Here is a 57671-nt window from a genome sequence, read left to right as displayed (position 1 = left end):
AGAAAAAGGCCATAATGCAGAACTAAACCAAGTATCTAGTGCATCTTCATCTTGTTTAAAATGAGTGCTTCCACATTTAGAGCATTTATCTGGCATTTTTCTCGCAACTATTATTTCTCCACACTCTTGACAATAGTAAGCTGGTATTTGATGACCCCACCATAATTGTCTTGATATACACCAATCTCTTATATTTTCTAGCCACTGTAAATAAGTTTTATCAAATTTCTCTGGAACAAATTCTAGTTCTCCATTTTTAAGAATATCTATAGCTGGTTTTGCAAGTTCTTCCATCTTAACAAACCATTGCTCTGATAATCTAGGCTCAACTACTGTATGGCATCTATAACACGTTCCTACATTATGATTATGCTCTTTTACCTTAATTAGGTAACCCTGTTCTTTTAAGTCTGCTAAGATAGCTTTTCTACACTCAAATCTATCCATACCTTCATATTTTCCGCAAACTTCATTCATAGTTCCATCTTCATTCATAGTATTTAACTGTTCAAGATTATGTCTTAATCCTACTTCAAAATCATTAGGGTCATGTGCTGGAGTCATCTTAACTGCACCAGTTCCAAACTCTAAATCAACATAACTATCTGCAACTATTGGAAGTTCTCTTCCTACTAATGGAAGTATTGCTGTTTTTCCTATTAAGTGTTTATATCTATCATCCTCTGGATTTACTGCTATACCAGTATCCCCTATCATTGTCTCAGGTCTAGTTGTAGCTATCTCTAAGAAATCCTCACTATCTTTTAGTGGGTATTTTATATGATAAAAGTTTCCGTCATGTTCTTCATGTTCAACTTCTGCATCTGATAAAGTAGTTTTACAATCTGGACACCAGTTTATTATTCTATTTCCTCTATATATATGACCTTTTTCATATAGGCTTACAAAGAATTCTATAACTGCCTCATTACACCCTTCATCCATAGTGAATCTCTCTTTATCCCAATCACAAGAATCTCCTAATTGTTTAAGCTGGTTAGATATTTTTCCTCCAAACTCATCTTTCCATTCCCAAGCTCTCTTTAAAAATTCCTCTCTACCTACTTCATATTTTGTCTTACCTTCTTGTTTTTTTATTCTTTCAACAACTTTAACTTCAGTTGCTATAGAAGCATGGTCAGTTCCTGGAAGCCAAAAAGCTTCATATCCATCCATACGCTTCCATCTGATTAGTATATCTTGAAGTGTATGGTCAAGAGCATGTCCCATGTGCAATTGCCCTGTTATGTTTGGTGGTGGCATCATTATTGTAAATGGTTTTTTATCTGGATTTGGTTTAGATTTAAAATACCCTTCATCCATCCATTTTTTATATAACCTAGCCTCAAAATCTTTGGGATTATAAGTTTTTGATAAGTTCGTATTTTCCATTGTCTTGCCTCCTGTATTTTTATAAATAAATTTTTTAAAATATATCTAGAAATAAAAAAGAGCCCTTCATCCTCTTTAAAAAGGACGAAAAGCTCGCGTTACCACCTTAATTCCAAAGCTTAAAAATACATTAACATATAGTTAAATTATTTGTTAATGTTATTTTATCAACTTTGACTCTCAAAGAATTTAACGGTTCTAACCGTCTAAACTTACTAACAGTTCAGTTTAGAAACTCCAAAGCTACGTTCAGTAAACCTTGTACTTAGAAAATCTTACAGCCAGTGAATTTTCCTCTCTTTTAGTAGTATTTACTTACTCCTCTTCTTCTCAGTCTTTAATATTACATATTATTATATACAAATATTATTCTCTTTGTCAATCATTTTTATTTTATTTTTTCTGAATTTTCTTAATTATTTTTTTATATTCTATGCTGATTATTATATCCTATACTATTTTTTTCAACTTATTTTGTCTTATAATGTCAATAATTATACTATTATTTTGTTTAAATTTTAACATCTTTTTATTGATTTTAGATTATATTCTATTTACATTATATTTCTTATGCTTTATTTTTTATATTCTATTTTGTAAATTATATGTTTTATTTCATAAATAATTTACTTTATTTTTTACCATATTTAAATTTATTATAAGTTTTCTTGCCAGAAATTTTTAGGTGTGATATTTTCTGTAATTGGCAATATTGTATACCCTCTCTCTTTTAAGATTCTTATAATGTTATTTAAAGCATTTAAACTTTGCTCTTTCTCATGAATTAGTACTACTAATTCATCTCTTTTTCTTCCATAATATAATATATTACTTACTATCTGACTTGTAGAACACTTCCAATCTTGTGTATCCAAATTCCAGTCCCAAATTAAATAATCATTTGCCATAAGTTTATTATATGAACCTTCTGGCATATATGGCTTACTTCCATATGGTAATCTTATTAATTTTGAACTCTGACCAGTTATATCTTGCAGAGTATTATTGCATGTATTAAATTCCCCGACTGTTACTTCTGGGCTTTTATATAGCTTATGTATATCATGACTTACACTATGAAAACCTATTGAATTTTTCTCTTCTAAGACTCTTCTTACTTCTTCCTTGTGGTTTTTCATGTTTTGATTAAGCATGAAAAATGTCGCTTTGACATCATTTTCTTTTAAAATATCAAGTAGTGCATTTGTATATTTTGATGGTCCATCATCTATTGTTATGTACGCTACTTTTTCAGAAGTAGCTCCTGGTCCTTTTGTTTCTTCTTGAGATGCTTTATACATAATTTCTCCTAATGTATTCCCTTGAGAAAGTAATTCTAGTGTATTTTCACCTTTTGTGCTTATATTTTGGACTGGAACATTATTGATTTTTTCTTCCAATAATGTCCCAGTTAAAATTAAAACAGCTATAAGAAATAACCTTATCATTACATGAAAAGTAGCCTTATTATCTTTAATTTTCATCCCCCATATCTCCCTTTTATAAAAGAATAAGTTTAAGAGTAAAAATTATTTTTTATACTTATTCTCCTTCTTATTACTTTTTATATCTCTACTAAATATTTTTTTAACTTTTTCTTCTTCCTTTTCTCCTAGAGATTCTACTCTTTTGATTCCCAAAGAAGTTAAAAATTGTAATACATTTAAATTATCAAATGGAGTTTCCATATTTGTACTTTCACTATATTCATCAACATTCTTAGTACCTTCTTCTACACTTAAAATACGTTTAGGACCTCCTACACAGCCTCCTACACACCCCATTCCTTCTATAAATGTAGCTTCTATTTCTTTATTTAGAACTTTCTTTAGACCGTCCATACACTCTTTTGTTCCTTCAAGTGCTTTTTCTTCAAATCTTATATTTTTATCAATTCTTCTAACTGATAATTTAACTGCCTTACTTACACCTCCTGTTCTAGCATAAACTCTACCTGAAAGAGATGCCTCTACTCTATTACTCTCATCCATTATTGCTGGATTTAACTCTAATGCATCAAATATTTCTTGTAGCTCTTTAAATGTAAGCACAAAATCAACTGCATCCTTTATATCTTCTAACATTGCTTCTTTCTTTTTTGCCATACAAGGACCTATGAATACAACTTTAGCATCTGGATTTAAAATTTTTACAGCTCTCCCACAAGCAATCATAGGAGAAACAGATGGTGATACATTCTCCAGTATCTGAGGAAAACTATTTTGTATCAAGCTGACCCAAATAGGACAGCAACAACTAGTTATAAAGCATCCTTTTTCATCCTTTTTCATATGTTCATAATAATCATATGCTTCTTTTGCAGTAAGCATATCTGCTGCCAAAGCAACTTCTACCATATCTTCAAATCCTATCTTTTTTAATGCAGTTCTTAACTTACCAGGGCTCACATCTTTTCCAAACTGCCCTACAAAAGCTGGCGCAACTATTGCATACACAGGACTCTTTATATCTTTCAATAACTTTATCATTGGTATAAATTCTATTTTATCTGATATTGCACCTAACTTACATCTTGATACACAATCACCACAAGCACTACATACATCTTCCTCATTACAATTAATATGCTTACTTCTTATCTTACATGACTCATCTTCCTTATTATTTTCATCACAATATTTACAAGCATCTGATATTATAGATATTATTGGTCTTTTAACTTCATCTAAATTTACAGCTTCATGTAGTGCATCTTTTAGATTTTTATCTGTATCTCCTGTCACATCCAATCCCATAGTTACCCTAATTAAATTTATCATAGTATCTTTATCGAATTTTTCACCAAAATAATTCTTTAAATTATCATTTAAATCTTCATTTAAAATTTTATTAGGTAAGTTTTCAATATCCTCTATGTCATCATTCCACACTGCCTTTACAAGTTCGCCAAAAAGCTTCATCTTATATATTTCTAATATTTTAGAATTATCATTTCTAGTATCCATAAAAAATAGTACCTCCGTAAATTAAACTTATATATGTTTAATATTTACAAAGATACTATTTTTTATTTATTATTTACTTGCTATTATTGATATAATTTATTTAATTTCTTTAACATCTCTATTTCAAGCATTATTTTCATTAAATGATAGTTGAATACAGGACTTTTTTCTTCATCGATATTCCAATCCAATTCATCCACATTATATATTTTCTTAAGGTATTTATATGTATGCTCTTTTAAATAAAGTTTATTTTCAAGTAACTCTATAGATTGCATATGAAAATGGATTTCTCTACATATCCTTAAGGCATTCTCAATTTTTTCTATATTAGTCTCGCTCAAACTATAATCCAACTCATCAATAAGTTTTGAATATATTTCTTCCAATTTTTCTACTTCTTCTTCAAATTTCTCGACATTTAAATTTTCTTTTCTAAGAATTTTATCTTCAATAAGTAACATTGAAAGTTCTTCTATCTTTTTAAATTCATCTATAACACTATTTAGATAATTTGGTCTAGCCACATAATAATTAACAAGTACTCCAAACAAAACACCTACAGATGTATCTAACACCCTATGTAAAGAATAATACACAGGGTCACTATTTCCTACACCTAGATGTATAGCCAGAAAGGTTACACAGGCAACTACTACTGACTTTATTTTAAACAGATTGCATAAATATATTGAGCACATTACTCCTAGACCACATAAAAAAGGGTCTCCAGCTTTAATGATGGCAAATATGAATCCTATTATACCACCTAAAATAGTACCTTCCACTCTATTGATTCCTGTCTTTAAAGAACCTTTTACCGTATCTTGAACAGAAATTATACATGCTACTAGAGAATAAAACATATTCTCTACTAGATAGTCACCAAGAATCATACATAAAGTGACACTAATTCCTGTTTTTATAGTCCTCATACCCATCTTTTGAAGTTTCAAAGTTCCACCTCCTAAAAAGCATCTTCTATAAAATACGCATCCTCATATTTAGTATGTTCCTAGTATATCACAATTTTTTAAATTTACCCATTAATCATATTTTTTTATCAATTACTTATTAATTTGGACAATAAAAAAACTGCTTTAAAGCAGTTTTTTATCCTATCTCTACCATTTTACCTTCAATTGCAAAAATTATCTTTTCACATACATTTGTTATATGGTCTCCAATTCGTTCAAGGTATCTTCCTATAAGTAAAAGTTTTACCCCTTGGTCTATGGTATTTGAATTTTCATGCATTATTTTTAAACAATCAATTTGTACTTGTTCATACAATCCATCTACAATATCATCTTTAGTTCCAACATTATAAGCTATACTAGCATCAAATGAGATTAAAGCTTCTCTAGTCTGAGACATCATATCCCTACATTCTTTTGCCATTTTAGGAATATCTATCAACTCTTTTATATAAGCTTCTCCACCTATCTTCAACATTTCTCTAGCTATATTTGCTGCATAATCTCCTATTCTTTCTAACTCTATCGATATATTCCCCAATGAATAGATAAATCTTAAATCCCTTGCCATTGGTTGCTTTAATACTATTAGCTCTATACTTTTATCTCTTATTTCTTCTCTTAATTTATTTATTTCTTCATCATCTTCTACTACTTTTCTTGCACCCTCTAAATCCTTCTCTATCATACAAGTCACAGACTTCTCTATTGCTTCTTCACATTTTTCTATCATAAGTACTGTTTGTTCTTTTAAAGTATCAATACTTATATCTAAGCTATTATTGACCATTGTCTAACTCCTTTATAGTTATATATTTTAACCAAATCTACCAGTTATATAGTCTTCTGTTCTTTTATCTACAGGAGTGGTAAACATAGTTTTTGTATCGCTAAATTCTATAACCTCTCCATTTAAGAAAAAAGCTGTTTCATCTGATATACGAGCAGCTTGTTGCATATTATGTGTAACTATGACTATTGTGTAGTCTCTTTTTAAATCCTCTATAAGTTCCTCTACTTTTAATGTTGAAATTGGGTCTAAAGCAGATGTAGGTTCATCCATAAGAATAACTTCTGGTCTCATTGCAATTGCTCTTGCTATACATATACGCTGTTGTTGTCCTCCAGAAAGTCCTAGTGCAGATGACTTAAGTCTATCTTTAACCTCATCCCAAATAGCTGCTCCTTTTAAGCTTTCTTCTACAATTTTATCTAATTGCTTCTTATCTCTTAGCCCCTGTGTACGAGGACCATATGCCACATTATCATATATACTCATCGGAAATGGATTTGGCTTTTGAAATACCATTCCAACTTTAGTACGGAGATTTATAACATCATCTGAAGTATATATATCTTCTCCATCAACAAAAATGTTTCCTTTAATTGTTACATCCTCTATTAGGTCATTCATTCTATTTAACGTCCTTATAAAAGTTGATTTCCCACATCCAGATGGACCTATTAAAGCAGTAACCTTATTCTCTTTTATATCCATATTTATTTTCTTTAGAGCTTGCTTATCACCATAAAATAAATCCAAATCTTTTACACTCATTTTTATCTTATCGATTAATTCCATTATTCACACCTCTTAAATTTAATAATTAGCCTTATTTAATTTCTTAGCAACAAATCTTGCTAACATGTTTAGTGCTAATACAATTACTATTAAAACAATTCCTATACTAGCTGCCGTCGCTATATCTCCACTCTCTTTAGTCAGTAAGTATGAGTGTACAGTTAATGTTCTTGCACTATCGAATATTCCTCCTGGCATCTTAGCTACAGTACCTGCTGTAAGTAATATTGCAGCTGACTCTCCAATTATACGACCAACTGATAAGATTACTCCAGATAAGATTCCTGGTATTGCACTTGGAAGTACTACCTTATATAAAGTTTGAAATTTTGTAGCTCCTAATGCTAATGATGATTCTCTATACGCTTGAGGAACTGTCTTTAAAGCTTCTTCTGTTGTACGAATTATTACTGGTAATATTATTATTGCAACTGTAAGCGAACCTGCAACTATTGAATACCCCATTTTTAATGTAACAACAAAGAAAATTCCTCCAAATAATCCATACACTATAGATGGTATCCCTGATAAACTTTCAGTTGCAAATCTTATAGCAGTAACTGCTTTTCCTTTTTTAGCATATTCTTGTAAATATATAGAAGCCAATATTCCTATAGGAGTTGCTACAACTATAGAAACTACTACAGTATATAATGTTGTAATTATCATTGGAAGTATACCACCATCACCTGATGCTGAATAATTGCTAAATAAGAAATTAAAATTCATGTTTCCAATTCCCTTTATAACTATAAATCCCACTATAACTACTAATGATACTATTGTAAATAGTGCTGATAGATATACTAATGACTTCAATAGATTCTCTTTGAACTTTCTCATCTTAATTTACCACCTTATTTGAAAGTTTATTTAAAACTAAGTTTAAAATTAATATAAATGTAAACAATACTACTCCAGTTGCAAATAACATTTCTTGATGTGTACCAAATGCATACCCCATTTCAAGTGCTATATTAGTTGTAAGTGGTCTTACACTATCTGTTATTGCAGTTGGCATAACTGGTGAGTTTCCTGCGACAAGTATTACTGCCATTGTTTCACCTAAAGCTCTTCCTACTCCTAACACTACTGCAGCCAATACTCCAGATTTCGCAGCAGGTAATACAACTTTGAATATTGTTTCTATTTTTGATGCACCAAGTGCTAATGAGCCTTCTTTGTATGCTTTTGGTACTGCTCTTATTGCTGTTTCTGATACAGATATTATTGTCGGTAACATCATTACTGCTAGTACTATTACTATTGCCAACAAACTTTGACCTTTTGGAAGATTAAATATAGTTTGTATCGTTGGAACTATCACTGCAAGACCAAATACACCATATAATACTGAAGGTATACCTGCTAAAAGTTCAACTGCTGGTGACATTATTTTTGCTAATCTTTTAGGTGCTACTTCTGCTATAAATACAGATGTTAATATACCAATTGGTACTCCTATCACAAGTGCTCCAAGTGTTGCAAATATTGATGCTACTATCATAGATGATATTCCAAATTTATTAGCAGAAGGAACCCAATCTGCACCAGTTAAAAAGTCTATAAATGAGTATCCCTCAAATATAAATGGTCTTAGCCCTTTATAAAATACGAATCCTATTATCAAAAGTAAACTTGCAACTGCTACTAAAGCACTAAGTAGAAAAATATTTTTTGCTACTTTTTCAATTACGTATTTTGTTTTATTGCCATTATTGTCATTTTTTTCTAAACCTACTAATCTAGATTTTACTATCATAATATCCTCCCATTAAAATATACTTATCGATTTTCGTTCTGTATTCAAAATTTAAATTTTTATAATTCATCTTCATCAAATTTCCTGCACTTTTATTCTACTTTTTTTAAGTTAAATCTATATTAGGATTAAGTTAAGCAAGTGTAAAATTATATTCACTTTTTTAACATTAATTTTACTTTTAAAACTATATTTGACATTTACTTTACATATAATGGTGTTTCTCTATATCAAAATAGCAGATACAGATAATAATACAGTTTATGTATAATTTATTACCTATATCTGCTATTAAGATTTGTTAACTAAATTTAACTTTTATGCTACATATATCTCTAGATGCCCAATAATAGACAATACCCTGCAAGTTATAGCAACATTTTTATAAGCTTATCTTACAGGGTACTATATATTTATCTTATATTAAATATTCATCTTACTTATTTAACTTTAATAAATCCTTTTTCTGAAACAAGTGCTTGTCCTTCATCACTCAATATATAGTCTATTAAAGCTTTACCTTTTTCTGATAAACCATCTTCCTTATTGACTAATATAAATGGTCTTGATATTGGATATTTATTATCTATTACATTTTCGTCGGTTGCTTCAACATCATTTACTTTTAAACTATTTACTTTCTCATCAACATATCCAAATGATATATATCCTATAGCATTTTTATTTCCTTCAACTGTAGTTTTTATATTTCCTGAACCATCACTTATTTGTGCATCTTTAGTTAGTTCTTCTGACTTAAATCCAGCAATTTCTTGGAATCCATCTCTAGTTCCTGAACCTTCTTCTCTTGATACTATTACTATTGGTGCATCATTTCCTCCTACTTCTTTCCAGTTAGTTATCTTTCCTGTATATATACCTTTAACTTGGTCCATTGTTAGATTTTTTACTGGGTTAGCAGTATTAGTTATCAATGCTATACCATCTATTGCTATCTTAGTTTCCTTTAATCCAGCACTTTTTTCTTCATCTTTTAAATCTCTTGAGCTCATTCCTATTTCAGATGTTCCTTCTATGGCATTTTTTATACCTCCAGAAGAACCAATTTGTTGTACTTCTACACTAACACCTTGATTTTTTCCCTGAAACTTTTCTGCGATAGTTTCCATAAGAGGACCTATTGAAGTTGAACCTGAAACAGAAACTTTACTTGAATCACCTGAACCTCCTGAATTAGAACCACATCCTACTGCTAAAGCTCCAACTAGCATTGTACTAGCTAAAAGAACTCCTATTTTCTTTTTAAACATTTTACTTACCCCCGCTTATATTTTAATTTTTTTGTTTTCATATTATCCATGTTTTAATGATACATAATTTTTGTTAAATAAATATTAGAGCGAGGTTAAGTAAGTGTAAACATTGTTAAATACATGTAAATATTTTATTTTATATAGTATATTTGAAATTATATTAAATTTTTTAAGTAACCTTTAGTATATAGAAGTATGTGAGTATAGCATACTTGTCTAATATTATTACAAGTTTTTACTTAATTCATTAATCTATTTATATATTATAGCTCTTTTTCCAGTCTATTAACTAAACTAGAAAATACATTTAAAGCTTCTTCTATAGATTCTTTTTTCGTCATATCCACACCAGCAGATTTTAATTGTTCTAAAGGATACTCTGACCCTCCACTTTTTAAGAAGTTTATATATCTATCTACAGCAGTACTTCCTTCTGAAAGTATCTGTTGACTTAAAGCACTTGCAGCAGAAAATCCTGTAGCATACTTATACACATAGAAATTTGAATAAAAATGAGGAATTCTAGCCCATTCTATTCCAATTTGTTTATCTACTATTGCAGATTTTCCGTAATACTTTTCATTTAATTTGTAGTATATGTCAGTAAATTCATCAGCAGTAAGTGGTTCTTTGCTCTCTACCTTTTCATGTACAATCTTTTCAAACTCAGCAAACATAGTTTGTCTATGAACTGTAGTTCTAAATTGTTCTAAATAGTAATTTAATAGGTATACAGTTTCATCTTTAGACTTAGAATTTTCTAATAAATAATTTATAAGAAGTAATTCATTAAGTGTAGACGCAACTTCTGCAACGAATATCTTATAGTCTGAATATAAAAATGGTTGACTTGTTCTTGAATAATGACTATGGACAGAGTGACCTAATTCATGGATTAAAGTAAATAGAGAATTAAGGTCATTTTTATAGCTCATTAATATATAAGGATGAGAATCATAACTTCCCCAAGAATAAGCTCCTCCTTTTTTACCTTCATTATCATATACATCAATCCAACCTTCGTCAAAAGCACTTTTTATAACCTTCAAGTATTCTTCTCCTAAAGGCTTAAGTGCCTCTAATATGATATCCTGTGCCTTATCATATGGTATATCCATGTCAAATTTATCTGTCAAAGGAACATACAAATCATACATGTGTATTTCATTCAATCCTAAAAATTTCTTTTTAAGCTCAACATACTTATTTAAAGTAGGAAGACTTGCATCTATAGCTGATATAAGATTATTATAGACATCTAAACTTACATCATCTGAAAATAAAGACGCTTCTATTGCTGAATTATACTTTCTAGTTTTTGCGTAAAATATCTCTGACTTTATTCCACCATAAAGTGTTGATGCAAATGTATTTTTATATTTCTCATAAGTTGAAAATTCACCTTCAAAAGCGTCTTTTCTAACTCTACTATTTTTACTTTTTATAAATAAAGAGTAGTTTGAATGAGAAAGCTTGACCTTATTACCTTCTTCATCTTCTATCTCAGGAAATTCCATATCTGCATATGCTAACATATCGTATACATTTTCTGGAACTGTCGATAATTCTGATGTGGCTGCAAGTATTTCTTCTTCTCGTTCACTCAAAGTATGTGGTTTATCTCTCAATATATCCTTTATATATTTTGTATAAAAAGATAACTTCTCATCTTTTAAGTATTCACTTAACTTATTTTCTTCTATTGCCAGTATTTCTGGAACTATATAAGAAGTAGCCACACCTAAATCAGTAGATAGCATTTCTGTCTTAGTGGCTCTTCCTTGATTATCATTAATTCTAGTATCTTCGTGTTGTTTCATATGAGTATATACATATAAATTTTGAACAATTCTAGATGCATTTTCAGAGATATTTAATACTTTATACAAATTCTCCTTACTCTCAGAAAGTTTCCCCTTATATTCTTTTACCTCTTGGATAAGATTTTTTACTTTGCTTATATCTTTTTCAATTTCCTCTTTACTAGAGTACATCTTATCTATCTTCCATTTATACTTTTCTTCTATCGTACTTCTATCAGTTCCCATATCATACACCTCTATTTTTATTTGTTTTATATTTTATTCACTTTACAAAATATATTGTATATATTTTAGTCCAAATAATCTACATTTATTACTCCTTCTATCATATTTATTTCTTTCATAACATCGTGTAAGTATATTCTTTTATCATAGGATACAATAAAATTGACCTTCCAGTATTCTTCATTACGACATTCTATTTCCATATTTCTTACAATAAGTTGATTTTTTTCAAATTTATCATATAAAAAAGGTATAGAATCCAAATTGCTTAATTTTAATATCAATACATTTTTTTCTTGACTAAATAAAAATATATTGATTATCCTAAGCACAAATAATGCTATCATTACAAATAATCCACCTAAAATTGATAATTCATAATAACCATAACCCACTGCTATACCAATACATGCAGTTGCCCACATTCCAGCAGCTGTAGTAAGCCCTTTTACTCCACCTTTATTTTTTAAAATTGCTCCTGCACCTAAAAAACCAATTCCAGATAATACTTGAGCAGGCATTCTTGCTGGGTCAGCATTTGTATACAAATTATAATCAAAAAATAACCGAATCGAAGTTATTGAAACAATACAAGAACCTATTGCAATTAATATATGTGTCCTAAAGCCTGCAAACTGTCTTATTTTTTCTCTCTCTAGACCTATTATTCCTCCTATTATTAAAGCTAATAGTAACCTTATTGCTATCTCCTTACTTCCTATATCAATCATAATATAAAACCCTCCTGACTTAATCACAACTTATGCCCTACAGATAATTTACACATCAGAAATACTATTTTATATCTTAATATTATTATTAATATATGTAAAATATAGCCATCTGTTAATTTTTGATACAAAAAAACCCACAACTGTGGGCTATTTGCTTAGGTACATGTATTTATTTATTAATATATCTATTTTCTTACTCGATTCTACTAACTCTTCTTGAAATATTTCTGGATATTCTATGTATGTATTTATCTCTTCCCTAACTGCTTCAATCTCATTTTTTAACGCTTCTAATTCATTGTTCGCCATAATAATCACCACTATTACAAATTTGTATATTTTTATATACATTTTATCAAACAATATTATATTTTGTCAATATTATGTCAATAAAACTTACTATAAAAATGTTTTAATTTAGGTATTGTATACCTAGATACTAAACCTACAAACATACCAGTTACTAATGACGCCATTAACATAAATGGTAAGTATCCTATAGCAAGTATATTTTCTATAATTAAACTTGCAACTATTAATTGACCTATATTATGCCCTATTGCACCTATAATGCTTATCCCTATCAGTGATAAATCTTTTATTTTACTTGCTAAATACATAAATAAAAGACTTAGATAAGCTCCTCCTATACTGAATAGTAGATATGATAAAGGGCCTGCGAATATTGATGACAAAATTACCCTGATAGTAACAATTATAACAGTATCTTTGACACCTAACAACATTAATGAAATTAAAGTTATAATATTGCTCAAACCTAATTTCGCCCCTGGAAATATAACTATAAGAGGATTTGGTATATATGTCTCTAGTACGTATAAAGCTAAACTATATCCTATCATAAGACCTAAAAAAGTCATTTTTCTAGTTTTCATTAAGTTAACTCCTTCAAATTTTATCTATCATCTTACATTATAATACAAAATATATAAAAACACCTAATTTAAACTAAAATATTTTTTAATCTATTTAGAATAAATATTAGTTATTTCAACGTGCAATTGACTCTATAATTCTTGACTTTTTGTATCATACTTGTTACAATTTTAATGATAATGAATTTCATTAGGAGGTGTTAATAATGACTGTTTATGATTTAAAAATAGGAGAAAAAAGACTTATTAATAGTATAGATGGAGACATTAAATTATCTAAAAGATTACTTGCACTTGGATGTATAAATAGTACTGAAATAGAAGTTAAAAAGGTTGCCCCATTTGGAGACCCAATTATAATTAGATTTAGAGGTTTTGACCTTGCGATTAGAAAATCTGATGCTAAAAATATTTCTTTACAATAATAGAGGAGGAGCTACCTGTGATTAATGTAGCATTATTAGGAAACCCAAATGTCGGTAAAACTACTGTTTTTAACCTACTTACAGGTTCAAATCAATATGTAGGTAACTGGCCTGGTGTTACTATAGAAAAAAAAGAAGGATTTCTTGGGAAAGAAATAAAAGTTGTCGATTTACCTGGTATATATGCAATGGATACTTTCTCAAATGAAGAAAAGGTTTCTAAATCATATTTAGAAAATGAAGATGTCGATGTAATAGTAAATGTAGTTGATGCCTCTAATTTATCGAGAAACCTTTACTTAACAACTCAACTTATGCAGTTTAACAAGCCTATAGTGATACTGCTTAATATGTTAGACATTGCAGAATCTAAAGGAGTTAATATAGATGCTAAAAAACTAGGCGAAGAACTTGGAGTAATTGTTGTTCCAATTATAGCAAAAAAGAAAAATGGTGTTGATAGGATAGAAGAAGAAATTAAGGGAGCTACACAAAAAGCATTTATATATCAAAAAAACTTTGGAAGTGAAACAGAAACATATAAAAAATTAGAATCCATTTTATCAAGATGTACAAAAACTACATATACACAGAGAAAATCTATCAGTGATAAAATAGACAATATAGTTTTAAATCCTATATTAGCATATCCGATATTTATTGGTATATTGTTCCTCTTATTTAAATTTACCTTTGATTGGGTTGGAGGACCACTACAAGAAGGATTTGCTAGTCTTATAGAAGCTTATATTTCTGTACCTGTTAGTGATATATTATCTAACTCTAGCCCATGGTTTAAATCGCTTATAGTTGATGGAATAATTGGAGGTGTTGGTGGCACTTTACCATTTTTCCCTTTAATATTTACATTGTTCTTTGGTATATCGTTGTTTGAAGATAGTGGATATATGTCAAGAACAGCATTTTTAATGGATAAGGTTATGAGAAAAGTTGGTCTATCTGGTAAAGCATTTATACCTATAGTTATGGGAATGGGATGTTCTTCTCCAGCTATAATGGCAACTAGAACATTGGAAAGTGAAAAGGATAGAAGAGTTACAGCTCTTATTGCACCACTTATGACTTGTGGAGCAAAGTTACCTATATATGCACTATTTGTAGCTATATTCTTTCCACATAATGCTGCTTTAGTAACTACATCACTGTACTTAGTTGGTATAATTATGGCAATTGTAGTTGCATTATTCTTAAATAAAACAGCATTTAAAACAGAGGCTGAACCATTTATATTAGAATTGCCAGAATATAGAATACCTACTATAGATGCACTTGTTAAAAATACATGGAATAAATCAAAAGGCTTCTTGATAAGAGTTGTTACTGTCATGTTTGCAATGTCAGTCGTAATTTGGGGACTTTCTTCATTCAATGTTTTTGGATATACAGAAGATATAAATGTAAGCTTCTTGGCTACTCTAGGGCATATTATATCTCCTATATTCAAACCTCTTGGTTTTGATGATTGGAGAACTTCAGTTGCCATTTTAAGTGGTCTTGGAGCAAAAGAAATCGTAGTAAACTCTTTAAATATACTATATGGTAATTTAACTGTTGTCTTGCCAACAATATTTAATGGAATTACTGCATATACTTTCTTGATATTTACTGCTTTATATACTCCATGTATAGCCGCACTTGCAACTATGAAAAAAGAATACGGCAATAAAATGATGTTTGCATCATTTACATATCAATTTATACTAGCATGGATAATGGCTTTTATAGTTAAAAGTATAGGTGGAGTATTGTTTATGGGTAATTCAATAATGGAGGCTTTGATAGGTGGAATAATTATAGTCCTGGCACTTTTTATTTTATTTAATAAATTCAAGTCTACAAAAAACGGAAGTGGCTGTAGTGGATGTTCTGCTTGCTCTGGATGTCCAAATGCTAGTTCTTGCTCAGATGAGGAAGACAATAATAAAAAAAGTAGTATACACTAATATGTAAATATTTTAGTTTAAAATAACATAGAAGGGGGTGTCTCGAGAAAAAGGCTTATCTCTTTTCTGAGACAGCCTCTTCTTTTTTACTTATTCAACTTCTTGCTACCTAACTTCATGTGGAATTTAGTATCTTTTGGAATACTTGGGTCTATACCTCTTAATGCAGGTATTTCTCCACATATTAGTTGTATAGGTACTATGAAATTAAAAGTTTGATAGTAAGGATTATCTGTAATATCTATTTTTAAGTTTTTATCGTTTTCTATAACATCTCTCCCTATAGCAAATACATTTTCTGTCCATCCAGAAAGTACATCAATCATCTTATTTACTCTAGGCTCTTTTCCCGTATCAAGTATAAATATAGTAGAATCACTGTTTATAGCATTATATATACCATGTATGAACTCTTCAAATTCATATCCAGTTACAGGTATTCTCATTGTTTCTAATAATTTTAATGCTGATTCTAATGTATCTCCATATATATCAGAATGACCTATTATTCTTATTTCTTTAGAATTAACTAACTTTTCTTTGTTTCTTTCAATCCATTGTTTAGACAACTTGTACACTGCTTCAAATCTATCAATTGCATCTAATATCTTATTTATTTCCTCACTATACTTTTCACTAGATATTAAACCTTTTTCTCTAGCTATTTGAAGACCTAATAACATCAAGTTTAATTTTGTACAATAGTATCCTTTTGTTTTAGCTCCAGATTTTTCTTCACCACAATTTACTGTTAATATATAGTCAGAAATCTCATCTATTAGAGCATTTTTACAACCTGCCATAGATGCTATTTTACAACCTTTGTCTTCAGCTAACTTCATAGCATTGTATGTAGAATAACTACTCCCACCTTGAGATATACCTACTACTAGAGTATTTTCATTATCAAACTTAAATGTATCTTCAGTTATCATAAATGGATACATCTTCACAACATCTATGTCTAATAAATTTTGTAAATATGGTTGTACTTGCACTCCTGAGTGATAGCTAGTACCTGAACCTGTTATTATAATCTTTTTTATGTTTTCTTTCTTAACTTCATTAAATAATCTATCTGCATTAGATATAATTTCTCTCATTTTAACGGGTGTTTCTAGCATATAATCTTGTATCGTCATTTTGTACACCTTCCTTATCTATATATTAATAAATTATAATTTAACTTCTATAACAGACCTATAGCATGTAAAGCAATTCCTACTACTATAATGCCTATGGTCAATTTTGTTACACTTACCTTCCTCCTTAACATGTAATATATTACAAATGCAAAAGTTAAAGGTAACATATTAGGTATTATTTTATCTAATATATCTTGTAAAACTACTTCTGCACCATTTAAGTTAAATTTAAGAGGAGTAGTTATACTTAACATAGTTGCAACCATTCCTCCTACAACAAATAAACCAACAGTTGTAGCCATAGACATTATTTTCTCCATAAGCCCTTCTCTTTGTATTCTTTCAAGAGAATTTACTCCGACTTGATACCCATATTTAAGTCCAAATATTCTAAGAGCAAATGCTGGTATATTGTATAATATCAAGAATAATAGTGGTCCAAATATATTACCTTCTTTTGCAAGTGATACTCCTACTCCAGCTGCTATAATCCTAAATGTCCCCCAAAATAGTGAATCACCAATTCCTGCAAGAGGTCCCATAAGAGCTGTTTTTACAGCACTAATTGAACTTTCATCAAATTCTGGATTATTAGCATTTTCCTCTTCCATAGCTACTGTTATACCTAATATGGTAGGAACTGCCACTGGCGTTGTATTAAAAAGCTCCAAATGTCTTTCTATTGCTTTTGCTTGATTTTCTTTCTTATTATATAACTTCTTTATTGCAGGTAACATTGAATAGCAGTAACCTAAGTTTTGCATTCTTTCGTAATTAAATGCACCTTGAAGAGCAAATGAACGCCAAAACATACTTCTTAATTCTTTTTTTGTTAGTTTATTCAAAGTCAATCTCTCCTTCCGTTAAAGTATTAATTGCTAATTGAGGATTTTGATTATTTTCTTTGTTATTGATATAGAAATTTAGCACAACTGCTACACATACTCCAAATAGAGCTATAGCAGTTATATCTAACCCGCCATAAGATGCTAACAGAAATCCTATAAAGAAAAATACTGACATCTTTTTTGAAAGTAACATATCCATAAGTAATGCAAATCCTACTGCTGGTAACAATGTTCCTGCAACGCCTAACCCATCTAATATAACTTTAGGTATTGCATTTATTAATACTGTAACTTTATCAGCACCAATCATAATTGCTAAAAAGGTTGGAACTGATGTACTTAAAAAGAATAATACTACTGGTAACCACATCATTATGGTAACCTTCTTAAAATCAGCCTGTTTAGCATAAAAAACTGCCTTTTGAGAAAAGTATGAATTTACTATTCTAACTAATACTCCAAGAGATTGCGCTAAGACTGCTACTGGCACTGCTACTGCTAGAGCAACTTCTGCACCATTTCCTGATAATATAGCAAAAGCTGTACCTAATACACCACCAGTTACTACATCTGGAGGAGTAGCTGCTCCTATACCTGCAATTCCCATCCAAATTAATTCAAGCTGTGCACCAATCATAATCCCTGATTTTATATCTCCTAAAACTAATCCTACTAACATACCTGTAACTATTGGTCTATCAAGCATAGATTGACCAAATATACGTCCATCTAATATACCAAATCCTGCTACAATAGCTAACATAATAGCTTGTACTAACATAGTAAACCTCCATCTTAACTTAGTTTAATTTATATTAAACTACATTACATTTTTTATTTTATTCATATTTTCTAATAATTCATTTACATAAACAATTCCATTTTTTGCTTCCTCCAAACCTGATTTAACTAGTAATTTTGTATCTTCCTCAACTAATAAAAGAATAGATAAAAGCATTGGTAGATTTACTCCTGTCAATAACTCAAATTTTAGCCCTTGTAAAAGTAAATTTGTACATATATTTGCTACACTTCCACCAAACACATCTGTTAAAACAACAAATTCTTCACTATATTTGTTATTTGATAATATACTTCTAATTTCTTTCTCAGCATCATCTGTTGACTTATCCTTTGTCATACAAAAATACTCAACATTATTTAATGAACCAATTATTAATTTACTTGTGTCAACAAGTTCTCTAGACAATTCTCCATGTGTTGCAATTAAAAATTTTTTCATTTTCTTCCTCCTTAAATTATTTTATTAAATCCTGTAGTCGTTTCTTTTTATCTCTAGGTAACATTCTGAATTCTATATCAATCCCCAAATCAATTATTTCTTTAAAGTTATTTATATCACTATCATCAACAGCAACTAAATCTGTAAGTTTCTTTTTTCCTTCTTCATATCTTAATCCCCCTACATTTATTTCTTTTAAAACGCCTCCTGAGTTTTTAACTACAATTAAAGCATCTTTGGTGTTTTTTACCAATACTAATACATTACTTTTCTTTGAAGAAGCAAATTTTTCTACTATTTCTCCAGATTCCTCTACCCCCCTTATATATAAAGTTACATTGCTAGGTTTAGCTAAATTTAATGACATAGCTTTCATTTGGTCATTTTTTACTTCATCATTTGCAACTAGTATTACATTTATACCTAGTGATGTTGCCCATCCATATGCTACCTGACCATGTATTAATCTGTCATCAATTCTCATTAAAGATACCATTTTCCTAAAATCCTCCATCATATATTAAGATTTTTATCCTCTTATTTATATATAAAAGCAAAAAGTATGCCAAATAGTGGCATACTTTTTTAAATTTCATTTATTTATTTTATAATCTTGTATTTTACTGTGGTAGACCATAGATAATATTATAGATGTATCCTATTTCTGAAATTGGTATTTGCACACTATAACTCTTTTCTAGCACACTAAATGCATTTTTTATTAGTTTAACTTCACTATGATGGTTTCTAATTAGCAAATTCATATCAGTATACTCTTCAATTTCAGCTTTTCTAACTAATCTTTCAATCATGCAACTTAGATGAACATATAAAGCAATCTTTTTATCATTTGAAAACTTTTTTTTTTGAATATTTTCTAAAGTATTAATTCCCTCTTCTATTCTCTCTATTATCTTTCTTGAATCCAAAATAGTCAGACTATCTATTACTCTAATCAATGAAAAATTTTTTATGATAGAGTCATTTATGTTCTCTATTTTTTCATTTTCTACTACTCTACTAAATATTCTAAAGACATCAGCTTCTCCTTTTCCTGATATTATATCCTCTAACAGTATAAAATCCACTCCATCCACATTTGGATTGGCAGTTCCTACTATAGCCAGTACATCATACATTTCAAAAATCGAGTCTTTATCTCCCATAGAAACAAGACTATCATAATCATAAGGTATTATTTTAACATCAACTATTCCAATTAAACTTTCTGAAAGTAGATGTTGTATTTTTATAGCAGTACCTATCCCTGTAAAACAAGATGATATTATAGCATATTCTTTATTTTTTTGAGGATAATACAATTGTATATTGAGTTTAATTTCTTCATCCATAATTTCTGCAATCTCTTCAATGTTTTTACCTTGCATTAATAAATTTCCTATTTCTAGTGCAGAAATAGTGGATATTTGGTCTATAAATAACATTGGACTATTTATCTTACCCTTTAAATCTTCGTATATAAGATTAAGAGAGCCCATATCAAATAATACAATTAAACCATTTTTTATTCTATCCCCCTCTAGGTATCTAGACATTTGATTTGATACATCAGCAATGGTAGCATCTATAGGCATATCAATAGCTGTAAATACATTTTTACCTAGCATACGATTACATACATTCGCCATACTACTGGCAGTAGCATATCCATGTGCTATAATAATCACATTAACTTGATTAAATTTCATTCTTATAATTGTTGCCTTAATAAATATAATCATTATAATTGTATCTACATTATTAAGGTACATATCCAATCGGTTTGTTATTAATGTTGATACTTTATTTACTATAGAGTATTCTTTATAATTTTCTTTTTTTAAATATATTAGTAATTTATTTTCTAAAGCTTTATATTCATCAGACAATTGATAAGACTCATCCTTCAAATAAAGATAAAATGAAAATGCTAATACATTATTCCCATCGTATTTTATATTGTTGTTAACTTCTAAGTTTCTAAATATATCCTGCATTATAGATATTATAAGCTCCATAAGTACATTTTTGTTTTCATCATTATTTGAAAAAACTAAATTGTCCATTAATCTAATCATTAAACTAGAACTCTTTTTATTAAATAATTCTTTTGTTATTTCATTTTTTTCTAGTCTATCAAAGTAATCTAAACATTTTATGAAACTTTGATATATTATATTTCTTTTATTTTCTCCATTTGAGATTTCAAGACTAAATTGTTTAGGAGAAAATACAATGCTTTTGCTTTTACCACTTTGGAATTGAAACATACCTACATTTTCTATATAAATATTTCTAGGAAGGTCTTGAAGAGTGACAAAAATATTTTCATTTCTTCTTTGATTTTTTGCATATGCTCGTCCACATGCATATTTTATTACATTTTTACATTCACCTATATTGCCCTTGAATTTTATCTTTAAAATCGTATTTAATGTAATTTGAGTTATCTCTATAGGCAAACCAAGTACCTTACTTTCCTCATATATAAAATGTTCTACAATCCTTCTTTTCTCAATAGTCCCTCTCTCTTCTATATTAGGAACATAAATATTTATAGGTATTCTTCTCAAAAAAGTTTGTAAAAACTCAGCTAGGTTTTCTGTCGTAGCAAATACTAACCTTACTCTGGCTCTTCTACTTACTCCATTCTCTCCAATTCTAGAAAATGTACCTGTATCCATAAATGTAAATAACTTTTCCTGACCTTCACTATTTAATCTATGTACCTCATCTAAAAATAAGACACCTCCATCAGACTGTTCTATTAGCCCTGCTCTAGATTCATTAGCTCCAGTATAAGCTCCTTTCACATGCCCAAACAGTATACTAGATAATAACTCCAAATTATTATAATATTGAGCACAGTTTAGTACATTGTATGGAGCATTTTTTTCTAATACATTACTACTTACACTATATTTATATATTATCCTGGCTAAAAAAGTTTTTCCTACTCCACTTTCACCTGTTAGCATTATCGTAAGCCCACCATTTGGATAAAGTACAGCAGTTTTTATTTGTTCTATTACCTCTTTTAAGCTATTGTCATGCCCTATAATACTATTAAATACACTCTCTTGCTTTAATAATTTACACTCATTGTTAAGTTCATCTATATTTTCATAAATACTCTTTTTCGTAGGACCTATTACATCATTTATCTTATTTTTAGGTAAAAAGATAACAGGTCTACTATTTATCTTTATAAGGTTATCAGACTTTACTAAGTCATTTAATAATCTACTTGATTGAGTTCTACTTAAATTAAACTTTTTTACTATATCTTCTGTTACTATACCACTCTGTTTTTTAAGTTCATCAAAATTGTTAAATAATACACATTCATTTATAAAACTTAAAATTTCATCCCTCATGTTCAACCTCCAATATAAATATCAATAATACTATAATAATAGTATACCATTTATATATTTATAAAAAAGCTAATTATATTCCTATCTAACTCTTTTTTGTAAGATTGTAAAATCAAACTTCTATAAGTATAAAGTCCAGATTTTTAGCATAATCTCAAAGTTCTTATCTTCTCGTATATTTGATATAGAACCGATATAAGAATATATTTATTGTATTTATCATAATCAAAAGTAAAACACTATAGATATTTTTAAAACTCATTAGTGAAGAAAATATTTGTAAATTTTATTATCTTATGAATATTATTTCAAATTTACAAAGGCTATAGGTAAATTTATTTTGCGTAAATCTACTTATAGCCTCACAATGATACTTATAAATTTTTTTCTACAATAGTATATTTCAAATATAGTTAAAAATATATCTATTTAAGTATTAATATTTAAGTAATAAACTCTCACTCAATCATTAAATTTCTTCCATAACAAATTACTCTTCTTTTACTTGTACCCCATACATTTCTTTGTAAATATAAGTAAATACTAAAAAAGTAATCCAAGAAGCAATATGATAAACCTCATTTATATCTGTTATTTGCTCATATCTTTAGATTTATCTATACAAGCAACAATAGATTTTATAACTGCTGCTCTAAAACCTTCCTCCTCTAAAACCTTAACTGCTTCTATAGTAGTTCCTGCTGGAGAACAAACCATATCTTTTAATTCACCTGGATGTTTTCCAGTTTCAAGAACCATCTTAGCTGACCCCATTACTGCTTGAGATGCAAATTTATAAGCTTGCTGTCTTGGCATACCAGCTAATACTGCTGCATCTGCCATAGCTTCTATAAACATAAATACATATGCAGGAGAAGAGCCACTAATACCTGTAACTGTATCCATTAAATATTCTGATACTATTTCTGCCTCACCAAATGATTCAAACAAATCCTTAATCATATTTAACTCTTCATCAGTTACATTACTATTTTTACAAAGAGCCGACATTCCTTCCCCAACAAGGGCTGGAGTATTTGGCATTACTCTTACTATTTTTTTATCTGAACCTATAAAGCTTTCAAGACTTTCGATAGTTTTACCTGCTGCTATTGATACTATTATTTTATTTGCATCTATTAATCCTTTAAGTGGTGTTAAAGCCTTTTCACATATATTAGGTTTAAGTGCTACTATTACCACATCAGAGTTTGTAACAGCTACTTTTGAATCAGTTGTAGTATTTACTCCAAACTCTTCTTTTACTTTATCTAAAGCAAATTGACTTAAGTCTGACACAGTTATATCTTCTGCCTTTACTAATCCTGATTGTACTATACCACCTATCATTGCACTTCCCATATTTCCTGAACCAATAAATCCTAAAGTTTTCATATCAAATCTCCTTTTTTCTATTAGTTTTTATTTTAAAGTAGCTAAATTGATTTTATTTTAACTGCTTAAAACTATCTTATTCTCATAAAATATAATCTTATTATGATTATAATAATAATTTATTCCTTATATATGTATGACTTATTAAATATAAATTTAACGATTATTAGATTAAACTTAACGAGCTAACTTCCTATTTAGAAAGTTAGCTCATAATTAGTCTAAAATTTTTGAAATGGCATCTAAGCATCCATACTCTATTATACCAGTTCAGTTTTTATATAGTAAGAAGTTTTGTTTACAAACAATCCTAAAATGTTTGCTCAGTTCTTCCTATTATCTCATCTTGTAATGTTCTACTTAGGTTATTGAAATGGTCACTATATCCTGCAACTCTAACTATCAAGTCTTTGTAATCTTGAGGATTCTTTTGAGCCTCTAACAGTACATTTTTATCAAATACATTAAATTGTATATGATGACCATCCATATTAAAGTATGCTCTTACTAGATTAGCCATATTATCCAATCCTTTTTCTCCTTGAACCACTGATGGTGCAAATCTTTGATTCAATAGTGTTCCTCCAGTTTTTATGTGGTCCATCTTAGCACAAGATTTTATAACTGCTGTAGGTCCATTAGTATCTCCACCTTTTTCAGGTGAAATTCCCTCTGAAACTGGTTTTGCACAAAGTCTACCGTTTGGACTTGCTCCCATAATTTCTCCAAAGTATATATGACAAGTCGTTGGTAGCATATCTACTCTGTATTCTCCACCACAAACAGTTGGTCTACCAGTTACCTCATTGTAATATGCATTGAATATCTCTTGCATTATTTCATCAGCATAATCATCATCATTTCCATATTTAGGAGTCTTATTTGAAACTAAATTAAGTATGGCTTCGTATCCTTCAAAATTAGCATCAAGTGCTTTAAGTAATGTATCCATATCAAATTTTTTCTTATCAAATACATTATATTTTATTGCTGTTAAACTATCTGTTATAGTGCCTATACCAACACCCTGTATATATCTAGTGTTGTATCTTGCCCCACCTCTTTGATAGTCCTTACCTTTTTTTATACAATCATCAACTATTGTAGACATAAGTGGACAAGGCATATGTTTTGCACATATATTTTCTATTACAGCATTTCCCTCTACCTTTATGTCAATCATATAATGTAATTGCTTTTTAAATGCCTCAAATAATTCCTCATAAGATTTAAAGCTTCTAGGGTCTCCAGTTTCAATACCTATTTGCTTTTTACTAATTGGGTCATATCCATTATTTAATGTTAATTCAAGTATTTTTGGAATATTCATATATCCAGTTAAAACATATGCTTCTTTACCAAAACATCCAGTTTCAACACAGCCACTAGTTCCACCAAGTCTAGCATCTTCTATAGTCTTTCCAGCTTCCATAAGCTCTTGAACTATTGCTTCAGTATTATAAAATGCTGGTTGCCCCCATCCTTTTCTCGATATTTCACAAGCCCTCTTTAAGAATTTTTGAGGAGTCTTTTTACTTATTTGAACGTTTGAACTAGGTTGTATCAATTTCATTTCATCCATAACATCAAGTATTATATAACTAACTTCATTAACACCATCTTGACCATCTGGATTTATTCCACCAGTGTTTATATTTGCAAAGTCTGTATATGTACTACTTTCTTTTAATGTTATACCAACTTTTGGTGGTGCTGGTTGATTGTTAAATTTAACCCATAAACATTCAAGTAATTCTTGTGCTCTATCTCTATCTAGTATTCCATTCTCTACATCTCTTTCATAGAAAGGATTTAGATGCTGGTCAAGTCTTCCTGGAGTAAAAGCATCCCATATATTAAGTTCAGTAGTAACCCCTATATGAACAAACCAGTACATTTGTATAGCTTGATGATAAGTTTCTGGTTTGTGAGCTGGTACAACATCACAAGTTTCAGCAATTAACAATAAATCGTTTTTCTTAGCTTCATCTGTTTCCTCTTTTGCCATTTGTCTTGCTTTTTCAGCATATCTTTTGCCTAATATAACCATTGCATCACAAGCTATTGCCATAGCTTCTAAGTCAGCTTTTTTATTATATGCATCTAAATCATTAAGAAAATCTAATTCTTTTAACCTTGCCTCTATGTCTTCCTTTAAATCTAAAAATCCTTTTTTATATATTGTATCTCCACAAACTGTATGTCCTGGAGCTCTTTGCTCCATAAACTCTGTGAACATACCTGCTTCATATGCTGCTAACCATTCAGGTGTCATAGCATTTATTATCTTATCTCTTGTTTGTCTCTTTTTCCAAAAAGGAATTATTTCTTCTTTATGTATTTTTCTTGCTTCTTCAGATACACTAAAATTTATTATATCTCTATTATGCATTACTTCTAAATCTTCCATTGTATGACAACAAATCTCTGGATATGTTGGTGCTCCATTAGGAGAATCCCCTTTTTCGCCTACTATTAATTCTCCATCATTTATGCTAAGAGTTCTATTTTCAATATAATGCTTAAATGATAAAGCACGAAGCACAGGAATCTCTACACTTCCCTCATATTTTTTATAAGCTTCCGTCATAAGTACTGCTCTTTCAATAGATATGTGTGGTTCTGCATTAATACTTTCTTCTCTTAATTTTTTAGTTCTCTCAAAAGTTCCTCTTGCCATTTTATTACCCTCCAATCTTAGTATTGAAATTACTTACCTCAAACAGTCTTTTTATTTCCTCTAATTTTTCTTCTGATGGTCTTTGTAGTTCTTCTCCTTCATACTTTTTATAAATTTTATCATACTTGTGTTTACCAATATTATGATATGGAAGAAGACTTACTGCTTTTATATTCAAAGGCTTTAAAAACTCTATCATTTTTTTAACCTCTAAATTTTCATCATCTACATTTACTCCTACAATTAATGGTATTCTTATATTTATATTAGCTCCTAATTCACTCAAAAGCTTAACATTTTCAAGTATTAAATCATTTGATTTTCCTGTAAATTTTCTGTGCTTTTCTTCATCAATAAGCTTAATATCATATAAGAATAAATCTGCACATTTAGCAACTCTTTCATAATTTTCTGACTTTGCATAACCACAGGTATCAATTGCTACATGAATTCCCTTTGATTTGCACATGTTTATTACTCCACAAATAAAATCCATGTCTTGAGCCATTACTTCTCCACCTGATAAAGTTACTCCACCACCTGATTCTTCATAAAAAACTCTATCCTTCTCTATCTCTTTAACTAAGTCTCTTACAGAATACTCTTGACCAACAATCTCTCTTGCATTGTTTACACAATAGTCTAAGCAAGTTTCACAAAACTCACACTTATCTTGGTCTAGACATATTTTTGTTTCACCTTTATAAATTGCCTTATGAGGACATATATTTATACATGCTTCACACCTTGAACATCTTTCTTCATTATACAAAACTTGTTTTGTATATGTTTGGCTCTCTGGATTATGACACCAAACACACTCAAGTGGGCATCCTTTAAAAAAAACTGTACTTCTTATCCCTGGTCCATCATGTATGCTACATTTTTGTAAGTTTATAACTAATGGATTCATAATTTTTCACCCCTAAATAATATCCATTCCATTTTTTCATTTCTACGTAATTTATCTTTATAGAGTATACCTATGAAAAGCATTTCTACAATTACATAATACTATATTTGTTATTATTTTGTCTATATATTTTTAGTAATATTAAAAATCTTTATTTTTCTATGATATTTATATTGTTTTTGTAAATTAAATTTAAATATTTATTAAATTTATTTTTATAAGAAAATATAGCAATAATCCGTAAACAATATATTATTTTAGTTAATTTATATGTATATACCATAAAAATTAAATAAAAATAGAGACTACACTTTACCATGTAGTCTCTATCTTTCTAGTCATATTTAGAAATTTACATTTATTGTTACTGCTTTTCCGCCTCTATTTACTGTGATTTTTGTACTAGTACCTTTTGAGAAAGTATATAACTTTTTATTCAAGTCATTCATGCCTGTTATATCTGTATCTCCTACTTTAGTTATAATATCTCCTACTTTTACTCCAGCTTTTTCTGCTGCTGAACCAGATATTACTTCTGCAACATAAACACCTTTATCAGTACTTAATTTTGTATCTGTCGCTGCTTCATAATTTGATACATCTGTACCTTTTATACCTAAAGTTACTTTTTCATATTTTCCAGTTTTTATTACTTCTTCAACTATGCTTTTAGCTGTATTAATTGGTATTGCAAACCCTAAACCTTCTGCTTGAGAAGCTTTTGCTGTATTTATACCAATTACTTGACCTTTTTGATTCAACAATGGTCCTCCACTATTTCCTGCATTTATACTTGCATCAGTTTGTAATAAACCAGTCATATTAGTTTTTTCTGTTTGTATAGTTCTATCTAATCCACTTATTATCCCTTGAGTAACTGTTTTTTGGAAATCTAATCCAAGAGGATTGCCTATTGCTATTGATATATCTCCAACTTTTACTTTATCACTGTCAGCAAATTCTGCTGGTGTTAATCCAGTTTTATCAACTTTAACTATAGCCAAATCAAGTTGTTGGTCAAACCATACAACTTTACCTGAAGTTGTCGAACCATCATTGAATAGTACATTTACACTTGTAGCTTGACCATCTGATATAACATGAGAATTAGTAAGTATATATCCATTTGAATCTACTATAATTCCAGTTCCTACACCTTGTGTTTCAGTTGGTATTGCAAACATATTATTAGTATCAACGCTAGTTGTCGTAATACCTACAACAGATGGTGTGGCTTTTTCTGCAACTGCCTGATAAATATTTTGGCTCTTACCATCATCATTTACAACTATTGGCGTAGAATTTCCTGTAGCCTTACTTCCTAAATTGTCTTTAACTAAAATTACTGTTAGTAAACTACTAAGTATTGAACTTATTATAGCAACTAATATTACTAAACTTATACCCTTCTTTCTTCTTGACATCTCATACCACTCCCTATCTAATATAATATAAATTATCAAAATATATTTTTCCCAATTTTTCATAAAAAAATGAAACCATCTATTTTGAGTAAACTCCTTTTCGATGATTTCATTATATTATTTTAATCTTAATTAAACCTTAACTATTTAAAATTATTTAAGTCTTTTTTCTAATTCTTCCTTTTCCTTTTCATAACCTGGTTTTCCTAATAAAGCAAACATATTTTTCTTGTAGGCTTCTACTCCTGGTTGGTCAAATGGATTAACTCCTAATAAATATCCACTTATTCCACAAGCTTTTTCAAAGAAATACACTAAATATCCAAAATTATACTCATCTAATTGTGGTATATTTATTACTAAATTAGGTACTTTTCCATCTGTGTGAGCTAGTAGAGTTCCTTCAAAAGCTTTATGATTAACAAAATCTACAGTCTTACCTGCTAGATAGTTTAAACCATCTAAATCTACTTCCTCTGAATTTATAGTTATATTTCTCTTACAGTTCTCAACATTGAGTACTGTTTCAAATAAAAGTCTTTTTCCATCTTGTATATATTGCCCCATAGAATGTAAATCTGTTGAAAAATCTACAGAAGCAGGGAATAAACCTTTATTTTCTTTTCCTTCACTTTCCCCATAAAGTTGTTTCCACCACTCACTTACATAGTGTAACTGAGGTTCGTAGTTAACCAATAGTTCTACATCTTTTCCTTTTCTATGTAAAATTGTTCTAGCAACAGCATATCTATAACTATCATTACTTTTTAAATCAGGATTTTGAAATGCTTCTCTAGCATCATTTGCACCTTTCATCATAGCATCAATATCAAGTCCTGCAGCAGCAATAGGAAGTAATCCAACTGCTGTCAATACAGAGAAACGACCACCTACATCATCTGGTATTACAAAAGTCTCATATCCCTCTTCTGTAGCTAACTGTCTAAGTGCACCTTTACTTGAATCTGTTGTTGCGTAAATTCTCTTTCTCGCTTCTTCTTTACCATACTTTTTCTCTAAGTAATCTTTAAATATTCTAAAAGCAAGAGCTGGTTCTGTAGTAGTTCCTGATTTAGATATTACATTTACAGAAATATCCTTTCCTTCAATTATATCTAATAAATCCATAATGTATGTTGAGCTTATATTATGCCCTACAAAATATACTTCTGGAGCTTTTCTTTGTTCTTTTTTAAGTCCATTTCTAAAAGAATGACTTACCATATCTATAGCAGCTCTTGAACCTAAATAAGAGCCTCCTATACCTATTACTAAAAGGACGTCTGAATCAGATTTTATCTTTTCAGCAGATTTTTTTATTCTATCAAACTCTTCCTTATCATAATTTTTAGGAAGGTCTATCCAACCTAGAAAAGTATTTCCTAAACCTGTTTTATTATGTAACATCTCATGTGCAACATCTACATATGGTTGCATAACATCTATTTCGTTTTGACAAAAAAACTCCATAGCTTTACTATAATCAAAATTTATTTTTCCCATTTAAATCCCTCTTTTCAGCATATTCGTTTTAAAGAGATTATAACATAAAATATGGGTGTTTTTTTTTAAAATTTGCCACAAAATTATACATATATCATCACTGGCTATTAGGAAATCGATTCTTCTAAATACTATAACTATCTATAAATTTTTAAATTTTAATCAAATAAATTTATAAAAAAAGAAACTCTAAACATATGGTTTAGAATTTCTTTTTATTTATTTTATACTTCAATTTTTATATTATTTTAAATCAACTATTTTTAATCATTTCCTAATCTCTTAGCTATAACTTGTTGCGCTATGTTGACAGCATGGTCAGATATTCTCTCTAGATTACTTATTACATCTAAATAAATAACTCCATTCTCTATACTACATAGATTATTATTCAATCTGTACATATGATTAGCTCTACAAGATTTTTCCATTATATCAACTTGTTCTTCGATTTTTATAACCTTGCAAGCCAAATCTACATTATCACTTCTCATTGATTCTAACGCATAAGTATAGGCTGAAACAACTCTATTGTACATAACATCAAGTTCAGATTGTCCTTCTTCTGAGAAAGAAATATTTGAATCTATTGCAACTTGTGATAATTCAGCTATGTTTTTAGCGTGGTCACCAATTCTTTCTATATCATTGACTGTATTAAACAAGGTATCCACAACTTCTCTTGAATCATCATCTAAAGGTGCTTTTGAAAGTTTAAGTAAGTAATTCAAAATAGCTTTCTGTAAATCATTGATTAATCTCTCTCGTCTATATGTCTTGTCTATTTTTTCAGCCGAATGTTCTACTAAAGCTTCCATAGATGCATTTAGACTTTCCTTAGCCTTCTCACCCATACGAAGTGCTTCTTTTATCGTATTTGCAAGAGCTATAGAAGGAGTTTCTATCATTCTATCGTCTATATATTTGATAGTCCTAGTTTCATCTTCATCTATGTCGCCTGCTTTATCAGGAACAAGCTTTATAGCTAGTTTTATGATAAGATTTGTAAATGGCAAAAGTATCAATACAGATATTATATTAAACAGTGTATGTGTATTGGCTATTTGTCTTGCAACATTGCTTGGGTCCCAACTTGTAACCAAACTTACTACTGGTTTATTCAAGAATATCAAGAATATCACCGTTCCTAAAACATTGAAGATTAGATGCATCATGGCTGCTCTTCGTGCATTTTTGTTGGCACCAATACTCGATAACAGTGAAGTTACACATGTACCAATATTTTGACCATAAAGAATTGGTAGTGCTGCTGATAATGGCACTAGACCTTCTGCTGCCAATGCAACCAACATACCCATAGATGCACTTGAACTTTGTATTATTGCTGTAATCCCAAATCCCAATAATAATCCAAGTAGAGGATATCTACCAAATGTAACAAGTAAGTCAGTAAATCCTTGATAATCTCTTAGTGGTTCTACTGCCATCTTCATAAAATCCATACCTGTAAATAATATACCAAAACCTATAAGTATTTCGGCTATATTTTTTATTCTAGGCTTATTTCCAAATAAATAAAGTATAATACCTACACCTAGTGCCACTGGAGCCATACCAGTTAAGTCAAAAGATACCAATTGGGCTGTAACAGTAGTACCTATATTAGCACCCATTATAACTCCGATTGCCTGTTTTAAAGTCATTATTCCCGCATTTACAAAACCAACAACCATTACAGTAGTAGCACTTGAACTTTGTATTACTGCTGTAACTCCTGTACCTACTAAAACCCCCATAAATAGGTTACTAGTAAGTAATTTTATTATCTTTTTTAGCTTTGTCCCAGCAGATTTTTGAAGACTTTCTCCCATAAGGTTCATACCGTATAAGAACAGACCTAATCCACCCATTAGACTTATTATAATGTTCAAATTATTTCCTCCTTGTAAAGAGATTACTATATCTAAAAATTTTATAACCTATTGTATTTTATCAAATTATAGGAGTTACAATGTTAAATTCATGTTAAATATTACAAAATTATTAAGTTTATGTTAAATTTTTGTATTATTAGTGTATTTTTGTATTATTTTTTCTGCACATCTTATACCATCAACTGCTGCTGTAACTATTCCACCTGCGTATCCAGCACCTTCACCACATGGATATAGATTCTTAATACTTATTGATTCTAAAGTATTTTCATCTCTTACTATTCTTATTGGTGATGATGACCTAGTTTCTACTCCGGTTAAAACAGCATCATACATTGCAAATCCATTTAATTTTTTATCAAGAGATATAAATGCTTCTCTCATAGTCTCTGTTACAAAGCTAGGCAAACATTCACTTAAATTTGTAAGTGTATATCCTGGTCTATATGATGGCTCAACACTTCCTAAATTTAAAGAAGCCTTATTATTGATAAAATCTCCAACAAGCTGAACTGGTGCATTGTAATTTTTTCCACCTAGTTCAAAGGCTAATTTCTCATATTTCTGTTGGAAATGCACACCTGCTAGTGGATTATTACTATTAAAATCTTCTGGCGTTACATTTACTAAAAATGCACTATTTGCATTTACTTTATCTCTTGCATGTTCACTCATACCATTTGTAACTATTTCAAAATCATTTGATGTAGATGCTATGACACTACCTCCTGGACACATACAAAAAGTATATGCTGTTCTTCCATTTGAAACATGCTCTATAAGTCTATAATCAGCAGCTCCTAATCTAGGATGATTATAAAACTCCTTATACTGTGCTTTATTTATTAAATCTTGTGGATGTTCAACTCTAGCCCCTATTGCAAAAGATTTCTGAACTATTTTTACACCTCTTGAATACAACATTTCATAAGTATCTCTTGCACTATGCCCGACAGCTAATATAATCGTATCTGTATCTATTTTTTCGGTATCATTTATTATTACAGATTGTATAGAATCATTTGATACAACTATATCTGTTACTTTTGAATTAAATCTAACTTGACCACCTAAATTTATTATTTCATTTCTTATATTTTTAACTACATTTTTTAATATATCTGTTCCTACATGTGGCTTATGTGAGTATAATATTTCATCTGGTGCTCCAAACTGAACCAATTCTTCTAATACTTTTCTACATCGTATATCTTTTATTCTAGTTGTAAGTTTACCGTCCGAAAAAGTTCCTGCCCCACCTTCTCCAAATTGAACGTTTGAATTATTTTTAAACTTTCTAGTTGTCCAAAACTCACTTATATCTTTAGTTCTATTGTCTACATCAAGACCTCTTTCAAGTATGATTGGTTCATAACCCATTTGAGCCAAAATCAAACCTGCAAACAAACCTGCTGGTCCACTACCAATTACCAAAGGATTATTCTTTAATTTTTTATCACCCATGGTTACATTTACATATCTAACTTCCTTTATTTTTGTTACATCTTTTATTTTTGAGTTGAGTATTTTATTTTCATCTTTAACTTCTACATCTACAGAATAAACAAACTCCATTTTTCCTTTTTTTCTAGCATCTACAGATTCTTTATATATACTATATTTAACTAAGTTTTTTTCTTTTATTCTTAGCTTCTTAAGTACAATATCTTTTAATAAAGATATATCTTTATCAATTCCAAGTTTTATATTAGATACTCTTAACATATTGTTTTCCTCTCTTAGATTGTAATATAAAAAAGCTAGGGTTATTCCTAGCTTTCTACAAATATAACTTCTATATTCTCTTTTACTAGATTTTCTACCCAAATCTCACCTAGCACAAAATTCTTTATTTTGTTTACAACAAGTGCTTTATCTAAATTTTTTTTCAAATTTTTTACTAAGACCATTGCTTCAACTGATTTATTCAATCTTTCAACATACAGAGAATTAACTTTAATTAATACAACTCTTAATTCACACAAATATAGCTCTTCACTACCTAAGGTAATTTCATCATCATATTTATACACACTAAATTCATATATATTTTCATAAGGTGTTATATTTTCTATTCCTATATAGTCCATTTACTTATCCTTTTTTAGTTATAAGGCCTCTTATAACTTTCATGTTATTAAATACCTTTTCTAAAAAGTTTTCTGCTTCTTCATTATCTAAAAGATTCATTTCAAGGTTTTCATTTTCTACAATACCTTTAGATTTACAGTACTCTTTAGCAATATTTATTAGTTCAATTTTTTTATCCATAGATAAATCAAACTCTTTATAGTCTATTATTATATATTGTTTGGTATCAGGGGATACACCATTATTATATCCTATTTCTATATGATAAATAACTGCATATATTTCTTCTCCGTTGTACACAGGTACTGCTGGGTTAGATTTTATAAAGTTCGTTGACACAGCAATTGCATTTCCTAAACTAAGACTCATTATTAATACCTCTTTCTAAACATTATACATATATTATACTATATATTCTTTATCTATGACTTAAAGCTTTTTATAATTAATTAAGATATTTTTAAATCTTTGTATCTTTTTCCTAGAGTGCTAGAGCTTATATCGTATTTTTTTGATATTTGCACTTGAGTTATAGGTTGTCCTGCTTCTTTCTTAACATAATATTCAACAGCAGCTGCCCAACCATTTTCAGCTCCTTTTATATTTTCATGATTTTTCTTATATTCATTCCAAAACTCTATACATGCATCTATATTTTCTTTTTCTACATTTTCTTTAAGAGTATCTAAAACCTTACATTCTTCTTCAGCTAATCCACTTTCTGAATTAACTTTTATATCATTTTTTTCTCTTTCTCTCTTTAAGTATTCAGCTATACTTGGGTCTAAAAGCTGTTGTATATACTTATATAGTATATGCGTATGATAAATTAAGAATGTCTTCATATCTTTGTATACACCTTGATATTGATTGAATAAATTCATAATATCTTTTAAAATTATGTCTTTAACCTCATTTGATATACTTATAGTTACATCTATCAATATGTTAATTCCTTCAATATCAACTATTCTAGCTATCATACAACTTCCGATTTTAAAACTTCTTAGAAGTTTTACATCTTCTGTGTAAAGTTCATTGCCACTCAGACAATCTTTTAAGACTACTCTTCCAACAGAAACTTCTTTTACCTCATAAATACTTACATATGATTCAAATAGACTTTTTAATATTGATACTTCTGATTGACTTAGGTTTGCACCATTTTCTTCAAGAAAACCAACTGTCATAACCTTTTTATTTTCCATTATGTGGTCTTGTATTAAATAAGTATTAAAAAATCTTTCAAACTTTTCATTTACACTATCATTTTGCATTATATAAAACATTTCTTTAGCTTTTTTACATTCGTCTTTAAACTTATCCTGTCTTGAATAATCATATAACTTTGAATATAAATCTGTATATTGTTTTTGTGAAAGTTCAGTTTTTCTGCATGCTCTTTCTGAAACAATATCTTTATTTAAACAACATTTCTTGTATTTTTTGCCACTTCCACAAGGGCATAGCTCATTTCTCCCTAACAATATGACTTCCACTCCCTTATTATTAAATTAAAGTACAATTTGTTATTATACCATTTTTTTATTAATCCATCTATAGTATAAGTAAATATTCTCTTAAATTCACTTATATTTTGGTACAATATATTAACTTTAATTATGATTTCGATAAAATCACTAACAATCCCTCTTATAGAAATAGATTATCGTAAAACTAATTCCTCTATAAAATTTTATTAATTGATAATAGTTTTTTACTTTATCTATTCTTTTTTGTTATATGACTCTAACTGTCATTTTACATTCAACAATATTATCTTTTTCTTGTTTATATTCATTGGAAATATTTTGAGCATCAAAATTATTAGTTTTTAATTTATTGATTTCTATCTTTTCAAGTTTATTGTTTAGTTTTAACTTCTTCATTACACCTTCAAGTTTCAATACATTTTCAAGTTCTCCATTAACTTTTATTTCTAAATTAACTTGTTTTTTATTATGATTATCTAAACTACTTTCTTGATTAATATATTCTATGTTCACAATATCTCTCAGTCCATTTTCTACTAATAACACTATATCTTTATTTGTTTTTTTATCTAAAAATGAATTATTAAAATTATTTTTCAATTCTTCATTTTTATTTAATTCAACACTTTCTATATATTTATCATCTCTATGCTTATTATCCTTTATTTGATAATTATCTTGACTATTTATTTTATTTATTATATTTTGCTTTTCATTCTCTAAACTAGTTAAATTTTCTTTCAAAGGACTTACTATTATATTAGTTGCTAATATAATAGCTAATATTAACAATATTTTAAGTAGATTTTTTTCTCTATTATTTAATCTCAAAAATAATCACCCATCTAACTTTTTATTCTAAATCTGTAATATTCTCCATCTCTTACAATGCTATCTATGTAATAATATTTTATATACTTTATTTTCCTTAGATTCTCTAAAACATCTAAATCATTACACACACCTTCCATCTCCAACTTATTTTTATCTATTAAAATTCTAGTAATACTATTTATTCCAACTATTTCATATATTTTTTTTATTTCATTAATTTTTATTTTAGAAAATTTCTCTCTAGTTTTATCTGTTGTTGGTACAGTGCGTTTTGATTCATTCACTAACTTATTTTGACTTATATAATCTTCAAGTTCATTTATAGATTTCATATACATAAACGATTTAAATAAAATACACGTTAAAATTAAGACTATTATTACATTATAGACTTTATTACATGGTTTAGTTTTTTTGAATCCATTAAGAAAATTTATTGTTTTATATACTTTCATTTAAATAATCATTCCTATACTACTTATATAATTTATGCTACTATCTTCTAAGCCTGTATCAAAATTATTTTCTACTTTTACTTTATCTTTTAATCTTAATGGATTTACTTCAATAGACTTATCTGTATATTTAAAGTATTCTTCAATAAAACAATCTTCTATACCATAGTAATAAATGTACTTAAAATTCCTTAATAGCCTTTTTACTGACTCATATGATTTTATTTCCTTTGATAGCAAGTATGTTTCTTCTATTTTTTTATCTTTCGCTATATTTATAATGAACTGATTTTTTTTACATTCTATAAATACTCCTTCTTCTGAAAAGTTCTCTATTAAATCTAAGTTTATAAGCTTTTGTAATATATCAAAATTTATATTTATAGCCTTTGGATTCATGTTTATACTTTTTGAAATACTTTCAACTAATTGAATAATACTCTTTGGAAAAAGAATTACTTGTATATTCAATTTATCATTGGTAGAATTTATAACTTTATATTTTATTGAATAGCTATTTATATTTATTGGGATATATTGTGTTATTTCAAATTCAATCATACTTAATATATCTCTTTTTTTCTTAGTATCTAGAACTTCAACATTTCTAATGACTATATCTTGAATTTGAATGTTAAAGTATAAAGTTTTATATGATATTTTTAATTTCCTTATCTCCTCTTTTACAAATCTAACTACATCTTCTATGTATTTAATCTTCTCAACCGAATCACTATCATTTTTTATATTAAAATTAATCTCTTTTATAATTGATTTATCTATAAAAACTTTTTTATGATTTTTTCTTAAAAATATAAGCCTTATATAATCATCATTTATCTCTAAATTTAAAATTTTTTTAATTATAGCCATCTCCTTCTTAAATAAAAATAAATTTTAAAATTTATAACAATCTATATAAAATACTATTTTGGATAAAATTGTTTAGAATTTATATTTACACTTATATCCGTTCCGTTATCGCTTATAACAAGTTCAAATTTACCTGATGTACTCTGAGGAACTGGAACAGTATTCAAGTATCCCTTTTCCTTTAATGACTCTACACTTAGTGATTCTACTATCTTTTCATCATCATTAATTGCCATACTAGCTGCTGTTACTATATTAGCGGCATTTGTATAGTCTGCATTTAACTTAGCACTTTCTTGAACCTTACTATACTTAACTAATGCTATACTAGATATAACTCCTAAAATAGTTACCACTACAATCATTTCAACAAGTGTAAATCCTCTTCGTTTTTTATTTATCAATTAAATATTCTCTCCTTTTCAAAAGTTTTATCTAATAAAATTTATTTTTCTCCCTAAAAACTAGTAATTGCATCGAACATAGGAATAACCATTGCCAAAATAAAAGTTCCAATAATTAATCCCATAAAGATAATTAACATAGGTTCTATAAATTTCATTATTTGCTCTATTTTGCTATTTAATTCATTTTCATAAAATTTATTTATTACATCTAGACTTTTATCTAGTTTACCGCTTTCTTCTCCTGTATTTGCCATTGAAATAAATAATTTAGGAAAAATATTCGCTAGATTCAAGGATTTACCTATGCTATTGCCTTTTTTTATATAGTTATTAGAAATTTTTAACCTTTCGTAAATAAATTCGTTGTCTATAACACTAGCTGACATGTCTATAGCTTCCACAATTTGTATGCCACTACTAATCAAAATAGACAATGCTCTTGAAAATCTTGTTGTAGTTACTAATTGATTAATTCTTTTTACAAATGGTATTTTGAACTTTAACAAATTAATCAATTTTTTTATATTATCATTTGTTATAAAGAAATAAATGCTTCCTATTGAAAACAATATAAGACAAAATATCAGATAACCTAAATTATTTGTAACTATTGTAGATATTCCCATTAAAATTTTAGTTATTAAAGGTGGTTCAATTCCATTGCTGGTAAAAACCACCTTAAAATTAGGTATTACAAATATAAATATAAATAGCATTGATAAGATAGATAATACTATAAGTATTATTGGATAGATTGAGATAGTTATTATTTTCGTTTTTAATTTGTATTCTTTATCATAATAGTTAGACAAATCGTTCATTATTACATCTAAGTTTCCACTAGCTTCTCCTGCTTTTATCATGCTTATAAAGAATTTAGAAAATGTACCTGTTATTTGAAATGATTCTGCTATTGAGTTACCTTTTTGAATATGATTTGATACTATATTGAGCAAATTTTTTACTTTTTTATTGGACTGACTCTCAATGATTTCAAATATCTTTGTAATTTCACATCCGGATTCCAATAGTATGCCTATCTCTTTGCAAATTATTCTAATTTCTTTATCACTAATTCTATTTAATACTAAATAAAACTTTTCTAAATTATAAAATATACTTTTAGATAATCTCATATACTATAATACCTTCCAACTTATATTAATTACAATTAAATAAATTTAATACTTTCTAATTTAATGCATTTAATTTTATTTTACTTGAATATAATTTATACTCAAACATTTTAATTAAAATAAATTAAATGAAGTCCAACTGTCTAAAAGAAGTTTAACTATACAATTCAGTTAAATCATTTCATTTACTACTAAACATTCTTCTAACGTCGTTATTTTTTCATTTATTAGTCTTTTACAACTATCTTCAAATGTTATCATTCCATTGTTTTGTGCCACTTCTTTAACAGTACTAGAATCCTCCATATTTCTTATACATGTCTTTATATCATCATTGATTTCTAAGATTTCATAAATTGCTGTTCTTCCAAAATATCCTTTATCATTACATCTTTCACAACCTACAGCTACTTTAGTATTTACGTCTCCACTAAAATTATCTTTTATCATAATCTCATGACTACAATGATTACAAACTTTTCTAACCAGCTTTTGAGATATAACACCTATAAGAGAGGCATTTAAAAGATATGGTGGTATTTGCATTTCCAGTAATCTAGCTATGGAAGATACTGCATCATTAGTGTGTAAAGTGCTTATAACTAAATGACCTGTTATAGCTGCTCTTACTGCTATCTTAGCTGTTTCTGCATCTCTTATTTCTCCGACCATTATTATATCTGGGTCTTGTCTTAATATCGCTCTAAGACCAATCTCAAAACTCAATCCTACTTTTGAATTTACTTGAATCTGACTTATACCATCCATCTTATACTCTACGGGATTTTCTATAGTCATTATATTTTTATTTATACCTTTTAAATCATTCAATAAGGAATATACTGTTGTAGTTTTTCCGCTACCTGTAGGACCTGTCACTAATAATATTCCTGCTCTTTTGTTTATTATATGATTTATAGATTTTATAGCTTCTTCTGAAAAACCAAGTTCTAGTTTATCTTTTAAGAAAGTATCTCTATTAAGTATCCTCAAAACGATTTTTTCACCATAGACAGTTGGTATTGATGAAACTCTAATGTCAATTAAATTACCATCTAACTTTATATCTACTCTACCATCTTGAGGAAGTCTTTTTTCTGTTATATCCATTGATGCCTTTAATTTTACAACAGTAGATAATGATGGATAGACATCAACCAAAAACTTTGATACTTCCTTTAGTTCTCCATCTACCCTCATTCTCACTATTAAGTGTTCTTTAAATGGTTCTATATGTATATCACTCGCGTTTTCTTTTATAGCTTTTTCTAAAAGATTTTCAAATAATTTTTTTGCATAATCCTCATCAAGTTCAAAACTATTGTAATATTTTTCAATCTTTTCACTTATAAGTTCTTTTTTCTCTTTCTTCAATATAATTTCTTTACCTGTAGCTAATCTCAAGTCCTGTAGAGCATATATATCTTCATCCTCTATTTCTACAACTAAATTATCATCTTGAAATTCAACTGGAAATACATTATATTTTTTTGCAAGTTTTTCTGGTATTAACGTTGGTAAACTACTTTCCTCCAATATAATCTTAATCACCCTTTATATACTTTAATTTATTAGGTATATTCATTTTTTTCATAGAGATATTTTCTTCAGTTTTTATGCTTATTTTCATTGGATAATTTGTTTGTATGCTATCTAAATATTTACTCCCTTTATCTACATAATTAGATAGTTTACCTTTATCCCCAATGCATTTTATTTCATATGGTTGTGCTACAGGAACTCCATTTATATTTATATGGCTTCCTGCAAGTACGACTTCCGAATATTGATTAATTCTTTGACCATTTATTTCTATGTATTTTCCTCCATTTACTTTTAATTCATTTATAACTTTTACAAGAATCTTATTATAGTCTATACTATTAGCTATATTCCCTGTTTTTTCATCTATTGCATCTATACTTAATATTATTCCACTACCTTTTATATCTGAATATGATAGACTATCTCTAAGAGTTTCTATTTCTGATATTTCTTCAGAATTTTTTTGATTTTTTTTCATTGAATCAATCTCTTTATCTAACTTACCTTTCTCTTTGCTTAATTCTTTTATAGATTTTTTTGTCATTTTTATTTCTTTTCTTATTGACTTATCCTTACTTGTATAAACTGTTTCTTCACTTCTATAATCTCTAAATATGGTTCCAACAAGTATACCTAAAATAGTACTTGCTAGTATTATAAACACATATTGTTTTTTCATACTGTATTGCTCCTTACAAATTTATTTTTATGTGATAATTTTCTTTAATTAAATATTAAACATTTACATACGCTTATTATATCAAAATTGTATATTAAAATTCATCTTTAGTATATAATATCATACATTAAAATCCTATCGCTAATCTACCACCTATATTGTACTGTTTAAGTATAAACAAGTGAACCACCAAAAATCTTCTTACTTTAGATATGGAGAGAGTATCAAAAACAGTAAACTGGCATAGCTCCAAAGCTACACCAGTTTACTAAAAATTATACATTATAATTGATATTCATTTTAAACATATGTGTTTATATGTTTTCCTCATATTTTAAAATTCTCTTAATTAGTTTGTCTCTTAATTTTCCTACTTCATCAAATCTCATATTAGGGATATAGTAACTTTCTATAATATCATGTTTGGACTTGGCTCTCTTAAGATTTAACACAGCCCAACAAATTAAATCATCTAAGACTTTTTCATCAAACTTAATATCCTCTTCATACTTAAGTAGTTTTTCTCTATTCAAAAATTGATTTAAATCAATTGTATCTTCTTCTTTAAAAATCGTGCTTATTGTTATACCTATATCTAAGTCAGTTAATACTACAGTCTCAATTTTCTCTGGAATAAGTGGATAATGATAAACTTCTACATTTAAACCTTTTTCAATTGCTTTCTTGTATATTTTGTTTAATAGTGTAGTTTTCCCAGTTCCTATTTCTCCAGCTAAACAATAAACTTTCTTTACATCTTTTAAAATATTTTCTGTATAATCCAAACACCCTACAGGAGTTATAGCTGAACCAAATAAATGCTTTTCTCTTTTTAAATTTCCTGTGCTTTCAACTCCATCAAACAAACTTTTTATAAATTCTTCTGTGATTAGATTCACTTTACCATAGTCCATACAATCAGAATATTTTTCTTCTATATCTCTAAAGATTGGTTCTGCTGATTTTAAAAACTTAAATGCTCTTTTAAATGCATTACTAATATCTTTATCGTAGACTAATATTTCCTGTCTATTCTTTTCTAACTCTTCTGTATTCCAGTAATCACCTAAATTAATTATCTCGTCCAAAGCTCCAGGTAGCTTTGGATCCCTAGTATGTGGAGCAGTTGCATCCATAAGTACCACGCCTAATTTCTTTATAACTAAACCATCCAATGAACTTGGGTCAGAAGGGCAGTAATATAAATCAATATCATATCCTCTATGCAAAAATTCTTTATAAATTTTTTTCATAAGCGAGGATTTTCCTACTCCAGGTCCACCCTTTAAACAAAAAACTCTTTTTACATTTTCAGGAATTATATAGTCAAAAAAAGAATATGAGCCCTGTGATGTGTTTCCACCCGGAAATGCCTTCTTTACCTTTCCTTCCATATTAGCGCCTCCTCATAATTTACAATATCTCTTAACTAAGATATTCATATTATAAGAGTTTTATTACAGCTTTATACTTTTGATAAATTTAAAACTTACCATCTAATACTAATAACATGTTAATCTTATCTAATTATTATAGATTTTTATACTATATCTTAGCTTTTATCTATAAATATAATTTTAACTATAAAGGTGAAATTCCTTTTCCTAACCGATAAGTTCTTTTTTTACTTTATTTTCATAAAAACGTATTGTATCATTAATTTAGTATTAAAAACTAAAAAGATGCCAAAAAATGACCATTAAAACCATTTTTAGGCATCCTATATTTTATTTTGATATTAATACAATTAAAACTAATCTAATGTTATTTTACATAGATTATCTAAACAAGTATTACGGCAACATTTAATATTTTAAATTTAATCTACTGTTATCTCATATCCATGTTGATTGTATTGATTTACAATTTCTTCCCACAATTCTTCAACACCAGTCTTCTTTAGCGAAGAAACAGGAATTACTTTTTCGCTACTTTCCATTTGTAATTTTTTTCTTATTATACTTATGTGTTTTTGATATTGTCCTCTAGATATTTTATCTGCCTTAGTTGCAATAACTACACAGTTATATCCAAAATGTTTTATCCATTCATACATAAGCTTATCATCCGCTGTAGGTTCATGTCTAATATCTACAAGTAGGAATATAGAACATAATTCTTGTCTACTTTCTAGATATCTTTCCATTATACCTCCCCACTTTTCTTTTTCAGACTTAGCTATCTTTGCATATCCATAGCCTGGAAGGTCTACAAAATAAAATTCATTATTTATTAAATAAAAATTTATAGTTCTAGTTTTTCCTGGTGTTTGACTAGTTCTAGCAAAGTTTCTTCTGTTAAGCAATGTGTTTATTATTGATGATTTTCCAACATTTGACCTACCAGCTAGTGCTATCTCTGGAATTCCTTCTTCTGGATACTGTGATTTATTCACAGCACTCATAGTTATCTCTGAACTTCTAATTTTCATTCTTTTCACCACTCTTTAATAAAGCTTGTTCTAATACTTCATCCATATGTTCTACAAGTACAAACTCCATTTTTTCTTTTACATTTTCTGGTATTTCATCTAAGTCAGCTTCACATTCTTTAGGAATTAATACTTTTGTTATACCAGCTCTATGAGCTGCTAATAATTTTTCTTTAACCCCTCCTACTGCTAACACTCTACCTCTTAAAGTTACCTCTCCTGTCATGGCTATATTTCCAGGTACAGGTCTTTTAGTAAGTGCTGAAATTACTGCAAGAGCCATAGTTATACCAGCTGATGGTCCATCTTTTGGAACAGCACCTTCTGGAATGTGTATATGAATATCATTAGTCTTATAAAAGTCAGGGTCTATGTCAAACTTGTCCACTATTGACCTTATATAAGAGATACCTGTCTTAGCAGATTCTTTCATAACATCTCCTAGCTTTCCAGTTAATACAATTTCACCTTTACCTTTAAGCACATTTACTTCCACTTCAAGTGTCACTCCACCAACTGCTGTCCATGCAAGACCATTTACTAATCCTATTTGAGGATTAACTTCTGCAAGTTGATACTTAAACATGTCTTTTCCAAGATATGTCTCTAGGTCAGATTTATTTACAACAACTTCTTCAAGAGTTGGGTCTTCAACGTATTTTTTAGCAACTTTTCTACAAATCTTACCAATAGTTCTCTCTAAGGTTCTTACACCAGCTTCTCTTGTATAATGGTTTATTATACTTCTTAAAGTTTCATCATCTATTTTTATAAAGTTTTCTTTTAAAGCGTGTTCTTTAATTTGTTTTGGAAGTAAGTATTTTTTTGCTATATTTAGTTTTTCTTCTTCTATATATCCAGATACTTCTATTACTTCCATTCTATCTAATAACGGTCTTGGTATATTGCCTAGACTATTTGCTGTTGTAACGAATAGTATTTTTGATAAATCAAAAGGTATTTCTAAGTAATGGTCTACAAAATCCTTGTTTTGCTCTGGGTCTAATACTTCTAACATAGCTGAAGCTGGGTCACCTTTATAATCTGCTGCCATCTTATCTATCTCATCAAATAAGAATACAGGATTCTTTGTTTGTGCTTCTTTTACTCCATTAATTATTCTTCCTGGAATTGAGCCTACATAAGTTCTTCTATGACCTCTTATTTCCGCTTCATCTCTAACTCCACCTAAAGATATTCTTACAAATTTTCTATTTAATGCTCTAGCTATTGATTTTACTATAGATGTCTTTCCTGTTCCTGGAGGCCCAACTAGACATATTATAGGACCTTTAAGCGACTTAGCAAGGGTTCTTATGGCTAGGTATTCTAATATTCTTTCTTTTACCTTCTCTAATCCATAATGGTCTTCATCTAATATAGCCTTTGCCTTAGTTATATCTAATTTATCTTTTGTTTCTTTGTTCCATGGCAATGAAAATATAGTATCCAAGTAGTTTCTACTTACAGATACATCTGGAGACATTGAAGATATTTTTGAAAATTTATCTATTTCTTTTTCTATTTTTTCCTTAGTTGTCTTAGGTGCTTTTATTTTTTTAAGCTTTTCTCTATATTCATCTGCTTCAGAATTTATATCTTCTTCTTCACCTAATTCTTTCTGTATAGCTTTTAATTGTTCTCTTAGATAATATTCTTTTTGAACTTTATTCATTTGTTTTTTTACTCTTAAAGTTATTTTTTTCTCTATTTTTAATATATCTATTTCCTCTAATAATATAGAATAGATAAGTTCAAGTCTTTTCTTAATATCAAACTCTTCTAATATTTCTTGCTTTTGGCTTGATTTTAGGTATATGTTTGCAGCTATTGTATCTATAAATCTATCTACATCCTCTATATCAGCCAAAGATATTAATATTTCTGGTGACACCCTGTTTCCAATATTTATATATTCTTCAAAGGCATCAAATACATTTCTTACAAATGCTTCGATTTCAATTTCTGTCTCACTATTTAGATTATCACTATCAAAAACTATTTCTTCTATTACTGCTCTAAAATACCCTTCTTCTTGTTCTATTTTTTTTACTCTACCTCTTGATACCCCTTCAACTAAAACACGAACTGTATCTCCTGGTAATTTTATCATTTGTTTAACTTTACAGATTGTTCCCACATGATAAAAATCTTCTTCCCCTGGCTCGTCAACTTCTGCTTCTTTTTGAGATGTTAAAAATATAAGCTCTTCATCCATCATAGCTTGGTCTAAAGCCTTAAGAGATATCTCTCTTCCTATATCAAAATTTAATATCATATATGGAAATATAGCTAATCCTCTTAGAGGAATTAATGGTAATTCATGATCTATTTTAGTATAATTTTGTTCCATCAACATTACTCCTTTTCTAGTGTAATTATTTTGCTTTTAATATTATATATTCGAAACAGTTAATTTTCAACATTAATGATAAATTCTTAGAATATAATATTATTATTTTATTATGATATAATATTATTATTAGTATACTTAGATGTTATTTATCTTTTGGAGGTTTCTATTATGTTGAAATTATTTTTAACCTTTTTAAAAATTGGTGCATTTACATTTGGTGGTGGATACGCTATGGTTCCCCTTATACAAGATGAACTTGTAAACAAACAAAAACTTTTAGAGCAAGAAGAATTTATTGATTTTCTATCCATAGCTCAAAGTTATCCTGGAGTACTGGCAGTTAATATCTCTGTATTATTAGGATATAAACTTTATGGTATACCAGGCGTTCTTATATGTACCTTAGGTTCTGCTTTACCATCATTTTGTATAGTCTTAGTACTGTCATATTTGTATTTTAAAAATTCCTCGTCTAAAATTTTAGATGGATTTTTTAAAGGAGTTGCACCTGTTGTAATAGCTCTTATATTGTATTCTTTTACGAGCATGTTTAAGAAACTGCCAAAGTCCAAAACTAACATACTACTATTAATTATAGCAGTTTTATCTGTTGGTGTATTCAATATAAGCCCTATTTATTTAATAATTGGAGGAGGTGTATACAGTCTATGTCAGAAATAACACTACTCTTCTTAATATTCCTTAAAATAGGAGCATTTAGTTTTGGTGGTGGATATGCTATGCTGCCATTTATTCAACAAGAATTTATATCTAAACACCACCTTATAACTAATCAAGAATTTTTGGATTTACTTGCTATATCACAATCTACACCTGGTCCTGTAGCAATAAATAGTGCTACATTCGTAGGATTTAAGACTGCAGGTTTCTTTGGTTCTCTGGCTGCAACTATTGGTGTCACGATTTTTGCGTTAATAGGTCTAACTATTATATCAAAGTTATTTTCTAAATTTAAAAACAATAAAAAAGTAGAAAACTTATTGATAGTTCTTAGACCAATTACTTTAGGATTCATACTATCAGCAGCTTTTTCATCTGCTAAAGAAGTTAATTGGGATTTATATGGAATAATTGCATTTATAGCGTCATTTTATCTTTTATATAAAGGAAAAATTGGCTCTATTGCAATTGTATTCGTCTTTGGTGTTCTAGGTATATTACTCACATTTTTATAATGCCGAGATTTAGTTTTATATTTAGTATATTAAAATAAAAAAAGGAGCTTTTAAAGCTCCTTTTCATCATCTTATGCACTTTCCTCTTGATCCTTAAGTACTATGATAGGATTTACTGAGTCTTCGTTCACAGATTTCTCTGTTACTATAACCTTCTTTATATTATCTCTAGATGGTACCTCAAACATAGTTTCCATCATTACACTTTCAACTATACTTCTAAGCCCTCTAGCTCCTGTATTTCTTTCTATAGCCTTTTTAGCTATTGCACGAAGAGCATCTTCTTCAAATTCTAGCTCAACATCATCTAACTCTAATAATTTTTTATATTGTTTTACTAGAGCATTTTTAGGTTCCTGTAATATCTGCATTAATGCATCTTCATCCAGTAGTTCTAAAGTAGCTAAAACTGGTATTCTCCCTATAAATTCAGGTATTATACCATACTTTAATAAATCCTCTGGAAGTACTTTTTCATATAATTTTCCTAAATCTAATTCTTTTTTACTTTCTATTTTAGCTCCAAAACCTAGTGTTTTATCTCCACCACGTTTTTGAATTATCTTCTCTAATCCATCAAAAGCTCCACCTAATATAAACAATACATTAGTAGTGTCTATCTTCAAGAATTCTTGATGAGGATGTTTTCTTCCTCCTTGTGGTGGCACATTTGCAACAGTACCTTCTAATATTTTTAGAAGAGCTTGTTGAACACCTTCACCACTAACATCTCTAGTTATAGATGGGTTTTCAGATTTTCTTGCAATTTTATCTATCTCATCTATATATATTATACCTCTTTCAGCTTTTTCTATATCAAAATCAGCAGCTTGAATAAGCTTTAAAAGTATATTCTCAACGTCTTCTCCAACATATCCAGCTTCAGTTAATGATGTAGCATCTGCCATTGCAAAAGGTACATTTAGAGTTCTTGCTAGAGTTTGAGCAAGTAATGTCTTTCCAGAACCTGTAGGCCCTAATAAAAGTATATTGCTCTTTTGAATTTCTATATCCTTACTACTAGATTTTTTACTGTATATTCTCTTGTAATGATTATAAACTGCAACTGATAAAGCTTTTTTAGCTTTTTCTTGACCTATTACATAATCATTTAGAATCTCCATCATTTCCTTTGGTTTTGGTAAAGATGTAGTATCTTCATCTATAGTATCTTCTATTTCTTCTTGAATAATTTCGTCACAAAGTTCAACACACTCGTCGCAAATGTATACATTTGGACCTGCAATTAATCTTCTTACTTGATCTTGATTTTTACCGCAGAATGAACACTTTAATTGTCGTTTTTCTTCATATTTAGACATATTAACACCTCTCTCTATCTACGGTCTCTTTGTAAATACTTCATCTATTAAACCATATTCTTTGGCTTCCATTGCACTCATGAAGTTATCACGTTCAGTATCCATTTTAATTTTCTCTAATGGCTGACCAGTTCTTTCAGATAATATCTCATTTAGAGTTTCTTTTATTTTTAAAATTCTCTTTGCATGAATTTCTATATCTGTTGCTTGACCTTGAGCTCCACCTAATGGTTGATGTATCATTATTTCACTATTTGGTAGCGCTAGTCTTTTCCCTTTTGCTCCTGCTGCCAACAAAAACGCTCCCATAGAAGCAGCCATACCTATACATATAGTACTTACATCTGGTTTGATGTATTGCATAGTATCATATATAGCCATTCCAGAAGTTATACTTCCTCCTGGAGAATTTATATATAAATGTATATCTTTGTCTGGGTCTTCAGCTTCTAAAAATAATAGCTGTGCTACTATAAGCCCTGCTGTGGCATCGTTAACTTGATCTCCTAAGAAGATTATTCTGTCTTTTAATAGTCTAGAAAAAATATCATAAGATCTTTCTCCTCTTCCTGTTTGTTCAACAACTACAGGTACTAATGCCATGGTTTTATACCCCCTTCATTCTATATAATTTACAGTAGCTTTTTCTAAGCTACTGTAAATTATTATACTCATTTAACTAAATTATATTTGCACATCATTATATACTAAACATTTCATAACGTCAACTATGTTAGTTAGCGTTTCTTTTATTAAGCTATTGTTGCATTCTCAACTAATAAATCTATTGTTTTTCTTATCTTTATTTGTCCTTTTATGTCTTCCTTATCAGCATCTCTTAAAGAAGCTTCTATTTTTTCTATTTCCATATTGTAAGCAGAAGCCATTTTCTCTAACTCAGATTTAAATTCTTCTTCTGTTGCTTCAATTCCTTCAGCTTTAGTTATTGCTTCCAATACTAGAGAAGATTTAACTAATTTTTTAGCATCTTCTTTTCTCTCTTCTCTTAATTCTTCCATAGTTCTACCAGTCATCTCCAATAATTGTTGTAATCCAAATCCTTGATATTGTAATTGATAGTTAAGTTCGTTTAACATATTATCTATTTGATGTTGAACCATAACTTCTGGTATTTCTATTTCTGTATTTTCAGCAACTTTTTCTACTATTGAATTTCTAGTCTCTGCATCTGCTTTATTTTTAGCTTCTTCTTCTAACTTAGCTCTTACATCTGCTCTTAATTCATCTAAAGTATCAAATTCGCTAGTATCTTTAGCAAATTCATCATCTAATGTAGATAATTCTTTTACTTTTACATCGTTTATTTTCACATTAAATACAACTGGTTTTCCAGCTAAATCTTGTGAGTGATACTCTTCTGGGAAAGTAACATTAACTTCTACTTCTTCACCAGCTTTTTTACCTACTAATTGTTCTTCAAATCCTGGTATAAATGTGTTTGAACCTATAACTAAGTTATAATTTTCACCTTTACCACCTTCAAAAGCTACACCATTCTCAAATCCTTCAAAGTCTATTATAGCTGTGTCTCCATCTTCTAAAGCTTTATCTTCTACACTTACTAATCTAGCATTTTTTTCAACCATTTCTTGTAGTTTAGCTTCAACATCTTCATCACTTACAGTATTCTCAACCTTAGCTATTTCTATACCCTTGTAGTTTCCTAATTCAAACTCTGGCTTAACTTCTACATTAAGAACCATAACTAATCCATTATCTTTGCTTATTTCTTCTATATCTAAATCTGGATTGTCTATTGGGTCTATATCTAATTCCTTGATAGCTTCTGGATAAACTTCTGGGAATAATATTTCTATAGCATCATTATAGAATATGCCTTTTCCGTATTGAGTCTCTATAACAATTCTTGGAGCTTTACCTTTTCTAAATCCAGGTATATTGTATTTATTTCTGCTTTTATTATAAGCCTTATTTACTGCTGCTTCAAATTTATTGTTATCTACTGTTATTTTTAAAGTAACTTTATTACCCTCTTTTTTAATTAGTTCTGCTTTCATCCTTCTAATCCTCCTAGTGATATTTATGTAATACCCGATAATGGTATCATAATTCATTCTATTTATAATTCAACCACTTAATTATATCACATAAGTTTTTTTATTTACAAGTGTTCCATTAATATCGTTGTACTTATTTGATAAAATTTAATTTTTTGAGCGTTTTTTGCCATTTTTTTGGATAAATACACCTTTATATGCGTATTTCTTCAATATTTATCTCATCTTCTTCTATATCCATAATGACAAAACTTTTATACGATACTCCTCTTGGAAGTGAAATACTCCCAGGATTTATGTAAAGTACACTATCTTTAATTTCTCTAAACGGAGTATGGGTATGACCAAATATAACTATATCAGCTCCAACTTCAGTTGCCTTCTTTTCTAACATATGTGTACCATATTTTACACCATACTTATCTCCATGGCATAAAAATATAGTTTTATTTGCTACTTCAAAGACAACTTCTTCCTCAACAGCATCAAAATCGCAATTACCTTTAACTGCAATAATTCCTACATTAGTCATACTATGAATATATCTTGAGTCTGTAAAGTTGTCACCTGCATGAATTATTAGGTCACATTCTTTCAAATATGGTATTGTTTTTTCCATATTTTTAGTCATCATATGTGTATCACTCACTATGCCTATTTTCATTACTTCACTACCCTTTTTATAAACTCTTGTTTCATAAGTTTTAGTGCATTTGCTCTATGACTGATTGAATTTTTTATAACACTAGGTATTTCTCCAAAAGTCTTATCATATCCTTTTACTATAAATAAACTATCATATCCAAAGCCATTTTTACCCTTTTCTTCAAAGCCTATCGTTCCTTCACAAATTCCTCTTACTACAAATTCTTTTCCATCTGGAAAAACCACTGCTATTGCAGAGACAAATCTTGCATTTCTTTTACTCATTGGTATATTTTGCATAGCTTTTAATAGCTTTTTTCTATTTTCTTCATCTGTTGCATGTTCTCCTGCATATCTAGCTGAATAAACACCAGGTTTTTTGCCTAAAGCATCTACTTCTAATCCAGAATCATCTGATATAGCTATAAGTTTAGTCTTTTTGGCTATTGTTCTAGCTTTTATCAATGCATTATGTTCAAATGTTTTTCCATCCTCTACTATTTCTATCCCTGCTAAGTCAACATCTTTTAAAGAATATACTTTATATTCAAAGTCTTTTAAAATTTCGCCTATTTCTTCTAGTTTATGAGCATTATTAGTAGCAATCACTACTTCATTGCCATAATCCATACCTAATATCTCATCTGCTATTTCACCTAAAACTTCTCTTTGAAGCCTTATTAATTCTTTATTCCCTTTTTCTCCTAACTCTAACAATAAATTTAAATCTTTTCTCGAAAAAGGTTTCTCTTCTCCAGTCCCCTGTACTTCTACAAACTCACACTTATCAGTCATTATTATATTCATATCTACTTGTGCTTTAGAATCTTCTTCATAACATAAATCTAGCATGTGTATTTCATTTACTATACCAACACTAATTGCAGATACAAAGTTTGTTATTGGCATTTCTTTTATTGTCTTTGCTTTATATAATTTATATATTGCTTCTGCAACTGCTACAAACGCCCCTGTTATAGATGCAGTTCTAGTTCCACCATCTGCTTGAATCACATCACAATCTACCCAAATAGTTCTTTCTCCTAACTTATTTAAGTCTACAACAGACCTTATCGCTCTTCCTATTAATCTTTGTATTTCTTGTGTTCTTCCGTCAATTTTTCCCCTAGATGCATCTCTTATCTTTCTTTGTTGTGTTGCTCTTGGCAGCATAGAATATTCAGCATTTATCCATCCAGTACCACTATTTCTTAAAAAAGGAGGAACTTTATCTTCTACTGAGGCAGTACATATAACCTTTGTCTCTCCCATTTCTATAAGAACAGAACCTTCTGCGTACTTTGTGTAATCTCTAGTTATCTTTACAGGTCTTATCTGTTCGTTACTTCTATCATAACTTCTGGTCATTTTTCATATCCTTTCTTATATTTTTTGTATTTTATAAACTTATTTTTATAATTTTTAATTTTGTCAAATATTAAGTATTGTCATTTTTCATAATCTTATCAGCTTACTGAACTATTCTATCATTAATTATAGTAGTTTTCTACTAAATTAAGCGACTTTTTAACTCTCTAATATAGCTTTTACTTCTTCTTTCGATGATAAATTTAATAATTCTAAAAATCTCTCTTCATCTATAACTTTAATTCCTAAATCATTTGCTTTAGTGAGTTTAGAACCAGCTTCCTCTCCTGCTAAAACAAATGTTGTCGATTTACTTACACTAGATGTGGCTTTCCCACCTCTTTTTTCTATCATATCTTTTGCATCATTTCTTTTTAATGTAGGAAGTGTACCAGTCAAGACTATTTTCATTCCTTCAAATATTTTTTCTACTTTTTCACCTGTATTATCCAATGATTTTGTATTTACTCCTACCTTTTTTAACTTGTTTATAACGTTCATATTTTTATCTTCCTTAAAAAACTCGACAACGCTGTTTGCCATTATACTTCCGAATTCTTCTAATTCTTCTAGTTGCTCACTAGTTGCAGAAATCACTTCATCTAAATCCTTAAAGTTATATGCAAGTATCTTAGCTGCTTTGACTCCTATAAATTTAATACCTAATCCATTTATAAGTCTCCATAAATCATTTTCTTTTGATTTTTCAATTGAATTTATTAAATTATCAGCAGACTTTTCACCCATTCTCTCTAAGTCGACTACATCTTCCTTTTTTATATAATATAAATCAGATACATCTTGAATTATTTTTTCATTTAATAACAACGTAATTATAGATTCTCCTAAGCCATCTATATTCATTGCATCCCTTGATACAAAGTGTATAATTCCTCTTCTTATTTGGGCTGGACAAGACATGTTTATACATTTTACAGCAGCTTCTCCTTCCAGTCTTATTGTTGGCTCTAAACAGACAGGGCACTTTTCTGGCATTTTAAAATCTATTTCATCTCCAGTACGTTCTTCTTTTATAACTTCTAAAACTTGAGGTATTATATCCCCTGCTTTTTGAACTAATACCATATCATTTATTTTTATATCTTTTTCTCTTATATAGTCTTCATTATGAAGTGTAGCTCTACTTACAGTAGTACCTGCAAGTCTAACTGGTTCAAGTATTGCTGAAGGCGTTATTGTACCAGTTCTCCCAACTTCTACTATTATATCTACTATTTTAGTTTTTTTCTTTTCTGCTGGAAACTTATACGCAATTGCCCATCTAGGACTTTTTGCTGTATATCCCATTTCGTCCCTTTGTTTTATATTATTTACTTTTATTACCATACCATCTATCTCATATTCTAAATTACCTCTGTTCTCTGTCCAGTATTCAATGTGTTCAATAACTTCATCTATATTTTTACAAACTTTATAACGCTGACTTACTGAAAATCCTAGTTTTTCTAAATACTCTAGTGATTCACTGTGACTTTCTAAGTCGTACTCTTCTATATTTTCCATATTAAATACAAATATATCTAATGGTCTCTTTGCAGTTAATTTGGGGTCTAATTGTCTCAATGAACCTGCTGCAAGATTCCTTGGATTAGCAAATAATGGCTGTTCTTGTTCTTCTTGTTGCTCATTTACTTTTCTAAAATTATCCTTTGATATATACACTTCCCCTCTAACTATTAATTCTTTTTTATCATTTATTTTAAGAGGTATGCTTTTTACAGTCATTAGGTTTTGAGAAATATCTTCTCCTACAATTCCATCTCCTCTAGTTGCTCCTTTTTCAAACTCTCCATTATTATAAGTTAGACCTACAGAAAGACCATCTATTTTAAATTCAACAACATATTCAACATTATCTCCTACATATTCTTGAACTCTCTTATCAAAGTCTCTTAAGTCTTGCTCTGAGAAAGCATTTGATAAACTCAACATAGGAGTTTTATGTACAATTTGATTGAATTTATCTAATGGCTTACCTCCTACCCTATTTGTTGGAGAATCAACTCTCTTTAGTTCTGGATTTTCTTCTTCTAAAGAAATTAACTCCTGCATTAACTTATCATATTCATAGTCTGATATTTCTGGGCTATCTTGATTATAATACCTTTCATTATGGTAGTTTATTTTTTCTATAAGTTTATTAATTTCATCTTTTACGCTCACTTTTTGCACCTCTTCATATTTTTTAAATTAAATTATTTTGAAATTTCCTTATAATTAATTATTTCCTATTTATATATTTTTTAGTATATCACTTTTTTGACTTTAAATTTACTACAAAAAAACTCTTATTAGTATCTCTAATACGACTAATAAGAGTTTTTTATTTTTATTAAAATTTTTTTATATTTAATAGCCTCTTGATATGTCTACAACATTATCTACAGGTTTATTCTCCATTATATAATGTTTCAAATTATTATAAACCATATTAAATGTTCTCTCTTTATTTTTATCAGACACCCAAGAATTATGAGGAGTTATTATGACATTTTCGCACTCCCATAACTTATTATCTTTGCCTAAAGGTTCACTTTCAAATACATCTAATGCTACACCTCTAAATTTATCTATATATTCTTCTAAGTCTTTCTGATTAATTGTATTTCCTCTACCTACATTGATAAATACAGAACCCTCTTTCATAAGTTTAAACATATCTTTGTTTACTATTCCATCTGTACTTTTTGTAGAAGGCATTGCTACAACAACTATATCACATTCTTCAAATACAACACTCATCTCATCAGTAGCAAAACATTTATCAAAGTATTTTTTACTGCTCCCATCAGTATTGACACCCCATATTTCTAGACCAAAAGCCTTTAATCTCTTTGCTGCTTCTAAAGATATAGTACCTGTTCCAAGAAATCCAGCTCTTTGTCCATACAATTCTGATACAGAAAAATCCATCTTCCATTCTTTATTTTGTTGTTGTTTAAAAAACTTTGCACTATTTTTATAGATTTCCAAAATATATAGAACAATAGATTCACCAATAGGTACACTATACCCTCCTCTATTATTTGCTATCTTAATATTTCTCTTTAATACTTCTTCTTTTGGAAGTTGGTCTATACCTACACTAGTTGTTTGTATATATTTTAAATTTTTCATCTTAGAAATATCTAATCTACTAAAAGGATTATATGTAACTAGTACATCTGCGGTATTTACATCTTCATTATTTTCAATACTATCTTCAGAATAATGTATAACCTCATATCCTAATTCTCTTATTTTCTCAAACTTATCTTTTCCATAATTTATTGTAAATAAAACTTTCATCTTAATCTCCTTCATCCACTCAAATTAAAAATTTTATATTCTATAGTATAATATGATACTTAGTGTACATTAGTTAAACTTACTAGAAGATGTCTCAAATTTACTTATGTTCAATTGTTTTTCCTAAAGCCATAGCATTACGTTCTTGAACTAAATTTTCTATTAAATTATTCAATGTCCAATCAATAGATGTCTCAGTTACCATAGCTGTAAAAGGTCTATTTACTCTCACTTTTTTTAGTCCTTCTAAAAATGCATTTACCTGTGTACTTGGAATGTTATTAAATATTACAGATTTACTCTTAATCCCGTTTTCACATTCATTTGATATATTTCCATCTAGAATGTCTCTTATTATGTTTTCTCCATTTTTATCGCTTAAGATGATATGGTCTCTTATTCCAGCAAAGTTGCTGACATTTTTAATTAATGATAATTCTTTTTTATTAAAATTTACAAGCATAATACACTTCCTATTGTGTATTTTATCTAGATTATTATTATTTATTTTTTTAAATGACATTTTATCCATCCTTTCATTTATCTATATATTTTAATTTACCCTATACATTTAAAATAATCAATTTTTATAGTTAATTTTTATACTAATACCCAATATTATATTTAAATAGTTAGACTATACAAAACTAATATATAAAATTAGAATAATTAGATTAATATCTACAAATCATAATCTAAAGGAGAGATACCATGAATACATTACTAAACAATAAATTTAGCATTAAAAACTTTTCAAATGCTTGGGTTATAGTACTTGGTTGTATGTTGATACAAGCTGTTCCATTTAGTATTGTAGCAAGTATACAGCCTCAGTTTATAAGTTATGTTGTAGAAGGAGAAGGCTTTAGTTTAGCATCTTTTTCCCTAATATTTACAATTGGTACTATCGCTTCAGCAATTGCATCACCTTTTATAGGTGTATTATTTTCTAAAGTCAATATTAAGATACTATATTTATTAGGTTGTATAATTTCTAGTATTGCTTTTGCTACTTTTTCTATATGTACTGAACTATGGCAATTTTACAC

At 28.8% G+C, this 57671-nt stretch carries 52 protein-coding genes and 1 other annotated feature (2 of these 53 cut by a window edge); of the genes, 5 read left to right on the top strand and 47 right to left on the bottom strand.

The genetic code is table 11. The features are described 5' to 3' along the window. The 13 genes from IR152_RS05665 to IR152_RS05605 all read right to left on the bottom strand — a co-directional run. Positions 1-1392 carry the 5' portion of a valine--tRNA ligase gene (locus tag IR152_RS05665; RefSeq protein ID WP_227450831.1) on the bottom strand. The gene continues 1275 nt to the left of window position 1, outside the view, so 1392 of the gene's 2667 nt are visible here — the first part of the coding sequence; the start codon lies at positions 1390-1392; the stop codon falls past the left edge of the window. 77 nt (positions 1393-1469) lie between these two features. Then, positions 1470-1733, bottom strand: a binding site (T-box leader). Positions 1734-2048: 315 nt separating this feature from the next. Beyond that, entirely contained in the window at positions 2049-2876 is an 828-nt protein-coding gene (locus IR152_RS05660) for a polysaccharide deacetylase family protein (protein WP_227450830.1), read from the bottom strand. A 45-nt stretch (positions 2877-2921) separates the two neighbouring features. Next, on the bottom strand, positions 2922-4358 hold the full coding sequence (locus tag IR152_RS05655; protein WP_227450829.1) for a [Fe-Fe] hydrogenase large subunit C-terminal domain-containing protein: 1437 nt from the start codon (positions 4356-4358) through the stop codon (positions 2922-2924). 83 nt (positions 4359-4441) lie between these two features. Continuing rightward, complete coding sequence (locus IR152_RS05650; RefSeq protein ID WP_227450828.1) at positions 4442-5314, bottom strand: FUSC family protein; 873 nt, start codon at positions 5312-5314, stop codon at positions 4442-4444. Positions 5315-5471: 157 nt separating this feature from the next. After that, a complete protein-coding gene (phoU, locus tag IR152_RS05645; RefSeq protein WP_227450827.1) occupies positions 5472-6125 on the bottom strand; it encodes a phosphate signaling complex protein PhoU in 654 nt (217 codons plus the stop codon). Positions 6126-6152: 27 nt separating this feature from the next. Next, positions 6153-6917, bottom strand: coding sequence for a phosphate ABC transporter ATP-binding protein PstB (pstB, locus tag IR152_RS05640; RefSeq protein WP_227450826.1), 765 nt, complete (start codon positions 6915-6917; stop codon positions 6153-6155). An 18-nt stretch (positions 6918-6935) separates the two neighbouring features. Beyond that, positions 6936-7760: a phosphate ABC transporter permease PstA gene (gene pstA / locus IR152_RS05635; protein ID WP_227450825.1), complete on the bottom strand. Its 825-nt coding sequence runs from the start codon at positions 7758-7760 to the stop codon at positions 6936-6938. A 1-nt stretch (position 7761) separates the two neighbouring features. Further along, positions 7762-8679, bottom strand: coding sequence for a phosphate ABC transporter permease subunit PstC (gene pstC, locus IR152_RS05630; protein ID WP_227450824.1), 918 nt, complete (start codon positions 8677-8679; stop codon positions 7762-7764). A 440-nt stretch (positions 8680-9119) separates the two neighbouring features. Then, the gene (locus tag IR152_RS05625) at positions 9120-9950 is read right to left on the bottom strand and encodes a phosphate ABC transporter substrate-binding protein (RefSeq protein ID WP_227450823.1); all 831 of its coding nucleotides are present in this window, start codon (positions 9948-9950) and stop codon (positions 9120-9122) included. A 266-nt stretch (positions 9951-10216) separates the two neighbouring features. Continuing rightward, a complete protein-coding gene (gene pepF, locus IR152_RS05620; protein WP_227450822.1) occupies positions 10217-12001 on the bottom strand; it encodes an oligoendopeptidase F in 1785 nt (594 codons plus the stop codon). 65 nt (positions 12002-12066) lie between these two features. Further along, the gene (locus IR152_RS05615; RefSeq protein ID WP_227450821.1) at positions 12067-12732 is read right to left on the bottom strand and encodes an MgtC/SapB family protein; all 666 of its coding nucleotides are present in this window, start codon (positions 12730-12732) and stop codon (positions 12067-12069) included. Between the two features lie 150 nt (positions 12733-12882). Further along, positions 12883-13044 carry an aspartyl-phosphate phosphatase Spo0E family protein gene (locus tag IR152_RS05610; protein WP_009891746.1) on the bottom strand — a complete coding sequence of 54 codons (162 nt, stop codon included), beginning with the start codon at positions 13042-13044 and terminating at the stop codon, positions 12883-12885. A 77-nt stretch (positions 13045-13121) separates the two neighbouring features. After that, positions 13122-13631: a Gx transporter family protein gene (locus IR152_RS05605; protein WP_003432371.1), complete on the bottom strand. Its 510-nt coding sequence runs from the start codon at positions 13629-13631 to the stop codon at positions 13122-13124. 206 nt (positions 13632-13837) lie between these two features. On the opposite strand from IR152_RS05605, the gene IR152_RS05600 reads away from it, so the two are divergent. Continuing rightward, the gene (locus tag IR152_RS05600) at positions 13838-14056 is read left to right on the top strand and encodes a FeoA family protein (protein ID WP_227450820.1); all 219 of its coding nucleotides are present in this window, start codon (positions 13838-13840) and stop codon (positions 14054-14056) included. A 17-nt stretch (positions 14057-14073) separates the two neighbouring features. Then, positions 14074-16020 carry a ferrous iron transport protein B gene (gene feoB / locus IR152_RS05595; RefSeq protein ID WP_227450819.1) on the top strand — a complete coding sequence of 649 codons (1947 nt, stop codon included), beginning with the start codon at positions 14074-14076 and terminating at the stop codon, positions 16018-16020. 86 nt (positions 16021-16106) lie between these two features. Here the strand turns inward: feoB and IR152_RS05590 are convergent, their stop codons facing one another. The 26 genes from IR152_RS05590 to lon all read right to left on the bottom strand — a co-directional run bounded on the left by IR152_RS05590 (position 16107) and on the right by lon (position 46740). Next, on the bottom strand, positions 16107-17162 hold the full coding sequence (locus IR152_RS05590) for an SIS domain-containing protein (RefSeq protein ID WP_227450818.1): 1056 nt from the start codon (positions 17160-17162) through the stop codon (positions 16107-16109). A 47-nt stretch (positions 17163-17209) separates the two neighbouring features. Further along, entirely contained in the window at positions 17210-18010 is an 801-nt protein-coding gene (locus tag IR152_RS05585) for a PTS system mannose/fructose/sorbose family transporter subunit IID (RefSeq protein ID WP_227450817.1), read from the bottom strand. Beyond that, complete coding sequence (locus IR152_RS05580; protein WP_227450816.1) at positions 18003-18794, bottom strand: PTS mannose/fructose/sorbose/N-acetylgalactosamine transporter subunit IIC; 792 nt, start codon at positions 18792-18794, stop codon at positions 18003-18005. Before IR152_RS05580 ends, IR152_RS05585 begins: the two co-directional genes overlap by 8 nt. A gap of 39 nt (positions 18795-18833) precedes the next feature. Further along, positions 18834-19256, bottom strand: coding sequence for a PTS sugar transporter subunit IIA (locus tag IR152_RS05575; protein ID WP_227450815.1), 423 nt, complete (start codon positions 19254-19256; stop codon positions 18834-18836). A 16-nt stretch (positions 19257-19272) separates the two neighbouring features. Continuing rightward, on the bottom strand, positions 19273-19752 hold the full coding sequence (locus IR152_RS05570; RefSeq protein WP_227450814.1) for a PTS sugar transporter subunit IIB: 480 nt from the start codon (positions 19750-19752) through the stop codon (positions 19273-19275). 124 nt (positions 19753-19876) lie between these two features. After that, the gene (locus tag IR152_RS05565) at positions 19877-22633 is read right to left on the bottom strand and encodes a sigma 54-interacting transcriptional regulator (protein ID WP_227450813.1); all 2757 of its coding nucleotides are present in this window, start codon (positions 22631-22633) and stop codon (positions 19877-19879) included. Between the two features lie 591 nt (positions 22634-23224). Then, entirely contained in the window at positions 23225-24028 is an 804-nt protein-coding gene (proC, locus tag IR152_RS05560) for a pyrroline-5-carboxylate reductase (RefSeq protein ID WP_227450812.1), read from the bottom strand. A gap of 310 nt (positions 24029-24338) precedes the next feature. Further along, entirely contained in the window at positions 24339-26708 is a 2370-nt protein-coding gene (hypD, locus tag IR152_RS05555; protein WP_227450811.1) for a trans-4-hydroxy-L-proline dehydratase, read from the bottom strand. 4 nt (positions 26709-26712) lie between these two features. Further along, complete coding sequence (locus IR152_RS05550) at positions 26713-27621, bottom strand: trans-4-hydroxy-L-proline dehydratase activase (protein WP_227450810.1); 909 nt, start codon at positions 27619-27621, stop codon at positions 26713-26715. A gap of 344 nt (positions 27622-27965) precedes the next feature. Further along, positions 27966-29045, bottom strand: coding sequence for a serine protease HtrA (gene htrA, locus IR152_RS05545; protein WP_227450809.1), 1080 nt, complete (start codon positions 29043-29045; stop codon positions 27966-27968). Between the two features lie 153 nt (positions 29046-29198). Beyond that, positions 29199-30548, bottom strand: a complete 1350-nt coding sequence (locus IR152_RS05540) for a glucose-6-phosphate isomerase (RefSeq protein WP_227450808.1) — start codon at positions 30546-30548, stop codon at positions 29199-29201. A 263-nt stretch (positions 30549-30811) separates the two neighbouring features. Further along, positions 30812-32440 (bottom strand): Na/Pi cotransporter family protein, encoded by a 1629-nt coding sequence (locus IR152_RS05535; protein ID WP_227450807.1) that lies wholly within the window; start codon positions 32438-32440, stop codon positions 30812-30814. Between the two features lie 123 nt (positions 32441-32563). Then, a complete protein-coding gene (locus IR152_RS05530; RefSeq protein WP_227450806.1) occupies positions 32564-34168 on the bottom strand; it encodes an NAD(P)/FAD-dependent oxidoreductase in 1605 nt (534 codons plus the stop codon). Positions 34169-34215: 47 nt separating this feature from the next. Continuing rightward, complete coding sequence (locus tag IR152_RS05525; protein ID WP_227450805.1) at positions 34216-34533, bottom strand: hypothetical protein; 318 nt, start codon at positions 34531-34533, stop codon at positions 34216-34218. 4 nt (positions 34534-34537) lie between these two features. Then, a complete protein-coding gene (locus IR152_RS05520) occupies positions 34538-34903 on the bottom strand; it encodes a hypothetical protein (protein WP_227450804.1) in 366 nt (121 codons plus the stop codon). Positions 34904-34983: 80 nt separating this feature from the next. Then, the gene (locus tag IR152_RS05515) at positions 34984-36021 is read right to left on the bottom strand and encodes a YecA family protein (protein ID WP_227450803.1); all 1038 of its coding nucleotides are present in this window, start codon (positions 36019-36021) and stop codon (positions 34984-34986) included. A gap of 252 nt (positions 36022-36273) precedes the next feature. Continuing rightward, positions 36274-36858 carry a hypothetical protein gene (locus IR152_RS05510; protein ID WP_227450802.1) on the bottom strand — a complete coding sequence of 195 codons (585 nt, stop codon included), beginning with the start codon at positions 36856-36858 and terminating at the stop codon, positions 36274-36276. A gap of 14 nt (positions 36859-36872) precedes the next feature. Beyond that, positions 36873-37193, bottom strand: a complete 321-nt coding sequence (locus IR152_RS05505; protein WP_227450801.1) for a hypothetical protein — start codon at positions 37191-37193, stop codon at positions 36873-36875. Positions 37194-37316: 123 nt separating this feature from the next. After that, positions 37317-38189: a pilus assembly protein PilM gene (locus IR152_RS05500; protein ID WP_227450800.1), complete on the bottom strand. Its 873-nt coding sequence runs from the start codon at positions 38187-38189 to the stop codon at positions 37317-37319. Positions 38190-38242: 53 nt separating this feature from the next. Next, a complete protein-coding gene (locus IR152_RS05495; RefSeq protein WP_227450799.1) occupies positions 38243-38593 on the bottom strand; it encodes a type II secretion system protein in 351 nt (116 codons plus the stop codon). A gap of 53 nt (positions 38594-38646) precedes the next feature. Further along, positions 38647-39732, bottom strand: a complete 1086-nt coding sequence (locus tag IR152_RS05490; RefSeq protein WP_227450798.1) for a type II secretion system F family protein — start codon at positions 39730-39732, stop codon at positions 38647-38649. A 171-nt stretch (positions 39733-39903) separates the two neighbouring features. Beyond that, positions 39904-41283: a GspE/PulE family protein gene (locus IR152_RS05485; protein ID WP_227450797.1), complete on the bottom strand. Its 1380-nt coding sequence runs from the start codon at positions 41281-41283 to the stop codon at positions 39904-39906. Further along, positions 41276-41956 carry a DUF881 domain-containing protein gene (locus IR152_RS05480; RefSeq protein ID WP_227450796.1) on the bottom strand — a complete coding sequence of 227 codons (681 nt, stop codon included), beginning with the start codon at positions 41954-41956 and terminating at the stop codon, positions 41276-41278. The genes IR152_RS05485 and IR152_RS05480 overlap by 8 nt, the downstream gene beginning before the upstream one ends. Before the next feature lie 314 nt (positions 41957-42270). Beyond that, a complete protein-coding gene (locus IR152_RS05475; protein WP_227450795.1) occupies positions 42271-43350 on the bottom strand; it encodes an ATP-binding protein in 1080 nt (359 codons plus the stop codon). A 425-nt stretch (positions 43351-43775) separates the two neighbouring features. Next, on the bottom strand, positions 43776-44387 hold the full coding sequence (gene yihA, locus IR152_RS05470; protein WP_227450794.1) for a ribosome biogenesis GTP-binding protein YihA/YsxC: 612 nt from the start codon (positions 44385-44387) through the stop codon (positions 43776-43778). Beyond that, positions 44377-46740 (bottom strand): endopeptidase La, encoded by a 2364-nt coding sequence (gene lon, locus IR152_RS05465; RefSeq protein WP_227450793.1) that lies wholly within the window; start codon positions 46738-46740, stop codon positions 44377-44379. The genes yihA and lon overlap by 11 nt, the downstream gene beginning before the upstream one ends. A 171-nt stretch (positions 46741-46911) precedes the next feature. Here lon and IR152_RS05460 point away from each other — a divergent pair, with 171 nt between their 5' ends. After that, positions 46912-47424, top strand: coding sequence for a chromate transporter (locus tag IR152_RS05460; RefSeq protein WP_227450792.1), 513 nt, complete (start codon positions 46912-46914; stop codon positions 47422-47424). Continuing rightward, complete coding sequence (locus tag IR152_RS05455; protein WP_227450791.1) at positions 47412-47939, top strand: chromate transporter; 528 nt, start codon at positions 47412-47414, stop codon at positions 47937-47939. The genes IR152_RS05460 and IR152_RS05455 overlap by 13 nt, the downstream gene beginning before the upstream one ends. Positions 47940-48010: 71 nt before the next feature. Here IR152_RS05455 and clpX read toward each other — a convergent pair whose 3' ends face one another. The 8 genes from clpX to IR152_RS05415 form a co-directional block, all read right to left on the bottom strand. Then, positions 48011-49261 carry an ATP-dependent Clp protease ATP-binding subunit ClpX gene (gene clpX / locus IR152_RS05450; RefSeq protein WP_227450790.1) on the bottom strand — a complete coding sequence of 417 codons (1251 nt, stop codon included), beginning with the start codon at positions 49259-49261 and terminating at the stop codon, positions 48011-48013. An 18-nt stretch (positions 49262-49279) separates the two neighbouring features. Continuing rightward, entirely contained in the window at positions 49280-49864 is a 585-nt protein-coding gene (gene clpP / locus IR152_RS05445; RefSeq protein WP_227450789.1) for an ATP-dependent Clp endopeptidase proteolytic subunit ClpP, read from the bottom strand. A gap of 149 nt (positions 49865-50013) precedes the next feature. Next, positions 50014-51300, bottom strand: a complete 1287-nt coding sequence (gene tig / locus IR152_RS05440; RefSeq protein WP_227450788.1) for a trigger factor — start codon at positions 51298-51300, stop codon at positions 50014-50016. 193 nt (positions 51301-51493) lie between these two features. Further along, on the bottom strand, positions 51494-51964 hold the full coding sequence (locus IR152_RS05435; RefSeq protein WP_227450787.1) for a YfcE family phosphodiesterase: 471 nt from the start codon (positions 51962-51964) through the stop codon (positions 51494-51496). Beyond that, positions 51964-53313 (bottom strand): ribonuclease PH, encoded by a 1350-nt coding sequence (rph, locus tag IR152_RS05430; protein ID WP_227450786.1) that lies wholly within the window; start codon positions 53311-53313, stop codon positions 51964-51966. The genes IR152_RS05435 and rph overlap by 1 nt, the downstream gene beginning before the upstream one ends. 159 nt (positions 53314-53472) lie before the next feature. Beyond that, positions 53473-55497, bottom strand: coding sequence for an NAD-dependent DNA ligase LigA (ligA, locus tag IR152_RS05425; protein ID WP_227450785.1), 2025 nt, complete (start codon positions 55495-55497; stop codon positions 53473-53475). A gap of 186 nt (positions 55498-55683) precedes the next feature. Further along, positions 55684-56622: a phosphoglycerate dehydrogenase gene (locus tag IR152_RS05420; RefSeq protein ID WP_227450784.1), complete on the bottom strand. Its 939-nt coding sequence runs from the start codon at positions 56620-56622 to the stop codon at positions 55684-55686. 100 nt (positions 56623-56722) lie between these two features. Beyond that, complete coding sequence (locus IR152_RS05415; RefSeq protein WP_227450783.1) at positions 56723-57145, bottom strand: DUF3783 domain-containing protein; 423 nt, start codon at positions 57143-57145, stop codon at positions 56723-56725. 188 nt (positions 57146-57333) lie between these two features. Between IR152_RS05415 and IR152_RS05410 the strand changes: the two genes are divergently transcribed. Continuing rightward, positions 57334-57671, top strand: partial view of a conjugated bile salt MFS transporter gene (locus tag IR152_RS05410; protein WP_227450782.1) — the start only. The gene runs 946 nt beyond the window's last position; the window shows 338 of its 1284 coding nt (coding positions 1-338); the start codon lies at positions 57334-57336; its stop codon lies off the right edge, out of view.

This window comes from Clostridioides sp. ES-S-0108-01, assembly GCF_020662285.1.
GTDB lineage: Bacteria > Bacillota > Clostridia > Peptostreptococcales > Peptostreptococcaceae > Clostridioides.
This window is presented reverse-complemented; position numbering and strand designations above follow the sequence as displayed.

Excerpts from the sequence above, each read along its gene's own strand:
- IR152_RS05590 (WP_227450818.1), bottom strand. The coding sequence starts at position 17,162 with ATGACGATACAAGATTATATGCTAGAAACACCCGTTAAAATGAGAGAA.
- IR152_RS05600 (WP_227450820.1), top strand. The coding sequence starts at position 13,838 with ATGACTGTTTATGATTTAAAAATAGGAGAAAAAAGACTTATTAATAGT.
- tig (WP_227450788.1), bottom strand. The coding sequence starts at position 51,300 with ATGAAAGCAGAACTAATTAAAAAAGAGGGTAATAAAGTTACTTTAAAA.
- pstC (WP_227450824.1), bottom strand. The coding sequence starts at position 8,679 with ATGATAGTAAAATCTAGATTAGTAGGTTTAGAAAAAAATGACAATAAT.
- IR152_RS05610 (WP_009891746.1), bottom strand. The coding sequence starts at position 13,044 with ATGGCGAACAATGAATTAGAAGCGTTAAAAAATGAGATTGAAGCAGTT.
- IR152_RS05420 (WP_227450784.1), bottom strand. The coding sequence starts at position 56,622 with ATGAAAGTTTTATTTACAATAAATTATGGAAAAGATAAGTTTGAGAAA.
- IR152_RS05605 (WP_003432371.1), bottom strand. The coding sequence starts at position 13,631 with ATGAAAACTAGAAAAATGACTTTTTTAGGTCTTATGATAGGATATAGT.
- IR152_RS05625 (WP_227450823.1), bottom strand. The coding sequence starts at position 9,950 with ATGTTTAAAAAGAAAATAGGAGTTCTTTTAGCTAGTACAATGCTAGTT.
- IR152_RS05455 (WP_227450791.1), top strand. The coding sequence starts at position 47,412 with ATGTCAGAAATAACACTACTCTTCTTAATATTCCTTAAAATAGGAGCA.
- IR152_RS05565 (WP_227450813.1), bottom strand. The coding sequence starts at position 22,633 with ATGAGGGATGAAATTTTAAGTTTTATAAATGAATGTGTATTATTTAAC.
- IR152_RS05475 (WP_227450795.1), bottom strand. The coding sequence starts at position 43,350 with ATGGAAGGAAAGGTAAAGAAGGCATTTCCGGGTGGAAACACATCACAG.
- clpP (WP_227450789.1), bottom strand. The coding sequence starts at position 49,864 with ATGGCATTAGTACCTGTAGTTGTTGAACAAACAGGAAGAGGAGAAAGA.
- IR152_RS05570 (WP_227450814.1), bottom strand. The coding sequence starts at position 19,752 with ATGGTATCTTTAATGAGAATTGATGACAGATTAATACATGGTCAGGTA.
- IR152_RS05525 (WP_227450805.1), bottom strand. The coding sequence starts at position 34,533 with ATGGACTATATAGGAATAGAAAATATAACACCTTATGAAAATATATAT.
- IR152_RS05580 (WP_227450816.1), bottom strand. The coding sequence starts at position 18,794 with ATGTTAGTACAAGCTATTATGTTAGCTATTGTAGCAGGATTTGGTATA.
- IR152_RS05615 (WP_227450821.1), bottom strand. The coding sequence starts at position 12,732 with ATGATTGATATAGGAAGTAAGGAGATAGCAATAAGGTTACTATTAGCT.
- IR152_RS05505 (WP_227450801.1), bottom strand. The coding sequence starts at position 37,193 with ATGAAATCTATAAATGAACTTGAAGATTATATAAGTCAAAATAAGTTA.
- IR152_RS05480 (WP_227450796.1), bottom strand. The coding sequence starts at position 41,956 with ATGAAAAAACAATATGTGTTTATAATACTAGCAAGTACTATTTTAGGT.
- IR152_RS05550 (WP_227450810.1), bottom strand. The coding sequence starts at position 27,621 with ATGAATCCATTAGTTATAAACTTACAAAAATGTAGCATACATGATGGA.
- pepF (WP_227450822.1), bottom strand. The coding sequence starts at position 12,001 with ATGGGAACTGATAGAAGTACGATAGAAGAAAAGTATAAATGGAAGATA.
- IR152_RS05500 (WP_227450800.1), bottom strand. The coding sequence starts at position 38,189 with ATGGCTATAATTAAAAAAATTTTAAATTTAGAGATAAATGATGATTAT.
- clpX (WP_227450790.1), bottom strand. The coding sequence starts at position 49,261 with ATGTCTAAATATGAAGAAAAACGACAATTAAAGTGTTCATTCTGCGGT.
- proC (WP_227450812.1), bottom strand. The coding sequence starts at position 24,028 with ATGAAAACTTTAGGATTTATTGGTTCAGGAAATATGGGAAGTGCAATG.
- lon (WP_227450793.1), bottom strand. The coding sequence starts at position 46,740 with ATGGAACAAAATTATACTAAAATAGATCATGAATTACCATTAATTCCT.
- IR152_RS05655 (WP_227450829.1), bottom strand. The coding sequence starts at position 4,358 with ATGGATACTAGAAATGATAATTCTAAAATATTAGAAATATATAAGATG.
- rph (WP_227450786.1), bottom strand. The coding sequence starts at position 53,313 with ATGACCAGAAGTTATGATAGAAGTAACGAACAGATAAGACCTGTAAAG.
- yihA (WP_227450794.1), bottom strand. The coding sequence starts at position 44,387 with ATGAAAATTAGAAGTTCAGAGATAACTATGAGTGCTGTGAATAAATCA.
- IR152_RS05415 (WP_227450783.1), bottom strand. The coding sequence starts at position 57,145 with ATGTCATTTAAAAAAATAAATAATAATAATCTAGATAAAATACACAAT.
- pstB (WP_227450826.1), bottom strand. The coding sequence starts at position 6,917 with ATGGAATTAATCGATAAGATAAAAATGAGTGTAAAAGATTTGGATTTA.
- htrA (WP_227450809.1), bottom strand. The coding sequence starts at position 29,045 with ATGTCAAGAAGAAAGAAGGGTATAAGTTTAGTAATATTAGTTGCTATA.
- IR152_RS05435 (WP_227450787.1), bottom strand. The coding sequence starts at position 51,964 with ATGAAAATAGGCATAGTGAGTGATACACATATGATGACTAAAAATATG.
- phoU (WP_227450827.1), bottom strand. The coding sequence starts at position 6,125 with ATGGTCAATAATAGCTTAGATATAAGTATTGATACTTTAAAAGAACAA.
- IR152_RS05660 (WP_227450830.1), bottom strand. The coding sequence starts at position 2,876 with ATGAAAATTAAAGATAATAAGGCTACTTTTCATGTAATGATAAGGTTA.
- hypD (WP_227450811.1), bottom strand. The coding sequence starts at position 26,708 with ATGGCAAGAGGAACTTTTGAGAGAACTAAAAAATTAAGAGAAGAAAGT.
- IR152_RS05540 (WP_227450808.1), bottom strand. The coding sequence starts at position 30,548 with ATGGGAAAAATAAATTTTGATTATAGTAAAGCTATGGAGTTTTTTTGT.
- IR152_RS05460 (WP_227450792.1), top strand. The coding sequence starts at position 46,912 with ATGTTGAAATTATTTTTAACCTTTTTAAAAATTGGTGCATTTACATTT.
- IR152_RS05530 (WP_227450806.1), bottom strand. The coding sequence starts at position 34,168 with ATGTTAAGAGTATCTAATATAAAACTTGGAATTGATAAAGATATATCT.
- IR152_RS05575 (WP_227450815.1), bottom strand. The coding sequence starts at position 19,256 with ATGAAAAAATTTTTAATTGCAACACATGGAGAATTGTCTAGAGAACTT.
- IR152_RS05490 (WP_227450798.1), bottom strand. The coding sequence starts at position 39,732 with ATGAGATTATCTAAAAGTATATTTTATAATTTAGAAAAGTTTTATTTA.
- IR152_RS05520 (WP_227450804.1), bottom strand. The coding sequence starts at position 34,903 with ATGAGTCTTAGTTTAGGAAATGCAATTGCTGTGTCAACGAACTTTATA.
- pstA (WP_227450825.1), bottom strand. The coding sequence starts at position 7,760 with ATGAGAAAGTTCAAAGAGAATCTATTGAAGTCATTAGTATATCTATCA.